The sequence below is a fragment of the Vibrio sp. 10N.222.55.B11 genome, assembly GCF_041473705.1.
GTDB lineage: Bacteria > Pseudomonadota > Gammaproteobacteria > Enterobacterales > Vibrionaceae > Vibrio > Vibrio crassostreae_C.
Window position 1 is genome coordinate 1 of the sequence record NZ_JBFRST010000036.1, and the last position, 57,671, is coordinate 57,671.

Annotated in this window: 50 protein-coding genes and 2 pseudogenes (1 of these 52 running past the window's edge); 38 read left to right on the forward strand and 14 right to left on the reverse strand. The window is 43.8% G+C overall.

Annotated features, from left to right (window positions below):
• Positions 1 to 87: 87 nt before the first annotated feature.
• The 4 genes from AB4503_RS12450 (at position 88) to AB4503_RS12465 (ending at position 5,870) form a co-directional block, all read left to right on the forward strand.
• Positions 88 to 1,602 carry a sodium:solute symporter family protein gene (locus AB4503_RS12450; RefSeq protein WP_048660497.1) on the forward strand — a complete coding sequence of 505 codons (1,515 nt, stop codon included), beginning with the start codon at positions 88 to 90 and terminating at the stop codon, positions 1,600 to 1,602.
• Between the two features lie 92 nt (positions 1,603 to 1,694).
• Complete coding sequence (locus tag AB4503_RS12455; protein WP_017065168.1) at positions 1,695 to 2,642, forward strand: sugar kinase; 948 nt, start codon at positions 1,695 to 1,697, stop codon at positions 2,640 to 2,642.
• Positions 2,643 to 2,662: 20 nt separating this feature from the next.
• Positions 2,663 to 3,292, forward strand: a complete 630-nt coding sequence (locus tag AB4503_RS12460) for a bifunctional 4-hydroxy-2-oxoglutarate aldolase/2-dehydro-3-deoxy-phosphogluconate aldolase (protein WP_017070148.1) — start codon at positions 2,663 to 2,665, stop codon at positions 3,290 to 3,292.
• Between the two features lie 127 nt (positions 3,293 to 3,419).
• Positions 3,420 to 5,870, forward strand: a complete 2,451-nt coding sequence (locus AB4503_RS12465; protein ID WP_372114879.1) for a family 20 glycosylhydrolase — start codon at positions 3,420 to 3,422, stop codon at positions 5,868 to 5,870.
• 120 nt (positions 5,871 to 5,990) lie between these two features.
• Here the strand turns inward: AB4503_RS12465 and AB4503_RS12470 are convergent, their stop codons facing one another.
• Positions 5,991 to 8,054, reverse strand: coding sequence for an ATP-binding protein (locus tag AB4503_RS12470; RefSeq protein WP_372114881.1), 2,064 nt, complete (start codon positions 8,052 to 8,054; stop codon positions 5,991 to 5,993).
• A 230-nt stretch (positions 8,055 to 8,284) separates the two neighbouring features.
• Between AB4503_RS12470 and AB4503_RS12475 the strand changes: the two genes are divergently transcribed.
• From AB4503_RS12475 to lhgO, 4 genes are all read left to right on the forward strand, one after another.
• Positions 8,285 to 9,625 carry a sigma-54 dependent transcriptional regulator gene (locus AB4503_RS12475; RefSeq protein ID WP_102321268.1) on the forward strand — a complete coding sequence of 447 codons (1,341 nt, stop codon included), beginning with the start codon at positions 8,285 to 8,287 and terminating at the stop codon, positions 9,623 to 9,625.
• A gap of 317 nt (positions 9,626 to 9,942) precedes the next feature.
• Positions 9,943 to 10,956, forward strand: a complete 1,014-nt coding sequence (locus AB4503_RS12480; protein WP_171732688.1) for a TAXI family TRAP transporter solute-binding subunit — start codon at positions 9,943 to 9,945, stop codon at positions 10,954 to 10,956.
• A 184-nt stretch (positions 10,957 to 11,140) separates the two neighbouring features.
• Entirely contained in the window at positions 11,141 to 13,318 is a 2,178-nt protein-coding gene (locus AB4503_RS12485; RefSeq protein ID WP_017061065.1) for a TRAP transporter permease, read from the forward strand.
• 26 nt (positions 13,319 to 13,344) lie between these two features.
• On the forward strand, positions 13,345 to 14,559 hold the full coding sequence (lhgO, locus tag AB4503_RS12490) for an L-2-hydroxyglutarate oxidase (protein WP_372114884.1): 1,215 nt from the start codon (positions 13,345 to 13,347) through the stop codon (positions 14,557 to 14,559).
• A gap of 143 nt (positions 14,560 to 14,702) precedes the next feature.
• Here the strand turns inward: lhgO and AB4503_RS12495 are convergent, their stop codons facing one another.
• The 5 genes from AB4503_RS12495 to AB4503_RS12515 form a co-directional block, all read right to left on the reverse strand.
• Entirely contained in the window at positions 14,703 to 16,259 is a 1,557-nt protein-coding gene (locus tag AB4503_RS12495; protein WP_065584460.1) for a M28 family metallopeptidase, read from the reverse strand.
• A gap of 143 nt (positions 16,260 to 16,402) precedes the next feature.
• Entirely contained in the window at positions 16,403 to 18,772 is a 2,370-nt protein-coding gene (locus tag AB4503_RS12500; RefSeq protein ID WP_372114886.1) for a M4 family metallopeptidase, read from the reverse strand.
• Between the two features lie 573 nt (positions 18,773 to 19,345).
• Positions 19,346 to 19,621 carry a hypothetical protein gene (locus tag AB4503_RS12505; protein ID WP_372114889.1) on the reverse strand — a complete coding sequence of 92 codons (276 nt, stop codon included), beginning with the start codon at positions 19,619 to 19,621 and terminating at the stop codon, positions 19,346 to 19,348.
• 135 nt (positions 19,622 to 19,756) lie between these two features.
• Positions 19,757 to 21,076: a sensor histidine kinase gene (locus AB4503_RS12510; RefSeq protein ID WP_372114891.1), complete on the reverse strand. Its 1,320-nt coding sequence runs from the start codon at positions 21,074 to 21,076 to the stop codon at positions 19,757 to 19,759.
• Positions 21,077 to 21,112: 36 nt separating this feature from the next.
• Positions 21,113 to 21,817, reverse strand: a complete 705-nt coding sequence (locus AB4503_RS12515; protein WP_029235682.1) for a response regulator — start codon at positions 21,815 to 21,817, stop codon at positions 21,113 to 21,115.
• 288 nt (positions 21,818 to 22,105) lie between these two features.
• On the opposite strand from AB4503_RS12515, the gene AB4503_RS12520 reads away from it, so the two are divergent.
• The 13 genes and pseudogenes from AB4503_RS12520 (at position 22,106) to AB4503_RS12580 (ending at position 37,086) form a co-directional block, all read left to right on the forward strand.
• Entirely contained in the window at positions 22,106 to 23,203 is a 1,098-nt protein-coding gene (locus AB4503_RS12520; protein WP_372114893.1) for an alpha/beta hydrolase, read from the forward strand.
• Positions 23,204 to 23,633: 430 nt separating this feature from the next.
• Positions 23,634 to 24,236, forward strand: a complete 603-nt coding sequence (gene betI, locus AB4503_RS12525) for a transcriptional regulator BetI (RefSeq protein WP_004732441.1) — start codon at positions 23,634 to 23,636, stop codon at positions 24,234 to 24,236.
• A 119-nt stretch (positions 24,237 to 24,355) separates the two neighbouring features.
• Positions 24,356 to 25,816: a betaine-aldehyde dehydrogenase gene (betB, locus tag AB4503_RS12530; protein WP_017066481.1), complete on the forward strand. Its 1,461-nt coding sequence runs from the start codon at positions 24,356 to 24,358 to the stop codon at positions 25,814 to 25,816.
• 72 nt (positions 25,817 to 25,888) lie between these two features.
• Positions 25,889 to 27,601 carry a choline dehydrogenase gene (gene betA / locus AB4503_RS12535; RefSeq protein WP_372114897.1) on the forward strand — a complete coding sequence of 571 codons (1,713 nt, stop codon included), beginning with the start codon at positions 25,889 to 25,891 and terminating at the stop codon, positions 27,599 to 27,601.
• 145 nt (positions 27,602 to 27,746) lie between these two features.
• Entirely contained in the window at positions 27,747 to 28,718 is a 972-nt protein-coding gene (locus AB4503_RS12540; RefSeq protein WP_017071877.1) for a choline ABC transporter substrate-binding protein, read from the forward strand.
• Positions 28,719 to 28,813: 95 nt separating this feature from the next.
• Entirely contained in the window at positions 28,814 to 29,656 is an 843-nt protein-coding gene (gene choW, locus AB4503_RS12545) for a choline ABC transporter permease subunit (RefSeq protein ID WP_009845976.1), read from the forward strand.
• A gap of 2 nt (positions 29,657 to 29,658) precedes the next feature.
• Entirely contained in the window at positions 29,659 to 30,873 is a 1,215-nt protein-coding gene (choV, locus tag AB4503_RS12550; protein ID WP_108110778.1) for a choline ABC transporter ATP-binding protein, read from the forward strand.
• Positions 30,874 to 31,235: 362 nt separating this feature from the next.
• A complete protein-coding gene (locus AB4503_RS12555; protein ID WP_004732429.1) occupies positions 31,236 to 31,718 on the forward strand; it encodes a MarR family winged helix-turn-helix transcriptional regulator in 483 nt (160 codons plus the stop codon).
• A 276-nt stretch (positions 31,719 to 31,994) separates the two neighbouring features.
• Complete coding sequence (locus AB4503_RS12560; RefSeq protein WP_372114900.1) at positions 31,995 to 33,410, forward strand: coniferyl aldehyde dehydrogenase; 1,416 nt, start codon at positions 31,995 to 31,997, stop codon at positions 33,408 to 33,410.
• Positions 33,411 to 33,482: 72 nt separating this feature from the next.
• Positions 33,483 to 33,824, forward strand: a pseudogene (locus AB4503_RS12565) (hypothetical protein); the annotation flags it as partial.
• Positions 33,814 to 33,882: pseudogene (locus AB4503_RS12570) on the forward strand (sel1 repeat family protein); the annotation flags it as partial. The pseudogenes AB4503_RS12565 and AB4503_RS12570, both read left to right, overlap by 11 nt.
• Positions 33,883 to 33,974: 92 nt before the next feature.
• Positions 33,975 to 35,720 (forward strand): arylsulfatase, encoded by a 1,746-nt coding sequence (locus tag AB4503_RS12575; RefSeq protein ID WP_102496317.1) that lies wholly within the window; start codon positions 33,975 to 33,977, stop codon positions 35,718 to 35,720.
• Between the two features lie 118 nt (positions 35,721 to 35,838).
• Positions 35,839 to 37,086 (forward strand): anaerobic sulfatase maturase, encoded by a 1,248-nt coding sequence (locus AB4503_RS12580; protein WP_372114903.1) that lies wholly within the window; start codon positions 35,839 to 35,841, stop codon positions 37,084 to 37,086.
• A 92-nt stretch (positions 37,087 to 37,178) separates the two neighbouring features.
• On the opposite strand, the gene AB4503_RS12585 is transcribed toward AB4503_RS12580, so the two are convergent.
• Positions 37,179 to 37,769: a TetR/AcrR family transcriptional regulator gene (locus AB4503_RS12585; RefSeq protein WP_372114905.1), complete on the reverse strand. Its 591-nt coding sequence runs from the start codon at positions 37,767 to 37,769 to the stop codon at positions 37,179 to 37,181.
• Between the two features lie 320 nt (positions 37,770 to 38,089).
• On the opposite strand from AB4503_RS12585, the gene AB4503_RS12590 reads away from it, so the two are divergent.
• Positions 38,090 to 38,746, forward strand: a complete 657-nt coding sequence (locus AB4503_RS12590) for a Qnr family pentapeptide repeat protein (protein ID WP_372114908.1) — start codon at positions 38,090 to 38,092, stop codon at positions 38,744 to 38,746.
• Positions 38,747 to 38,901: 155 nt separating this feature from the next.
• On the opposite strand, the gene AB4503_RS12595 is transcribed toward AB4503_RS12590, so the two are convergent.
• Positions 38,902 to 39,117: a hypothetical protein gene (locus tag AB4503_RS12595; RefSeq protein ID WP_017065847.1), complete on the reverse strand. Its 216-nt coding sequence runs from the start codon at positions 39,115 to 39,117 to the stop codon at positions 38,902 to 38,904.
• A gap of 448 nt (positions 39,118 to 39,565) precedes the next feature.
• Between AB4503_RS12595 and AB4503_RS12600 the strand changes: the two genes are divergently transcribed.
• From AB4503_RS12600 to AB4503_RS12620, 5 genes are all read left to right on the forward strand, one after another.
• Positions 39,566 to 39,826 (forward strand): DUF5062 family protein, encoded by a 261-nt coding sequence (locus AB4503_RS12600; protein WP_010431978.1) that lies wholly within the window; start codon positions 39,566 to 39,568, stop codon positions 39,824 to 39,826.
• A gap of 467 nt (positions 39,827 to 40,293) precedes the next feature.
• The gene (gene ectA / locus AB4503_RS12605) at positions 40,294 to 40,827 is read left to right on the forward strand and encodes a diaminobutyrate acetyltransferase (RefSeq protein ID WP_010431975.1); all 534 of its coding nucleotides are present in this window, start codon (positions 40,294 to 40,296) and stop codon (positions 40,825 to 40,827) included.
• Positions 40,828 to 40,862: 35 nt separating this feature from the next.
• Positions 40,863 to 42,128 carry a diaminobutyrate--2-oxoglutarate transaminase gene (ectB, locus tag AB4503_RS12610; protein WP_010431972.1) on the forward strand — a complete coding sequence of 422 codons (1,266 nt, stop codon included), beginning with the start codon at positions 40,863 to 40,865 and terminating at the stop codon, positions 42,126 to 42,128.
• A gap of 13 nt (positions 42,129 to 42,141) precedes the next feature.
• The gene (locus tag AB4503_RS12615) at positions 42,142 to 42,528 is read left to right on the forward strand and encodes an ectoine synthase (protein ID WP_010431969.1); all 387 of its coding nucleotides are present in this window, start codon (positions 42,142 to 42,144) and stop codon (positions 42,526 to 42,528) included.
• A 78-nt stretch (positions 42,529 to 42,606) separates the two neighbouring features.
• On the forward strand, positions 42,607 to 44,031 hold the full coding sequence (locus AB4503_RS12620) for an aspartate kinase (protein WP_017065849.1): 1,425 nt from the start codon (positions 42,607 to 42,609) through the stop codon (positions 44,029 to 44,031).
• Positions 44,032 to 44,154: 123 nt separating this feature from the next.
• Here AB4503_RS12620 and AB4503_RS12625 read toward each other — a convergent pair whose 3' ends face one another.
• A complete protein-coding gene (locus AB4503_RS12625) occupies positions 44,155 to 45,495 on the reverse strand; it encodes a sigma-54-dependent Fis family transcriptional regulator (protein WP_017065850.1) in 1,341 nt (446 codons plus the stop codon).
• A gap of 335 nt (positions 45,496 to 45,830) precedes the next feature.
• Here AB4503_RS12625 and AB4503_RS12630 point away from each other — a divergent pair, with 335 nt between their 5' ends.
• The 6 genes from AB4503_RS12630 (at position 45,831) to AB4503_RS12655 (ending at position 50,026) form a co-directional block, all read left to right on the forward strand.
• Positions 45,831 to 46,376 (forward strand): BON domain-containing protein, encoded by a 546-nt coding sequence (locus AB4503_RS12630; RefSeq protein WP_017065851.1) that lies wholly within the window; start codon positions 45,831 to 45,833, stop codon positions 46,374 to 46,376.
• A gap of 42 nt (positions 46,377 to 46,418) precedes the next feature.
• A complete protein-coding gene (locus tag AB4503_RS12635) occupies positions 46,419 to 46,589 on the forward strand; it encodes a DUF1328 domain-containing protein (protein ID WP_102453948.1) in 171 nt (56 codons plus the stop codon).
• Between the two features lie 8 nt (positions 46,590 to 46,597).
• Positions 46,598 to 46,795, forward strand: coding sequence for a hypothetical protein (locus AB4503_RS12640; RefSeq protein ID WP_010431955.1), 198 nt, complete (start codon positions 46,598 to 46,600; stop codon positions 46,793 to 46,795).
• A gap of 70 nt (positions 46,796 to 46,865) precedes the next feature.
• Complete coding sequence (locus tag AB4503_RS12645; protein WP_010431952.1) at positions 46,866 to 47,294, forward strand: hemerythrin domain-containing protein; 429 nt, start codon at positions 46,866 to 46,868, stop codon at positions 47,292 to 47,294.
• Positions 47,295 to 47,444: 150 nt separating this feature from the next.
• A complete protein-coding gene (locus AB4503_RS12650) occupies positions 47,445 to 49,058 on the forward strand; it encodes a diacylglycerol kinase family protein (RefSeq protein WP_017065852.1) in 1,614 nt (537 codons plus the stop codon).
• A 41-nt stretch (positions 49,059 to 49,099) separates the two neighbouring features.
• A complete protein-coding gene (locus AB4503_RS12655; RefSeq protein WP_372114911.1) occupies positions 49,100 to 50,026 on the forward strand; it encodes a mechanosensitive ion channel family protein in 927 nt (308 codons plus the stop codon).
• 188 nt (positions 50,027 to 50,214) lie between these two features.
• Here AB4503_RS12655 and AB4503_RS12660 read toward each other — a convergent pair whose 3' ends face one another.
• Entirely contained in the window at positions 50,215 to 50,625 is a 411-nt protein-coding gene (locus AB4503_RS12660; protein WP_010431943.1) for a hypothetical protein, read from the reverse strand.
• A 107-nt stretch (positions 50,626 to 50,732) separates the two neighbouring features.
• Positions 50,733 to 51,161 carry a DUF2383 domain-containing protein gene (locus AB4503_RS12665; RefSeq protein ID WP_372114913.1) on the reverse strand — a complete coding sequence of 143 codons (429 nt, stop codon included), beginning with the start codon at positions 51,159 to 51,161 and terminating at the stop codon, positions 50,733 to 50,735.
• Positions 51,162 to 51,466: 305 nt separating this feature from the next.
• Here AB4503_RS12665 and AB4503_RS12670 point away from each other — a divergent pair, with 305 nt between their 5' ends.
• From AB4503_RS12670 to AB4503_RS12685, 4 genes are all read left to right on the forward strand, one after another.
• Entirely contained in the window at positions 51,467 to 51,715 is a 249-nt protein-coding gene (locus AB4503_RS12670) for a hypothetical protein (RefSeq protein WP_010431939.1), read from the forward strand.
• A 35-nt stretch (positions 51,716 to 51,750) separates the two neighbouring features.
• Positions 51,751 to 52,239 carry a hypothetical protein gene (locus tag AB4503_RS12675; RefSeq protein ID WP_017065854.1) on the forward strand — a complete coding sequence of 163 codons (489 nt, stop codon included), beginning with the start codon at positions 51,751 to 51,753 and terminating at the stop codon, positions 52,237 to 52,239.
• The gene (locus AB4503_RS12680; RefSeq protein WP_016795981.1) at positions 52,226 to 52,438 is read left to right on the forward strand and encodes a hypothetical protein; all 213 of its coding nucleotides are present in this window, start codon (positions 52,226 to 52,228) and stop codon (positions 52,436 to 52,438) included. The genes AB4503_RS12675 and AB4503_RS12680 overlap by 14 nt, the downstream gene beginning before the upstream one ends.
• Positions 52,439 to 52,538: 100 nt before the next feature.
• A complete protein-coding gene (locus tag AB4503_RS12685; RefSeq protein ID WP_010431932.1) occupies positions 52,539 to 53,594 on the forward strand; it encodes an AI-2E family transporter in 1,056 nt (351 codons plus the stop codon).
• A gap of 419 nt (positions 53,595 to 54,013) precedes the next feature.
• Here AB4503_RS12685 and AB4503_RS12690 read toward each other — a convergent pair whose 3' ends face one another.
• The 3 genes from AB4503_RS12690 to AB4503_RS12700 all read right to left on the reverse strand — a co-directional run bounded on the left by AB4503_RS12690 (position 54,014) and on the right by AB4503_RS12700 (position 57,194).
• Positions 54,014 to 54,643 carry a bifunctional 4-hydroxy-2-oxoglutarate aldolase/2-dehydro-3-deoxy-phosphogluconate aldolase gene (locus tag AB4503_RS12690; RefSeq protein ID WP_372114917.1) on the reverse strand — a complete coding sequence of 210 codons (630 nt, stop codon included), beginning with the start codon at positions 54,641 to 54,643 and terminating at the stop codon, positions 54,014 to 54,016.
• A gap of 17 nt (positions 54,644 to 54,660) precedes the next feature.
• Positions 54,661 to 55,647: a sugar kinase gene (locus AB4503_RS12695; protein WP_372114919.1), complete on the reverse strand. Its 987-nt coding sequence runs from the start codon at positions 55,645 to 55,647 to the stop codon at positions 54,661 to 54,663.
• Between the two features lie 113 nt (positions 55,648 to 55,760).
• Positions 55,761 to 57,194, reverse strand: coding sequence for a PTS transporter subunit EIIC (locus tag AB4503_RS12700; protein ID WP_372114922.1), 1,434 nt, complete (start codon positions 57,192 to 57,194; stop codon positions 55,761 to 55,763).
• 260 nt (positions 57,195 to 57,454) lie between these two features.
• Between AB4503_RS12700 and AB4503_RS12705 the strand changes: the two genes are divergently transcribed.
• On the forward strand, positions 57,455 to 57,671 hold the 5' end (the start) of the coding sequence (locus AB4503_RS12705; protein WP_372114923.1) for an enolase C-terminal domain-like protein. 983 nt of this gene lie beyond the right edge of the window; 217 of the gene's 1,200 nt are visible here — the first part of the coding sequence; the start codon lies at positions 57,455 to 57,457; its stop codon lies off the right edge, out of view.

A 57,671-nucleotide genomic window follows, 5' to 3' on the forward strand; every position in this document is an offset into this window, starting at 1 on the left:
GACAGAAGTAATTATATGAAATATAAAAATGAATGAATCATAAATAAAGTTCAAGAATGAACTCAATATTTCACTGAGAGGTGTCAAATGAACAGCACACTTTTTCTTACAGGCTTCGGCGTGTACGTATGTTTTCTAATTTGGTTAGGCTGGTTTGTCTCGCGTAATCAAAAATCTGGCGAAGATTTCTTATTAGGCGGCCGTGGCCTGCCATTATTCTTAGTACTTGGTACAACGGTTGCGACTATGGTCGGCACGGGTTCAAGTATGGGCGCGGTTGGCTTCGGCTACGCAAATGGCTGGGCAGGTGCTCTGTACGGAATTGGCGGTGCTGTCGGCATCCTATTGCTTGCACTTTGGTTTGCTCCGGTTCGTAAACTGAACTTCATGACCATGAGTGAAGAGCTGGCTTATTACGTTGGCGCTAACCGAATCGTAAAAAACGTGGTTGGCCTACTTATCTTTATCGCGTCAATCGGTTGGTTAGGTGCGCACATTCTAGGTGGCGGCATGTACCTAGCGTGGATTGCAGACATCGACCTTAACCTTGCGAAAATTATTATTGCTGCAGCTTTCACTATCTACGTTGTTATCGGTGGTTACACAGCAGTTGTATGGACCGATACGATTCAAGCAATCATCCTTTTTGCTGGCTTCATCCTAATGGCGGTAATGTCTGTTGATCACATTGGTGGCATGGATAACCTTTACGCTGCGATGGACCCTGCTGCTACAAGCTTTTTAGCAATCGATAAACTGGGCATTCTGCCTGCTGTTTCTCTGGCTGTGGTTATCGGTGTGGGCGTACTTGCAACACCTTCATTCCGTCAGCGTATCTACTCTGGTAAAGATGTTTCAACTATCCGTCGCTCATTTGTCGCTTCTGGTGTGTTGTACCTTTTCTTCTCTATTATTCCAGCAATCATTGGTATGGCTGCGCACGCAATCGACCCATCATTGGATAACCCGAACTACTCGTTCCCATACGTAGCTGCAACGGTTCTTCCAGTTGGCGTAGGCATGATTGTTCTTATCGCAGGTCTATCTGCAACCATGTCGAGTGCAAGCTCAGATGCGATTGCCGGTGTATCTATCCTACTGCGTGACGTGTACGTGATGTTCACAGGCCGCGTACCAAACAAAGAATCAATGTTGAACTACTCTCGTCTAGCTTTGGTTGTGGTGATTGGCTTCGCACTACTGTTCGCACTGACGTCAAACGACATCATTGGCTACATCACTAAGATGATTTCAACGGTTATGTCGGGCATGTTTGTGTGCGGTATGTTGGGTAAATTCTGGAAACGCTACAACTGGCAAGGTGCGCTTGCAACACTAGCGGGTGCTTCTGTAGCTTCATTCGTAGTAATGTTAAACGCTGACTACACAGCCTTCTGGGGCAACCCAGTTATCCCATCATGTCTGTTTGCTCTAACGGCAGGTGTGGTTGTGAGCCTAGTGACTCCGGCTAACCAAGTAACACCTGAAATGGCAAAAGCGATTCTTGATGACGAGCGTGCTCTGATGGAGATGGAAATGTCTGAGACTGGCGTACTTGAAGAAGAAGCGGCACCTCAACGTCCTGCAAATCAAACAAGCTAAACCTAGTCTCCACAACTGGTTTGCTTAATTCAGGCCCTGCTTAACGGTAGGGCCTTTTCTAAAGTCAATTATCTTTATTTTTAGGAGCGGCTATGTCGGCATCTTCTCTGTTCAATATTGCTTTCTTCGGCGAATGTATGGTCGAAATCAGCGGCTCTCCATTAACCAAAAAGTTTGGCGGTGACACACTTAATACCGCACTTTACCTTTCTCGCTTAACTCAACATCAAAACCTCTCTGTGCACTATGCGACAGGGCTTGGCAGTGATGAGCTGTCTCAAAATATGATTGATAGCTGGCAACTAGAAGGCATTCAAACCAATTTCGTCGAACGCATTGCGAACAAGCTTCCTGGACTCTACATGGTTGAAACCGACGAGACAGGCGAGCGACACTTTCATTACTGGCGCAACGACGCGGCAGTCAAATCTTACTTTCAAGCTAGTGATCTGAATAAGCTTGAAATCGCCCTGACCGAGAAACAAGTCGATGCGGTTTACATCAGCGGTATCAGTATCGCGATTTTAGATGACGCCTATCGTGAGCGCTTATTCAAAGCTATTAGCGTGTTCTCAAATCAAGGCGGCAAGCTGATTTTTGATAACAACTATCGCCCGCAACTTTGGACGACTGAACAAGCTCAGCATTGGTACGCCAAGTTACTACCATTGGTCGACATTGCACTGATTACCGAAGACGACGACCTGCTGGTTTGGGGCAATGGCGAGAGCGTTCAACAACGCTGCCTTCGCTTAGGCTGCCAAGAGATCGTCATCAAACGTGGCTGTGAGCCATGCAAGATTGTTCAAGTTGAACAAGGCGATGTTGTTGAGAGTTATGTATCCGCGACTCGTGTTTCTAACGTGGTCGACACCTGCGCAGCAGGTGACTCCTTCGCTGCGGGTTATCTGGCGGCGCGTCTTACAGGTGAGAGCACCAATGATGCAGCTGAACTGGGTCACCAACTGGCTTCTACCGTTATTCAATACTCAGGCGCGATCATCCCGGTAAGCGCTATGAATCACTTAATTAAAAAATAGAAAAACAAAGCGAATTTATTATGTCTCAAGAAATGATCAACACACTTAAGCAGTTCAAAGTTATCCCTGTTATTCAAATCAACAAGGTGGAACATGCGATTCCACTAGCAAAAGTGTTAGTAGAAAACGGCCTGCCAGTCGCAGAAGTGACGTTCCGTACCGAAGCGGCAGCGGATTCGATTCGTGCGATGCGTGATGCCTACCCAGAGATGTGTATCGGTGCTGGTACAGTATTAACGCCAGCGCAGATCGACCTTGCGAAAGAGGCGGGCAGCGAATTCATCGTAGCACCGGGCCTGAATCCAAACACCGTAAAACGCTGCCAAGAGATCGGCATGCCAATCGTTCCGGGCGTAAACAACCCAAGCCAAGTAGAGCAAGCGCTAGAGCTTGGTCTTAACTTCTTGAAGTTCTTCCCTGCAGAAGCGTCTGGCGGCATCAACATGGTGAAATCTTTACTCGCACCTTACGTTGATGTGTCGCTAATGCCTACTGGTGGTATCGGCAAACACAACGTTAATGACTATCTAGCTGTGGATCGCGTGGTGTGCTGTGGCGGTACTTGGATGGTATCTCCGAAGATGATCGAGAACGAACAGTGGGACGAGATCGCGGAGTTAGTCCGAGAAGCGGTCGCTCTTGTGAACTAACGAGAAGCGTTTGGAATAAAGATAAGTGTTTTAAATAAAGATAAACAACAGCAGTGGTTGATGGTTCTGTTTTGTGAATTGCCTCCGATAAACAAAACAGAACGCCCGTTATATAGGAAAACTAATAATGAAAAAAACTATATTGTCTCTATTGATTTCAAGTTCAGTAGTGTCCCCAATGGCGTTAGCAATGGCTCCGAATACCGATCTAAATTTAATGCCGTATCCACAAACAGTCGAGCTGCAAGCTGGGCAAGTTAAGGTCGACGGTAACTTCAAGGTTTACATCAAAGGCTTTAACTCTGATCGCGTTGAATACACCGCGAAACGTTTTATCGATCGCCTAGAGCGCCAAACTGGCGTGCCGATTCTAAACTGGCAGGTTGATAGCGCAGACGAAGCGAACCTGATCATTGATATCGACGCGGCGCCAAAGTCTGAAGTACAGAACATCGACTCTGTAGAGTCTTACAAAATTACGACTCAGGGTGAGCAAATCACGCTGAGCGCACCAAGCCCATATGGCGCTATTCACGGCATCGAAACCCTTTTACAGCTCGTTGAAACCACAGCAACTGGCTACCATATTCCTGCCGTAACCATTGTTGATGAGCCCCGCTTTCGTTGGCGTGGAGTCTCTTACGATACCTCGCGTCACTTCATTGAATTTGATGTGTTGATTCGTCAGCTAGATGCGATGGCTTCTGCGAAAATGAACGTGTTCCATTGGCACTTCTGGGACGATCAAGGTATCCGCATTCAAACGGAATCTTGGCCGCGTCTATGGTCAGAAACCACTGATGGTGATTACTACACCAAAGACCAAGTTCGTTACTTAGTTGAGTACGCTCGTAATCTTGGTATTCGTGTTATTCCAGAAGTTTCACTGCCGGGACACTCTTCTGCTGTGGCGCACGCTTACCCACGCTTGATGTCGGGTGGTGAAGGTCAAAGCTACGAACAAGAACGTGGCTGGGGTGTATTTGAGCCATTGATGGACCCACTTAACCCAGAGCTCTATGAAATGCTGGGCGACGTGTTTGATGAAGTGACAGAACTGTTCCCAGACGAGTACTTCCACATTGGTGGCGATGAGCCGAACTATGCGCAATGGAAAAACAGCGAAAAGCACCAACAGTTCATCGAAGAGAACAATATCGATGGTGAGCGCGGCTTACAGTCTTACCTCAACGTAAAAGTTGAAAAGATGCTGGAAGAGCGTGGCAAGAAGATGACGGGTTGGGATGAGATTTGGCATAAAGATCTGCCAACTTCTATCGTGATTCAAAGCTGGCAAGGACACGACAGTATCGGTCGTGCGGCGAAAGAGGGCTACCCAGGTATTCTGTCTACGGGTTACTACCTAGACCAACCTCAGCCAACCAGTTACCACTATCGCAATGATCCAATTCCAAGTGGCATCACGGTTGACGATAAGCTGCACAGTGGTGAGAAGTTTGTGACTTACCAATGGCAAAAGCCTCGCTCTAAAGGCAGCCCACGTAAGGGAACACTGACTATCATTGAAGCAAAAGACGGCACGTTCCGCGCATTCAGTGATTACAACGGTAAGTCTCGTGAAGAGATCTACATCCTTGATTATGTGCCGGGTAAAACCTTTGTCGGCCACTTCGATAACTTCATGTCGTATACCGAATTCAACCTGAACTTGAATCCAAATGGGTTTGCGGAAGGCAGCTATCAGTTAATTGGTAACGTGCGCTGGCCAACCACAGGCGAAGTGATTGCGAGCAGCTATGTAGAAGGCAGCGTGATCCCTGAGCCAAACGGAGGCTACCCCGCGGAGCTAACCGACAAAGAAAAAGAGCTGATTTTAGGCGGCGAGATCACCATGTGGCTAGAAAACAAAGACAGCCTCACGGTCGAAAACTACCTATGGCCTCGCAGTTATGCAATTGCAGAACGTTTCTGGTCGGATGCAGAACTGACAGACGAACGCAGTATGTATAAGCGCATGAAAGCGATGGATACATGGTCGGAAGTATCGGTAGGGCTACGTCATCACGCAGATGCTGATATGCTGTTGAAGCGCATTGCCAAAGGCCAAGATATTCACGACCTGCGCGTGCTAGCGAAATACACCGAGCCGGCTCAATACTATGCTCGCAACTGGGAAAAGTGGAACTCCACTGAACCTAAGGGCACCTTGTACAGCCAATACGAGCGCCTAAATCGCTTCGTGGATGCTTTGCCAGTAGAAAGCTACGCGGTGTATGAGATGCAAGACTTGGTCAATGAAGTGGCGACAGGCAATCAGCAGGCGCTAGAGCAACTTGCAGAGCATTATCAGCAAGCAAAATCAGCTGCACTAGCGGCGGAAACTGTCTTCGCTGGTAACGTGTCTTCGGTAGAGACTGTGGTGGTTGCAGAGAAAACCGTTGAAGTTGCAGATTTAGCATTAACTTTGATTGCTAAAGCGCAAGCTGGCGAGAAGGTAAGAGAAGCTGACGTGAATGCCTACCAAGCGATACTGTTTGATTCAGCGAAAATCTACGATGAATCGATCATCGCGATTGTGCGCCCAACAGAACTGTTGTTGAAGCAGTTAGCTGAGTAAGTCGTTAACGGATTAGTGAATAAGTCACACGCCAATAAGTGAATCAAAACCGCCCTCTGTGGGCGGTTTTTTAGTTCTAGCGCTTCAATAGAATGTGGAGTTCAAGGTCTGTGTAAGTAACTACTCACTATCGCTATTGTTTAGTGTTAACGTAAATGTCATGCCTTGGTCTGAATTGTTCTTCGCTATCAAGGTGCCTTGCATATCGCGCACGTTGTTCGCTGTGATAGCCAACCCGAGCCCCAAGCCTTCGCCCATCTTTTTGTTGGTATGAAATGGTTCGAAAATGGTTTCGAGTTGATCTTCAGACACACCACAACCGTTATCTTGAACCTTGATGATCACGCGTTGTTGCTCGGTATGAGCGCTGATCACAATGGTTGCTGGTTTCTGATTCTGCGTGGCATCGACAGCGTTTCTAAGCAGGTTACCAAGCACTTGACGAAGTCGCGCCTCTTCTCCCATTACCATCGAAATATTGGAAGCGACACGCACGCGAATATCGACGTTTTCGAGATCGGCTTGGTGAATGCGTAGGGTTTCTTGCAGTGCGTCTGTCAGTGAAACTGGGTAAGGCTTTTCAAGTCTTTGGAAGGCGAACGACTTCAATTGGCTGGTCATGTTAGCCATTCTGTCGATCAGGCTCATGACTAAGTCCATGTTCGCTTTCAACATCTTGGTCTCGCCTCTTTCCATCAATAGCTGGTTACTTGAAAGTAGCGTTTTTAGGCCAGTAAGCGGCTGATTGAGTTCATGAGTAATCGCACTCGACATCCGCCCTAGTGCAGCCAGTTTGCTAGATTCGACAAGTTCTTGCTGTGCATCTTTTAGGTCTTGCGTTCGCTCTTCTACTCGCAGTTGCAGCGTTTTATTGGCGTTTTGCACCGCAATTTCGGCTTTCTTACGTTTGCTGATATCGATTACGGTACACAGGTAGTAAGTCGTCGCATGCCAAGGAAAGGCGCTAATAGAGAATAAAACAGGGAAGTAGCTGCCATCGCTGCGTCTTGCCATGGTTTCGACGCTAGTTATCTCGGCCAGCTCTTGATGCTGCTCTAAGTTTTTGAGCAGTTGCAAGGTGGTTGAATTCGGGTTACCTGCCTCAAATAACTGCCACGCCTTGATGTTATTGATCATTGAATCAGATAGTGAAAAGTAGTTCTTCGCCATCAGGTTGATATCGTGAATGCGTCCGTGTTTATCGATCAGTATTAACCCAACATGGGTTTTATTGATCATCCCAGACAGTCGTTTCTCAGACTCTTCGATAAGCTTTTGGATTCTCAGATTGCTGAGCTTTTTCTGGCGTCTTTGGTAAAGAATAACCAACAGTAACAGAATGAAAAGACAGCCAACCGCCACACTCCAGCTGATCCAGTTCGTGGTCTGGTTGAGGCTGGTTAATGGCGTTAGGTAGGTTAAACGCCAATTCAGATCGTCTAACTTGATGGACTGAATTAGGTAATCTTTATCTTGCAATCGCCACACGCGAATATGGGTTTGGTCATACAGCTCACGTTTTGTCGCTGTGGGCTGAGAATTGAAGGTGTCATTGAACCAATCGGCACTCAACCTGTTGTCACTGGAGAGAAAGAACTGATCGCGAGGGTTCTGAAACAGTATCGCCTCACCATCGGCAAACCATTGATCGGTTAACAATGACAAATCGATTTGCACCGCGACAATGCCAACCACATCAGAGGCTCGATATACGGGTGCCGCTATGAAGTAATCGGGTGTCACGCCTTTGTTTTTTGTCACCACTGAAATCGCACCACCTTGTTGGTGGATCTTCGAAACAATTGTACTGGCGTTCTTATTGCTCAGTTTGCTTCTTTCAACACTCGATACCAACAAGTCCCCTTCGCCAGAAAGCAGATACCAGCCCTTGGTGTTGGCGGCTTTATCCAATTGAATCAGCTGCTTCTTAATGCGTTTTTCTAGGCGGGCTTCACCATCAATGAAGCGCACACTGGTTTCATCATTGGTTACTAGGTAGGGCAGATAATAGAAACGCTTAAGGGTTCGCCTTGCTTCGGCAATGTAGCCAAGGAAGCGCTGTTCGGCATAGCGTTGGGCTTGTTCAAGCTTCCACTGGCTGATGCCATTCTTGGTGGTGACCTGCACCAAACCAATCAATAAACAGGTACACAGGAATAACCAATATCGATTGTTATTCATCATTTCTGATCAAATCCCTTTAAAATTAGTGGCTTGCCTCTTTGAACTAGTGGTTTGACAAGGTTTTATGTTTGCTTTTTAAGCGAATGGAGAGTGAGACAAATCGAAGCTAACAAACATTATTAAACTGTTAAAGGAGTGTTATTCAAAGTGGGAGCTAGCTCCTTTCCGTCTGAGGTTTTTTTACATACCGTGGACGATATTAATCAGATGTAGAGTGGCGGAACCAAACTATGCAGCGTATTGCTTTAATTGAAGATGACGCGATTGTGCGTCAAGCAACCAGCCAATGGTTGCAGCTGGCGGGCTTCGATGTCACCGCATTTGAAGTAGGACAAGATGCGTTAAACGCCGTAGAGCAGGGTGATTTTCAAACCATTATCACCGATGTTCGTTTACCTGATATTGATGGTGTTGATCTGCTAGGGCGTTTCAAAGGTCTTGTGCCAGATGTGCCTGTTATTTTGATTACTGGGCATGGTGATGTCGATATGGCGGTGAAAGCCTTACAGCAAGGTGCCTATGACTTCATTGAGAAGCCATTCGACCCAGAGCGTCTGTCTCAAACGGTATCGGAAGCGGTAGATAAACATCAAAGTGGCCAAGACAGAAACAGTCGTCAGAACTATCTGGATAACCTTAAGGGCATTGAACAGGTGCTGATCGGTCGCAGTAAAGTGATGTGTGAACTGCGCGAGCAAATCCAGAAAGTCGCTTCCATAGACACCAACGTGATCATCTATGGTGAAACGGGTTGTGGTAAAGAGCTGGTCGCCTCTTGCTTACATGAATTCAGCCAACGTAAAACCCATCCGTTTGTTCCGCTCAACTGTGGCGCAATCCCAGAAAATCTCTTTGAAAGCGAGCTGTTTGGACACGAAGCCGGAGCGTTTACTGGTGCGGCCAAACGACGCATTGGTAAGCTGGAATTTGCCGACAAAGGCACAGTGTTCCTTGATGAAATAGAGAGTATGCCGCTGTCGATGCAGGTAAAAGTGCTGCGCACCTTGCAAGATAATGTCGTCGAACGCGTGGGGGGGAATCAGCAACAACATGTTGATCTACGAGTGGTCTCTGCCTCGAAAAGCGATCTACTGAATCACCCCGACTTTCGCCAAGATCTATTCTATCGTTTGAATGTTGCCCAGCTGCATTTGCCTCCACTCAGTGAGCGTGAAGAAGATGCCTTACTTTTGTTTGAACACTTCACCCAAGAAGCCAATTCCGAAACACGTATAGCCAGTGAGGCTGATCGCTATGCACTGCTCTCGTATGCGTGGCCGGGCAATGTGCGTGAACTGCGTAATGTTGCGATTCGTTTTGCATTGGATGAAAGCTTGACCGTTGGGGATATTTTGGCGTGTCGTCCCAATTCTGTCACAGAGTCCACAACGGCGGGCATCCCTTTGGCGGTTCAAGTACAGAGCTTTGAAAGGAAAGTGATTCATGATGCCTTAGTTCGTTATAAAGGGCGTATCAATGACGTGATGCAAGATTTGGATTTACCTCGTCGAACATTGAACCAAAAGATGGTGCGTTATGGGTTAAATCGAAGTGACTATGTTGACCCTTAGAGAGCGGCTTCATCGCAGTGCTTGTTGATTTTTAATGAGCAATAAATGGCTCATTGCATATTTATCAATTTACATACATTGATCACACAACTGCAACATGGTGTGACTTGCTTCCCGATCTACAGGTGTTAATTCCGGTAGCCGATAAGCAAAAAATGGCTTACTTAATAACAGGGGAATAAGCAAAAAACGGCTTATTTTGAATAGGTTTTAAAATAAAAGTAAATTAAAACAAATAGTTAAAAACTGGCATTACGCTTGCTACCTATTGTTGTTAACAAAAATATAACGTGAATAACCCTACATGGAGAGTAACAATGAAATACAACAAGCTGGTTAAAACTTTAGCGCTAGCAATGGCTTCTCTTGGCCTTATCAGTAATGCGTCAGCTGAAGAAGATCGCAGCTATATTTTAGCGACGGCTTCAACGGGTGGTACCTATTATCCAGTGGGTGTGGCCTTAGCGACATTGAGTAAAGTTAAGCTTGCGCCTAAGCAGCATTTTTCTTTAGCGGCTATCAGCTCTGCGGGCTCGGGTGAGAACGTAAAGTTGTTGAACGAGAACGAAGCTCAGTTCGCAATTCTACAAGGTTTGTACGGTGCTTGGGCTTGGCAGGGTTTGGGGCCATATGAGAAATCTGGCAGACAAACTCAACTGCGTTCAGTTTCCATGTTATGGCAAAACGTAGAACACTTTATTGTGCGTTCAGATCTAGCAAAAACAGGTACGGTAAGCGATCTAGAGAACCTAAACGGTAAGAAATTCTCTATCGGTAAGAAGAACTCAGGCACTGAAAACTCAGGTCGTCAAATCATGCAAGGCTTATCCGTGGACCCAGAACAATTTAAACTCGCCTTTATGGGTTATGGTGGCAGTGCGAGCGCATTACAAAATGGCACAATTGATGGTATGAACACGCCTGCTGGTGTTCCTGTTGGTGCGGTGACGCAAGCCTTTGCAGCACTGGGTGAAGATATTCAAATCTTGTCGTTTACCGATGCACAAATCAAACAAGCGAATGGTGATTACAATATTTGGACCAAGTATGAGATCCCAGCAAACACTTATCCAGGTGTCGATAAACCAATTACTACGATTGCCCAACCTAACTTCCTAGCGGTTCGTGAAGACATTTCTGAAGAAGATGTGTATCAACTGACCAAAGCTATCTATGAAAACCTACCTTTCCTACAAGGTATCCACAAAGCAACCAAAGCAATGGCACTTGAGAAAGGGATCGCAGGCCTTCCTGTTCCGCTTCACCCAGGTGCTGCTCGTTACTATAAAGAAGTGGGTATAGAAATCCCTTCTGAGTTGATCGTTAACTAGCTTATCTTTTGTCAGGTAACTATTGGTTCGTGAGCTAATGATTTGTCGCGAACTAGCTGTTTGTCATCAACTAACCCCTTCGTGACTTAATTGCTTGGTGCACGTTCGCTCAAGAATGTGTTCGTGCACCTCCTCACTTTATGGATTTTCTCTTCGTGTTTGCTGCGGAGAGCAGGAGTTTTCTATGAGCGATTCGCTGCAGCAGGAACTGAAAAAATTCGAATTGCCTACCCGAACAGATTTCCCTTGGGTAGGCAAAGCAATAACGACAATGGGAGTGCTCCTCTCGTTGTTACACATTTGGTTTAACACCTTATCTACCTTGCCTGAACTTTGGATCTCGGCGACCCACTTCGCTGGCTTTGCGATCATTTGTGCACTCTGGTATCCCGCTCATATCTCGCTGAAAAATAGCAAGATAGCGCTGGCTGTCGACATCGGAATTGCCTTGGCGGCTCTGGCTTGTCTTATCTACATCCCCTTTGCAGAAGATGCGTTGTATGACCGAGGCGTAAAATTTATCGCCAGTGATTGGTTTTTCTCTATCTTGGCGATTGCCATCGTCATCGAGCTGATTAGACGCACTATGGGCTGGTTCATTCCAGTGCTTATCTTAGTGTGTTTAAGCTATGTAGTGCTTTGGGGACAATGGACCAGCGGTATTTTTCATTTTCCGGGTTTAAGCCTTGAGACGTTACTTTATCGAAGCTTTTATTCATCAGAAGGGATGTTTGGTTCGATCTCAAGAATCAGTTGGACCTTCGTGTTCATGTTCATCTTATTTGGCGCATTTTTAGTTCGATCTGGTGTCGGCGACTACATTATTGATGTATCCCGTGCCGCGGCGGGCAAAGTGATTGGTGGCCCTGGTTTCATTGCCGTTATTGGCTCCGGCTTGATGGGCTCAGTCTCCGGGTCGAGCGTAGCAAACACAGTATCGACGGGCGTGATCAGTATTCCCTTGATGCAAAAGGCAGGTTTCCCTTCGCGCTTCGCGGCAGGTGTTGAAGCGGCTGCATCTACTGGCGGGCAGTTGATGCCACCTGTGATGGGTGCGGGCGCGTTCATCATGGCCTCTTACACGCAAATTCCTTATGTCGATATTATTGCGGTTTCCTTCGTTCCTGCGCTTATCTACTTTTTGTCTGTGGCATTCTTCGTGCGCATCGAAGCAAAACGCAGTGGTGTGCAAAAGGTGACTTCTGGCTGTGAGCCTCTATTGAAAGTATTGCTGTCGGGTTGGCACAACCTGATCCCATTAGCGGTGTTAGTGACTCTGTTGGTGAAGGGCTTTACGCCGACTTACGCTGCGGGCATCTCGATTCTGTCTGTCGTGGTGGCTTCATGGTTCTCTAAAAATCACAAAATGGGTCCAAAGGCGATCATCGAAGCGCTTTCTCAAGGCGCAAAAAACATGGCGACCACGGCTGTGTTGCTAGTGGGCATTGGTCTGGTGATCAACGTGATCAGCACGACTGGTATTGGTAACACCTTCTCGTTGATGATCAATAGCTGGGCGAACGGCGATTTGTTGGTGATGATCGCCTTAATTGCACTGGCGTCTTTGATTCTGGGCATGGGGTTACCAGTAACCGCGGCTTATATCGTGTTGGGTACTCTGTCTGCACCAGCTTTGTATAAACTGATTGCTGAAAGTCAGTTGCTCGACCTGTTGGTTTCGGGACAGTTACCGGAACAGGCGAAAGCTATCTTCATGTTGGCTGCTCCAGATAAGCTTGATTTGCTGAACGCGCCAATGGCACTTGAAACAGCCAAAGAGATGATTGCGTTAGTCCCTGCTGATTTTGTGGAAACTCTGCTTGAACAGAGCCTTGGCTTAGAAGCGATCAGCCTTGCACTGCTTTCTGCCCACTTGATCATTTTCTGGCTATCGCAAGACAGCAACGTGACTCCGCCTGTTTGTTTAACTGCATTTGCGGCTGCAACCATTGCTAAAACACCCCCGATGAGAACGGGATTAATGGCATGGAAGATAGCCAAAGGCTTGTATTTAGTACCATTGTTGATTGCCTACACTAACTTGGTAAGTTGGGATGTGATCTCCGTGTTAGTCACGGGTGGCTTTGCTGTTATTGGTACTTACGCGTTTATCGCGGCGATTGAAGGTTATCTAGAGAGCGAAGTTAATATTATTACTCGAGTAGCGTTGGTTGCGGTAGGTATAGCTCTAGTATGGCCTGATGTTTCAGTCGTGATCCGTTTGGTATGTGTTGCCATTTTTGTTGGCATCTTTATCTACAGCGGTCGTAAATACGATGCTAATCAAGTGAAAATGGAATCAGAAAGTGAGGAAAAAAAGTTACCTCAAACCGGGTCTAACACTGTCGCGTCTTCCCTATAATTAAAAGGATTGAATGTAGGAATATTATGAACTCAATATACGACTATATTATCGTTGGTGGCGGCATTGTTGGCGTGTCGACGGCTTGGCAATTACAGCAAGCTCACCCTGATAAAAGTATCCTTTTAGTCGAGAAGGAACGTGGTTTCGCGCAGCACCAAACTGGCCATAATAGCGGGGTGATTCATGCTGGTGTTTACTACGATCCGGGCAGTTTAAAGGCGGATTTTTGTAAACGCGGCGTAGAGCGCACCATCGCCTTTTATAGCCAACACGATATCCCCGTCGAAAACTGCGGTAAGTTGTTGGTCGCGACCAATGAGCAAGAAGTGGAGCGAATGAATGCGCTCTATCAGCGTTGCCACGATAACGATATTGATGTTGATTTGTTGGATCAAGCTCAGCTCAAACTTGCCGAGCCAAATATCACGGGTTTGGGTGCGATTTATGTCAAAACCACCAGTATCGTCGACTACAAAAAAGTCACCGAAGTGATGGCTCAAGAGTTTGTTGAGGCGGGTGGTAAGCTTAGCCTTGGTACGGAAGTGATCATGGCCGATGAGCAAGAAGATGAAGTGCAGTTAACGTGCAAAGTAGATGGTCAGACTCTTCAACTGAACAGTCGATTCTTGATCACGTGTTCTGGCTTGATGGCCGATAGAATGACCAAGATGTTAGACATCGAAACCGACTTCCAAATCGTGCCTTATCGCGGTGAGTATTATCAGTTAGACGCTAAGCACAACCAAGTGGTGAATCATCTTATCTATCCGATCCCTGACCCAGAATTGCCTTTCTTGGGCGTGCATTTAACACGCATGATTGATGGCTCCGTAACAGTAGGGCCAAATGCAGTTCAAGGCTGGAAGCGAGAAGGTTATGGCAAGCTTAACTTTAGCTTCAAGGACACTTGGCAGATGCTGAGCTTTGTGGGTTTTTGGAAAGTGACTGCGAATCACTTGAAAACGGGTTTGGTCGAGTTTAAGAACTCGTGGTGGAAACCGGGATATCTAAAGCTAGTGAACAAATACTGCCCGAGTATTACGGTTGATGATTTTAAGCCTTATCCTGCTGGGATTCGTGCTCAAGCGGTACTGAAGGATGGCACCTTGGTCCATGATTTCCTGTTTGCCGAAAGCCCAAGAAGCTTACATGTATGTAACGCGCCATCACCGGCTGCGACCTCTGCAATGCCGATTGGTGAGTACATCTGTGGCAAGGTAATGAAAAAGACGGCTTGATGATAACTAAAGGTTATTAAGTTGAGATGCTCTCCGAAGACAATAAAAAATCCGCAAGCTCTAATCTATTTATGATCGTGGGCTTGCGGATTTTTAGTTTTAGCCGTGTTTGCTAGGTTTAATTGTTAGTCAATTAACCAACCTTAAAGCCAATCAGGAACGAAGTTAGCGACGATGGTGACATCACTAAAGTTACGGTAACCGCGCACCATGATGCTGAATTCACCCGCTGGCTTGTTCAATACACACTGTTCGTTGCTGCTGTTCTGGTATGGGCGGCAGTCGTAGTTCGCTTTCGATACGGTGCCGTTGTGTTTCACATATAAGTCGGCATCGCCACTTCGAGGGCCGGTTAATGTTACCGTTAACTGACCTGCACTTTGAGTCGTAAATGTGAAGAACTGCTCTTCACCATATCCTGCAGTAAGTCCTTTAACAGGCACGCCATTTTGCAGCTCTTTAGGGCCTGCAACGGGTGAATCAAGGCTGGTTTCGACAAGGTAAGCAATGGCTAGTTTGGCGAACTTGGTCGCGTGTGTCGCCGTAGGATCGGAGTTCTCAAGCGTGTCGTGCTCAGTGTGAATACTTGGGTTGTAATCATTGAACATGCTTTCGAATGGCATGGCAGCTGGGTAGCCAACATTGTGCCAAGAGGCGTGGTCAGAACAGGCATAGCCACAATCATCGAAACCGTAACTGATGTCGCTCGCGTAAGTGTCGATCAGCTCGCTTAAATAGGCGGTGAGGTTGCTGTCGGTGTAGTCTGTGATGAAGGTGATATCGTGCGCTGAACCGTTGTAGTTGGTCATGTCTAATTGCAATACCGATACAACGTTGGCTTGCTCATCTCTTAAAGCGTTGGCGACATCTTGTGAGCCACGTAGCCCTACTTCTTCAGCAGCATAACCATAGAACTTAATGGTTTTGTCTGGTTGAATACCACTGGCGATCATCAGGCGAAGCGACTCTGTTACCGTTGCAATGCCTGACGCATCATCATCGGCTCCCGGTGAGATGGTGCCTTCGCTTGTCCAAGATCCAACGGTCGAATCAAGGTGTCCACCAACCACGACGATCTCTTCAGGATATTTAGCGCCAAGCAGTGTCACTTCAACGGATTTCTGTGGGTATTCGGCATGCGTGATCTGGCGTGCAGACGCATACGGCACATCTTTAATTTCCGTCTCCCAACGTTCTAAAAGCCAATCTGAAGCAGCGACACCAGTAGAAGTAGTATAAAAACGGTTGGTGAAGTTGGTTAGATTTTCGATGGTCGTGACCATGTTGTTCGGCTCGACCTGAGCGAGTAGGTCGTTCACCGTATCTTGATGGCTGATAACTGGCTTTTCGAAGTTGCTCATGGTCAGTGGCATAGCTGCCGCTTTGAGTGCGCTTGCTTTGTCTTCGTGCACCATGTAGCCACCACAACGGTGGGTTTCTTCGTGCATGTGGCTAGATAGTTTCGCCAGCTCTTTCTGGTTGATTTTCGCGACGATGGAATGCTTGTTTCCGGTCACGCTTGGATAAACCGTTGCGCCATGTTGAGTCATAATATGTTGTGCGTCCGCATCGGTGGTGATCCAAACTTCTTCGTTCGCTGGTGGTGTGATGCCTAGGGATGCGTAAGCCGAAGTACTGTTGATTAAGGCTAAAGAACCTCCGAGTACAGCCAAAGCTAGCATGCTTTTTTGAATAGCCATTTGTCGTCCTTTTTATGGTGAGTATTGTTATGTTGATGGGGGTGATTTTTGTGTAATACGTGGATGTTTTTGTGTAGATGTTTCATTTTCTGAACAGTTAACCGCGAAAAGGGCCCCTTTCGGAGCCCTGAATTTACTATCGATTATTGTGTTTTAATGAAACGGTAATGCTTGGTTTCTGAACAGATATCGCTTGAGGTACACACTTGGTACTCCACATCTACTGTTCCGTTATGACGGAACTTGTCGACGTATGAGTTGAAGTCTGTAGCGCCAACATTCTTGCCATTGCGCTTAATCACGAAGTAGTCGTTGGTGTCGTAATCCCATGCCAGCTTAACGCGAGCTTTGCCGTTCGGGTTTTTGTTACCAAACTTCAGTTTTAGCGGGAAGCCTTCTGCTGAGTCACCTTCAATCGTGACCGACTTGCTGGTTGATGTTGCAACGCCTGCATCGTCAGTCACGGTTAGAGTCACCACGTAGTCGCCAGCTTCAGCGTAGGTATAACGAGTCACTTCACCGGTTTGCGTGTTGCCATCGCCTAGGTTCCATTGGTAAGAGACGATCTGGCCATCGCTGTCCGAACTTGTGCTACGCAGCTCTACTTCTTTGCCTACGACCGTGTGTTCGAAAGAAGAAACTGGCGGTACGTTAGCATTGCCTGATTCGTACGATGCTTTCAGATTTGCACCTGCGTAATCTGAGTAACCCAGAATGTTCACCGTGTAGCGACCAGCTGTTGGGTTTTCAATTACACATACTTCATCGGTTACGCTTTCACTCTTACAGATATTCTCTTGAGAGCTTGGCGCATAATCTAGACCAACATACATATCCGGATCACCAGTAGACACAGCAAGATCAATCGTTAGCTTGTCTTGGCCTTCTGGTACTTCGATATCGAAGTAAGTTTTTGAGCCTGTTTCACCAGCAACTGCGGCTTCAACACCGTTTTCAAGGCGTTGATATTCCGGTTCTGGTGGAAGTGGTGGTTCGCCACACGGTGATACACCCACTAAGTTAAACGCAGAAACAACATCATCGGCACTGTAGCCAAGGTCGGTTGCTGAGTTTTTCACGCCACAGGCGCCCTGCCAAAAGTCACTGTTTTCAGACCAGTAGATCTGGTTGGCTAGCACGAACAGTTCGAACGCTTTTTTGGTGTCCCAACCTTGTGTGGTTGCAAGATGGTAGAACGCCTTGTTGAACACGCCAGAGCTGTAGTGCACGTTTAAGCCATCGTAGTACTCGGATGCGTTGTTGATTGAAGAGCCATCGCGTGATGGATCGTCCATGTAACGCAGCGCACCTTCGCCTTTAAAGATATTGCGTCCGACCATCCAGTCGTTGGTGCCTTTCATATAGTATTCTGCGGCTTCACCGGCCATGTCAGAGAAGGCTTCGTTCATACCGCCCGATTGGTTTGCGTAGATCAAACCTGAGTTTTGCTCAGTGAAACCGTGGCTCACTTCATGGGCTGATACATCTAGGCTAACAAGCGGGTAAAAGAAGCTCTCCCCATCACCAAAGGTCATGGCTCTGCCGTCCCAAAATGCATTCTCGTAGTTTTCACCGTAGTGAACACGCATCATGAGCTTGAAGGAGAGTGGCGCTGTGTCGAACCAGTTTTTATACATATCGAACACGATGTTGCCAAAGTAATGGGCATCGTTGAGTGGTGAGAATGCGCCGTTCACGGCTTTATATTCGTTACGAGGACATTCATAGCTGTAAGTGGTGTCGCCGTCGGTCGCGCCATTAAGGTCAACGGTAACGACATTTTCAGACTCCATTACACACTCTGTGCCCACTTCTTGAACATCAAGGTAGTGGTAGTCGGTGCCGTATTCGTACATGCCGGTTTTTTCGTTGCCGCCAGGGCCAGTACCGATCTGAGCATGGGCAATACCTTCCCAGCGGTCGATGACTTCGCCTGTGTGCGCGTCTAGCATGGTGAACGGTCGAGTCGGCTGTTCACTGCCTTCTACTAGGTAAGAGACAACGTACACTAGTCGTGTTTTATCTACGCTTTGCTGTCCGATGCCTTGCTTCACAGAGCCTTGATAGATAAATAGCTGATGTTGAACGTTGTCTAGAGATTTGCTGGTTAAGCCTTGAGTCTTTAGATCTTTACTTGCGAGTTCAACCGCTTGAGCGCTGTTGATTGATGGCTTAACAAAAGATCGCTCTAAGGTCGTTGTTTTAAGGTAGCGACCTTGAACGGACTTAAGTGCGCCACCTTGGACACTTTGGGTGGCATTTAGGTAATGTCCCCATACCGGTGTTCCCCAGATGTTCTGCTGGATCTTAACTTTATAGATACCACGCTTTTTCAGGTTTACTTCTTTCACCATCTTGAAGCTAGAGGCGTTACTGACTCCTAACTGAGCGTTTAACCCAGAGAAGCTAGTAAAGTTGATCGGTTGATCGATTTGAACGGATTCACTTGCATGCACTGACAAAGACATAGCACTGGCTATAGCAACGGCAACTAAACGTTTTCTTATTTTCATTGTTGTTTTCTCTTTCCATGTAAAATCCAAGAAAACGTAACAAATTAATCACAGCGAATTTACATCATTCGATCTGATTAATTAGTAGCATGGCAATGATCTCTTTTATTCATGAAACTTATATTTCTCGTATTTACAGATAGTTATCATTTCTGTTTATTTTTGAACGCACCTATATGTTTTTTTTATAAAATCATGACACTTTTATTAAGTGTTTATTTCTCTTGGAAATTAAGATTTTCGAGTAAATTGATCTGTGCCTCAATTAACGGATTCTGGGTTGATAGAAGGATCAACGATTTGAAAGTGTCACTTTAAACAGAAGGCCATTTAGCGAATTTAGGGGCAATTTTGATAAGAAATCGAAGACTTTTCGGCTTATTTTTCGAATTGTTAGTTAAAAGAGGGAAGGGGAATCGGGCACTTGTTTGGCACAGAGCACAAAATCTGCTGGATGAAAAAAGCCAGCGACGGGTCACTGGCTTAGATTAACTTAGTTTGTGCAGGCTACTGAATATAGGTAGGCAACTGCGACACTTAATTATGGTACGTGGCTAACGTCACTATAGCGAATTACTGCTTTTTACCGCCAACTTGTACGTAGTCGATACCGATAATACGGTTGATGATACCCAGAACAGAGCTCGTATCAGAGTTTGTTGAGCGAATCGTATCAACCGTTGCACCTTCAGGTACTAATTCCATTGCGCGGTCTTGAGTGTTACCTGGCACTTGGAAGCCTACAATGTTGAAGCTCTCAGCGTGCGCTGTGTAAACTTCTTCATTGTGGTTAATACCTGAACAACCTGCTAGAGAAACAATGCCTAAAACAACTAATAACTTTTTCATAAAAATACCTTAAGAATGATTGGAACCGAGATGGCAAGCCACAAAAGCAGTGTCGTGATTATCAAGATTCAATAAGTTCATGGGAGACAGCATCTCCCGACCGATGTTGAACATTATTCCAGAGGTGTTTTGTAGTTACTGTATGGGTTTGTCAGCTGAATCATTACACAGCTGAATGGTAATGGTGAATACCGCACCCTTTAAGGCTTGGCTCTGACCTACCTCCACGGTAGCGCCGTGTTGAGCACAGATCTTCTCGACGATAGACAGCCCTAAACCATGGCCGCTCTTGGCTTTGTTACGCGCTTTGTCGCCAACGTAAAAGGGTTCGAACAGGCGAGCTTGATGTTCTTGAGCCACACCATCACCGTCATCGTGTACCGCAATCTGTAGCTGATCTTGATGCACGCTTGCTTCAATCGACACTTGTGAGCGTGCGAATTTCATTGCGTTACGCACTAGGTTATCTAGTGCTCGGTTAAATAGCGTTTCATCCGCCATTATTGAGCTAGGTTGCTCTGGTAGCGATAGGTCGATGTTGAGCTGAGTGTCTTTGTTCCAACGCGCCATTGCGTGGTCGAGAAAGTCTCGAATCTCTAATGGCTTTTTTAAGTTTTCTAGGTCAGTGCTATCGAGTTTGGCGTAATACAATAGTTCATCGACCATCTTTTCCATCTCTTCCGTGTCTTCGACAATACTCTCAATCGTGCTTTCTTGCTCTGCGTTTAGCTGGGTGTCTTTCAACATTTCAGCTTGCCACTGAATACGGAATATTGGCGTGCGCAGTTCATGAGCGACAGCATTAGTGAGTGAGCGATTACTTTCTACCAAGCGATGAATTCGGTCGGCCATTAGGTTGAAGGATTTGTTCAGTGAACCAATCGCAATACCACTTGAAGTCTCGGCTCGTGTCGAGAGATCGCCCTCCGCAAAACGCAGAGTGGCAGCCTCAAGCTTTTTAACTCGGCGGAAGATAATAAATAGATGACATAACCCATATAAGATAAAGCTCGCTAAAAAGAACAACCAAATGAGGTCATCCTCCAACTCTATTTTTTGCCTAACGAACGCTTCACTGTTGGGGAGGTAGTGATAGGTATTGTCACTGCTTGCTAAGCGAAACCATAGGTCCCGTTCATCATCGTGAAAAACAAAGGTATTCGGATTCGTGCTGAAGAACTCTGAAACGGGGCTGGGTATTTCATCGTCTGGGCTGAATGTAACCAATTTATTTCGTGTGGTTTCTACAAACTGGTTTATCGCTTGATGAGCCGCTTCAAGGCCTTGATTTTTAGCGATGTTCTCGATCAATTGCTGGTGGGCAGCCGCTTCGTAATCTTCCAGTACGTATTCGTAGTCGGTATTGAGCTGATAGACGCTAATCTCGTAGGCGACAAGGCCGGCCATAAAGCAAACTAACAGCCCTATTAAGGACTCCAAAAAGATACGTCGCATAATCGCTCTCTTTTATTACGCTCGTATTGAGCGAGGTTAACGCCAGGCGGTCGAAACAAATAAGTAACCCTTCCCGCGTATGGTCTGAATTTTCTCTGCTGGTGTGTGGTCGTCGCCCAAAATCTTCCTTAGACGTACAACCTTGTTGTCAATCGTCCGGTCTATTCCGTCGTACTCAATCCCGCGCAATGTTTGCGTCAAGTAGTCACGAGATAACGGCGTGTCTGGGTTGCTTGCCAATAACCAAAGTAGGTCAAACTCGCTGTCAGTGAGTGATAAAACCGCACCTGAAAGTTCACACTTCTTATAAGTGTTTTTCAGAACGAGTTGATCGAACTGAAGGGTGTCTGAGTCATCGACTGAAGCGGTATTGGTGTCTTGGCGGCGTAATAGCGAACGAACTCTGGCCAGCAGAACTCTTGGTTTGATTGGCTTGGTGACATAGTCATCAGCCCCTGTCTCTAAACCAGCGACGTGGTCAAAGTCGTCATCGCTAGCAGTGAGCATCAAGATTTTACCTTTATAGTGCGTACGCGTCTGTCGGCAGATTGTAAGTCCATCAGTTACAGGAAGCATCAAATCCAGCAGTACGATGTCAGGTTGCTCCGTGAGGATGGTGTGTGCGGCATCACTGCCATCGTCCAACACCGTGACATCAAAATCTTGCGCGACGAAGTAGTCCTGCAACATTTTCTGAAGTTTCAAATCGTCTTCCACGATGATCATTTTAGGTTTTGTCATTCCATTATCAGCCTTGTTGTGCGTTTCACTTATTGAGATTAGGTGAGCGAGTCTTCGTCGTGATGAACCATTACGATTATACGCTATTGCATATAAGTTCAGATGCTTCGCCAAATACCTAAAGCGAATGATTAAACACTTTATAAGTTAGTTCAATGATGAATTGGCATTTATAGGAAAATAAAAAACATCGTTCAAATAGGCTCGACATTCTCATACATTTCCACGACAGATAAATTCAGCGCTAAACAATAGAATTTTCTCATCAAACATTTTGGGAATAACGGTATGAACGACTATAGAAATGCATTACTGGCGTTACCTTTGATTCTGTTAGCGGGCTGTAATTCAAGCTCTAACTCAGGTAAAGCTGCCACCAAAGTGCAAGCAAAACCTCAAGCGGATTACGTATTTTCATCAGCGAAACTGGGTGAGTTGTATAAAGAGCGACAAGAGGTCCAAGAATCCATAAAACTTGATTACAACGGTGTGCAGTATGAAATCGTTCTGTTTGCGGAAGATATTAGTGATAAGCAAAAAGTGGTTAGGCTTGCGGATAGTTTAGGTCAAAGTGTGGATCTGTACCTCCCTGATGCAGGATTTGATAGCTGCGGTATCTACACAGAGAGCAAGGGTTTGGACGTGTTTGATTGTGGTGCGGCTCAACGCTCAATCGGCAATGACACCACGTTAATTAACACGACGACGAATACTCATAAGCCCGTCGAGCTTGAGTATCACAATGAACTGGTTCAATACGTGACTAGCCTTGGGTCTACCATTCTGAGTAACACTAAAAGTGGGAACAAGGTAACGATAACCACCTCGTTTGCTTTCAACGCTTTTTACCGTGATGTGCTCAACGAGACTGGCGCTGTTGATCGCATTACTTCCACTCTAGGCGCATCAACCTATTCTCAGCTTTTTGATATCGTGAAATTGTATCAAGGCAGTGAGATGAAGTTGAAGTTTACCAACCATATTGGTGGAAGTGCCGACGATGATATCAATATGTACACCGGTCGCATGATCCACAGTAACAACATGACGACGATCGTAACGCCTACGGGGTCGGTGTTCTCTGGCGGCACGGATCTTTTCGCTGCGGGTAACCCACGAGTTTTGCAACGAGCAGATACCACTAAAGCCATTGAGCTTAATAAGCAGGTTGGTGTGCACAGTTGGGCTGAGGATGATAAAACAGCCAAAGACTTCCCATACACGAACGAAAGCCATCGCAAGCAAGCGACCTACTTTAAAAAGGTAATGGGAGACAAAGGAATCGACTTCTATATCTTCACGTTGGATTCTGCTCCGGCTTCTGGCGAACACTGGGTGACTAAGGCTGAGTCAGATAAATACGGTTTCATCACTCGCATTGAGTAGTTTAGGCTTGCAATAACATTAGAAACGACTGAGAAGGTTGGTGATGACGCTGTTGTCGCCAACCTTTTTTGTTCATTTTTTGATTCGTTACCTGTGTTGATTGTGGATTTCCTTGTCTTAAATTTCAGTATGAAAATTCCTTGATACTTCCTTTCCACTCCCTCCCCAAAAAGTTTCTACAAGGACTCTCACTGATTGATTCTTGAACTTTCTAAGCAAAAACATTTGACCAATAACTATCACACCTCAAATCTTTAATTGTTTTCATTAGTGCTCTAAATGATATTTAATTTATTGTTTTATAATGATTTTTGTTGTTTTGAATGCTGTATTGTTACGAGTTTGCTTTAAATAATCATTTGAACCCTAACTAAATTTCTGTCATTTTATATTTAACTGAACGTTCAATATAAAATAAAAGGACTGAGAAATGCCGAAGGTTGGGATGCCTGATATACGTAAACCACAGCTTGTTCAAGCCACCATGACGGTGATTGATCGAGTGGGTTTGCATGCCGCGAGTATTGCGTTGATCAGCAAAGAAGCGGGAGTCTCCACTGGCATTATTAATCACTATTTTGGTGGGAAGCATGGGCTGCTCGAAGAGACCATGCGTGAAATCCTTCGCCAACTTTCCAATACCATCACCACGTCACTAAAAGCACTTCCTGTTGATGCTCACCAACAGAGAATTAACGCGATCATCGATGGTAATTTCGAAGGTTACCAAGCAGAAAATAAGGTCGCGAAGGCGTGGTTGGCATTTTGGTCATATTCAATGCATGACGAGCAGCTGAAAAGACTGCAACGTGTGAATGAAAAACGTTTGATTTCACACTTACGTCTTGAGTTGAAAGGTATTTTGAATCATGAACAAGCGGATCTCGTTGCTCACGGGATTGCGTCTCTGATTGATGGTTTGTGGCTGAGAGGCACATTAAACCCAGATGGTATCGATGCTCAAAAGGCGCGTGCCATCATCAATGATTATCTAGATAAACAACTTACGTTCTACTCGTGTCACAGCAAATAGATCGCAGTGGTAGCGCTAGACGTTGAGCTAGAGCAAGAGCTAGAACGACCACTATTCGCACCTAATACTCACATATAGACCAGTAGAGTCTAATAACAATAATTAAGTCAGAATCTCAAATGGAAATGAACTCGTTATACATCGATGGCGCAGCGGTTAAAGCAACCTCTGGTGAAACCTTTGATAGCATTAACCCTGCAAACGGTGAACCTATCGCGACGTTAGGCCAAGCATCTTCTGCGGATGTCGACAGTGCTATTGAATCTGCGAAACGCGGATTTGCGGTATGGTCAGCAATGACCGCTGTGGAACGCAGCCGCATTCTTTTGAAGGCAGTGGAAATACTTAGAGCTCGAAATAATGACCTTGCAAATCTTGAGGTTGTTGATACGGGCAAGCCTCTGCAAGAAGCGATTGAAGTGGATGTGGCGTCTGGCGCTGATGTTATTGAATACTTTGCTGGTTTGGCTCCAACGCTACAAGGCGACCAACAGCCGCTGAGCGAATCTCAATTTTTCTACACTCGCCGCGAGCCGCTAGGCATTTGTGCGGGCATTGGCGCGTGGAACTACCCAATTCAAATCGCGATGTGGAAATCGGCTCCGGCATTGGCCGCGGGTAACGCGATGATTTTCAAACCTTCAGAAGAAACGCCGCTAACGGCGCTCAAGCTTGCAGAGATCTTTACCGAAGCTGGTCTTCCTGATGGCGTGTTCAACGTGGTTCAGGGCGATTACCGTGTAGGTCAAATGCTAACGGCGCACCCAGATATCGCGAAAGTGTCGTTCACGGGCGAAACCGGTACCGGTAAAGCGGTAATGGCAGACAGCGCTAAGACGCTGAAATCAGTCACCATGGAACTTGGCGGCAAGTCACCGATGATCGTGTTTGATGATGCGAAATTGGATGATGCAGTTTCCGCTTCGATGGTGGCTAACTTCTACACCCAAGGCGAAGTCTGTACTAACGGTACCCGTGTTTATGTACACGAAAACATCTACAACGCATTCATCGATCAACTTAAAACACGCACTGAGAAGCTGATCATTGGTGATCCAATGGACATGGAGACTCAGATCGGCGCGTTGATTTCTAAAGAACACCTTTCAAAAGTTCTCGAAGCGATTGAGCTGGCAAAACAGTCAGGGGCAACTCTGCTGACGGGCGGCTATCGAGTGACAGACAACGGCTTAGCGAACGGCAACTTTGTTATCCCAACCGTGTTTGTAGATTGCGAAGACAACATGCCTCACGTTCAACAAGAGATCTTCGGCCCTGTAATGTCAGTGTTGAAGTTTACGGACGAAGACGACGTGATTCGCCGCGCTAACGACACCAAATATGGCCTTGCGGCTGGTGTGTTCACGCAAAACCTTTCTCGTGCGCACCGTGTTATTCATCAAATGCAGGCAGGTATTTGTTGGGTGAACACGTGGGGTGACTCACCAGCAGAAATGCCGGTTGGCGGTTACAAGCTTTCGGGTATTGGCCGTGAAAATGGACCAGAAACCCTACTTCATTATACGCAGACTAAGAGCATTCTTATTGAACTTGGCGACTACGCCAGCCCTTATGCCTAACGCGTAACACTCAATTTTATGGGTTAGCTTAACAGAGCTAGCCCCACTGACTTATCTCAGGGAAATCAAAACATGGAACAACGCTACGATTATATTATCGTCGGCGCGGGTTCGGCCGGCTGTGTGTTAGCGGATAGGCTAACGGAAAGCGGTGAACATAGCGTTTTATTACTGGAAGCTGGTGGTACGGACAAGAGTATTTTTATCCAAATGCCAACCGCGCTTTCTTACCCAATGAATACTGAAAAGTACGCTTGGCAATTTGAAACAGAGAAAGAGCCGGGCCTTGATGGACGTGAACTGCACTGCCCACGTGGCAAAGTGTTAGGCGGCAGCTCATCGATCAACGGTATGGTTTATGTTCGTGGCCACGCGTGTGATTTTGACCAATGGGAAGAAGAGGGCGCAGCCGGTTGGAACTACCAAGCATGTCTGCCTTATTTCCGCCGTGCTGAATCATGGAACAAAGGCGGTGATGAATACCGTGGCGACAATGGCCCTGTCGGCACTTGTAACGGTAACGATATGGAGCTCAACCCGCTTTACCAAGCGTTCATCGATGCAGGTAAAGACGCCGGTTATCCAGAAACCAACGATTATAACGGCTACCAGCAAGAAGGCTTCGGCACCATGCACATGACGGTAGACAAGGGTGTTAGAGCCTCAACCTCTAACGCTTATCTACGCCGTGCATTGAAGCGTTCAAACCTGACCTTAAAGAAAGGCATCGTGGCGCGTCGTTTCCTACTTGAAGCACAAGACTCAAATGGTCAATCGGGCTTGAAAGCGGTTGGTGTCGAGTTTGAAAAGTCAGGCAATACCCAGGTGGCTGTGGCGAACAAAGAAGTGATCTCTTCTGCGGGTTCTATCGGTTCTGTTCAACTGCTGCAGCTTTCTGGTATTGGCCCGAAAGCCGTGCTTGAAAAGGCCGGTGTTGAAGTTAAACACGAACTGAGCGGTGTCGGTGAAAACCTTCAAGATCACTTAGAAGTGTACTTCCAATATCACTGCAACGAACCCATCACGCTCAACAGCAAGCTTGGTTTAGTCAGCAAAGGCATGATTGGTGCAGAATGGATTTTGACTCGTAAAGGCCTTGGTGCCACTAACCACTTTGAATCGTGCGCGTTTATTCGTTCTCGCAAAGGATTGAAGTGGCCAAACATTCAATATCACTTCCTACCAGCAGCGATGCGTTACGACGGACAAGCGGCCTTTGATGGTCACGGTTTCCAAGTACACGTTGGGCCTAACAAGCCAGAGAGTCGCGGTACGGTAGCGATCACTTCTGCTGATCCGCATGCCAAGCCAGAGATCATTTTCAACTACATCTCGACTGAACAAGATCGCCAAGATTGGCGCGATTGTATTCGTCTGACGCGTGAGATTTTGTCTCAACCTGCGATGGATGTGTACCGAGGCAAAGAGATTCAGCCGGGTCTAAATATTACTTCCGATGAAGCGATTGATGAATGGGTTAAGCAGAACGTTGAAAGTGCTTATCACCCTTCATGTGGCTGCAAAATGGGTTCAGATGATGATCCAATGGCAGTGCTTGATGAAGAGTGTCGCGTTCGCGGTGTCGATAATTTACGTGTTGTCGACTCATCGGTTTTCCCAATCATTCCAAACGGTAATTTGAACGCCCCGACCATTATGGTTGCCGAGCGTGCTTCCGATTTAATTTTGGGTAAGCCAATGCTCAAAGCGCAGGACGTTCCAGTGTGGATTGCACCTGAGTGGCAAGAGACGCAAAGAATAAATAAACCAGTAAGAGAAGCGTAAGCCTCTGTTATTAGTTAAAAAATAGAAAATATTTCAAAAATAGAAAAAGCAAAAAGTAACAACAAAAATTAGTCAAAAGTCAAAAGAACTGCTCTCTATCGGTGTTGATATCGAGCAGAAAAAGGAAAGATAAAAAGGAACCATTATGACGACTCTAAATATTCAGAACATGACCACGAAAACGTTAACAGCACTAGCCATTAGTTCATTTGCATTTGGTGCTAACGCTTCTATTGAACCGCAGCAATGTGAAAACGTTCGCTTCGCTGATGTAGGCTGGACTGACATTACCGCAACAACCGCCGTTACTTCTGAACTATTAAAAGGCCTTGGTTACAAAACCAAAACCGACCTACTTTCAGTACCGGTGACTTACTCTTCAATGGCGAACGGCGATATTGACGTATTCCTAGGTAACTGGATGCCAACTATGGAAGGCGATATTGCTAAGTACCGTGAAGCGGGCACGGTTGAAACCGTTCGTGCCAACCTTGAAGGCGCAAAATACACACTAGCTGTACCAAAATATGTGTACGACTCTGGCGTAAAAAGCTTCGCAGACCTAGCAAAACATGCCGACAAGTTTAAAGACCGCATCTACGGTATTGAGCCGGGTAACGATGGCAACCGCTTAATCCAATCAATGATTGATTCTGACGCGTTTGGCTTGAAAGATTTCAGCCTAGTGGAATCAAGTGAAGCGGGCATGGTATCGCAAGTATCTCGCGCTGCTCGTCGTAGCCAGTGGATTGTTTACCTTGGTTGGGCTCCGCACCCAATGAACAGCAATGTTGAAATGGAATACCTATCAGGTGGTGACGACTTCTTCGGCCCTAACTACGGCGGCGCGAATGTTTACACCAATGTTCGTTCAAACTACCTGTCTGAATGTGCAAACGTCGGTCAACTTCTGCAAAACCTAGAGTTCACTCTAGAGATGGAAAACCAGTTGATGGAAGAGATTCTTAACCAAAAAGTTAAGCCAGAGAAAGCGGCTCAACAATGGTTGAACAATAACCCTCAACAAGTTGAAGCTTGGTTAGACAACGTAAAAACGCATAAAGGTGAATCAGCGACTCAAGCGGTTACTGAATACCTAAAACAAGTTAAAGCTTAGTTCTACCTATCTCAACAGCTACATAAATAATAAAGGTGGGCTTGCCAATTTATCGATTGGTTTGAAGTAGCCCACCTATAATAAAAGGCAATATTGTGAATTTTATTACGGAAAACAAAATCCCTGTCGGACAATGGATGGAAGCGGGTGTTGATTGGCTAACAATCAATGCAGCAGGCTTTTTTGATGCTATTTCTATCTTTTTAGAAACTGTCATTATGTTTTTAGTCGATGTATTTAAGTGGATGCCGCCTGCACTGCCAATCGTGATGACTGCTGCGATTGCATGGTACTTACACCGTAAACCTTCGCTGGTGATCTTTGTGGTCGCAGCACTGCTGACTATTCTTAACCTCGGTTATTGGCAAGAAATGCTGGAAACCTTTGTTCTCGTCTTTGCGGCGACAACGATTTCCGTATTAATTGGCGTACCGGTTGGCATCATGGCTGCTCACCGTCCTTGGCTCTATACAGTTTTGCGTCCAATCCTTGATTTGATGCAGACAGTCCCAACTTTCGTTTATCTGATTCCAACTCTGGTTCTATTCGGCTTGGGTATTGTTCCTGGCTTAATCTCGACCATTATTTTCGCGATAGCTGCACCGATTCGTTTAACCTACTTAGGCGTCACTAAAGTGCCCGAAGAGTTGATTGAAGCGGGTAAAGCGTTTGGTGCCAGCCGCATGAAGTTGCTGATGAAGGTCGAATTACCGGCTGCCTTACCAAGCATCATGGCGGGTGTAACCCAATGTATTATGTTGTCGCTTTCGATGGTGGTTATCGCCGCTCTTGTCGGTGCTGACGGACTTGGTAAACCTGTTGTTCGAGCATTGAACACAGTGAACATCTCACAAGGTTTTGAAGCTGGATTAGCGATTGTATTAGTCGCAATCATCCTTGACCGCTTGTGCAAAACACCAAACCAGAAGGAAGCTTAATCATGTCTAACTCTCAGGAAAAAAAGACAATGGACGCGATTACCATTAAGAATCTCGATGTTGTGTTTGGTAATAAATCGAAACAAGCGCTTGAGCTACTCGACCAAGGTAAAACTCGCCAAGAGATCATTGATGAGACTGGCCAAGTGGTTGGCGTAGATAATGTGTCGCTGACCGTTGAAGAAGGCGAGATTTGTGTGCTGATGGGGTTGTCTGGTTCTGGTAAATCATCTTTGCTTCGCGCAGTTAACGGCCTGAATGAGATCAGCCGTGGCTCATTGGCGATCAAAGATGGAGACAAGCAGGTTGATTTAGGTGAACAGTGCGACGAAGCGACCTTGCGTCATCTTCGTACTCACCGCGTTTCTATGGTGTTCCAAAAATTTGCCCTAATGCCTTGGTTAAACGTGTTAGATAACGTGGCGTTTGGTCTTGAAATGCAGGGTGTAGCGAAAGATGTTCGTCGTGCTAAAGCGCGTGAACAGCTTGAAATGGTGGGTTTGGCAGAGTGGGAAACCAAATTTCCACATGAGCTTTCTGGCGGCATGCAGCAACGTGTTGGTCTAGCGCGTGCCTTTGCGATGGATACCGACATTCTTCTTATGGATGAACCGTTTTCAGCGCTTGATCCGCTGATTCGTGCGCAGTTGCAAGATGAGCTAATTTTATTGCAAAACAAGCTTAACAAAACGATTTTGTTCGTGAGTCATGACCTAGATGAAGCACTGAAGATTGGTAATAACATTGCGATCATGGAGTCAGGCAAACTGATTCAACACGGTAAGCCTGAAGAGATCGTACTGACGCCAAAAACCGAATACGTAAAAGACTTCGTTGCTCACACCAATCCATTGAATGTGCTTAAAGGTCGTTCTTTAATGCAGCCTCTTGATTCACTGACGCAAGAGAATGAAAGCTGGAAGATCTGCGATTCTAAAGATCTCTGGATTGAACAGAATGAAGGTGCTTTATCGGTGAAAGGTGAATCTACCTTGGCGCTTGTTGAGTGGAGCGAGTCTGACGACCTAACCGCGATTAACGCGTCTAGTGTGGTAGTGACAAGCCCGGAGATTGGTATGCGTGATGCGATTAAGCTTAAGCAGATCAGTAACCACCCAATTCTGTTGGTTGAAAATAATCAATTGGTAGGGATTTTGGATAACAGCGAGTTTTACAACGCGCTAACGGGTAACTTTCAGATGAATACCGCTGCGTAAAATTTCGTTTTTCAGCTTAGCTATTGAGGCTGGTTTTTTATTGGGTGGAGAGGATTAAATCTCTCTACCTCTATGATTATTAAAATATATTATTCTTTGAGTTTGTATTCTCTGGTTCATTATTTTTGTCTTCATTGAAGCTTTCATTCCCCCTTCATTAAGCAAAAGTGCCGTACCACGCAAGTTTAGTGGTATAGAAAAGATTGAGAATAGTATGAACATCAGTACAATGCGGAAAAATCAATGAAGTAATTTATCAATTTACAGTGTAATTCGAGCGCGCGTGACGTAATCACTCGAGACATTTCATCGCTTCGACGCTGTAAAACCATTCACAGTATATTAGTACAAAGGTCTGCATCTTGGACAAACATGACGAAATCCTGGTCGCTATTCGCCAAATTATTCGCGCTATCGATTTACACTCGAAGAAGCTGAGTAAAGAGTATGGTTTGACTGGCCCTCAATTAATCTTAATGAGAGCAATCCAAGAAATGGGTAATGTGACGATCAAAGAATTGTCTAATCAGACCAATGTAAGCCAAGCAACGACGACGACGATCATCGACCGTCTTGAGTTAAATGGCTATGTACAACGAGTACGCAGTTCATCGGACCGCCGTAAAGTACACGCGAACCTGACTGAAAAAGGTCAAGAGTTGCTAAACAATGCGCCACCGCCGCTGCAAGATAACTTCGTTAAAAAATTCCAAAACCTAGAGACGTGGGAGCAAAGCTTACTGCTTTCTTCGATGCAGCGTGTATCAGCAATGATGAACGCAGAAGACATCGACGCTGCTCCAGTGCTTCAGCTTGAAGGCATTGCAAACGTAGCCAAAAGCTAACGTTAGTTTTAAATTATCTATTTAAAACAAAAACTTAAATAATTATTAAATGGTCGCATTAAGCGGCCATTTTTGATCTCACTATGTAAAATTTCTCGTTATACTGCCTATTCGCTACGCCCTTCTATTTTAAATCTCCTTGGGTTTTAACCCTACGTTGTAATCACCCTATTTATTTGTATTCAAAAATGCATTGACGATTCTCTGACAATAAAATTATAGACCGACCGGTCTTCTTTGTATTATTGTGTGCTCATCTTAACCACGAGGTGATGTATGAAATACGAATTGACGCCAACACAAATGACCATGACGTTGAACAACATGCAGGGAGCTTTTGCACAGAACCCGATGCCAGCGGTATCGGTGAGAATTGAGCAGTTGCTTGCACTTAAATCTGCGCTTATCGACTACACAGATCGTTTGTGTTCAGCCGTGAGTGAGGACTATGGTCACCGCAGTCGACAAGACACTTTGATGGCTGACATATTGCCTTGCATCGGAAATATTGATCACAGCATTGAGTGTTTACCTCATTGGTCGACATCTTCGATTCGTCATTCCGGCCCTTTACTTTCAACCTCTCGTGTTGAAGTGGTTTATCAACCCAAAGGCGTTGTCGGGATCATTGCTCCGTGGAACTTCCCGATCATGTTATCCGTCGGCCCACTTATTTCGGCGCTGGCTGCGGGAAATCGCGCCATGATCAAGATGAGCGAATTTACCCCAGCGACGAACCAAGTATTAACAGCGCTATTGGCGGAAGTTTTCCATGCCGATGAGGTGTGCTTGGTTGAAGGTGAGGTAGAAATCGCAGCCGCATTTTCGGCGTTGCCGTTTGATCATCTTCTGTTTACGGGGTCAACCCAAGTGGGTCGCCAAGTGATGAGGTCAGCGGCTGACACGCTAACTCCAGTTACGCTAGAGCTAGGCGGTAAGTCACCGGTTATCGTTGCAGAAGACATGCCAATTGATATCGCGGTTGAGCGAATCATTTATGGTAAGAGCCTCAATAACGGGCAGGTGTGTGTGGCTCCTGACTATGTATTGCTACCTGAAGGGAAAGTTGAATCTTTCATTCAAGAGTATAAAAAACAGTACCAATTGCTGTTCGATGAAGGGGTGTATTCCGAGAGTTTGACGTCCCTAATCAATCCTCGTCAATGCGACCGCATAGTTGGTTTGTTGAATGAAGAACGACAAGCTGGAACGCGAACAGTGGCCTGCCATGACGAAGCGATGGACTTAGATTGCCAACGACTGGTGACACATCTGATTGTTGAACCAAGCCTGTCATCCAAGGTGATGAACGAAGAGATTTTCGGCCCACTATTACCCTTGATTACGTATCGCAATATCGAAGAGGCGTTCCAAGTCATCAATAGCAAACCAAGGCCGTTAGCGCTTTATCTAATGAGCTTTGATTTGAGCTTACAAGCTCAGGTTAAACACCAAGTTCATTCCGGTGGAATGTGTATCAATGACTGTGTTTTTCATTTAGCGGTTGATGACGCGCCGTTTGGTGGCATTGGCGAATCAGGCCAGGGCAATTATCACGGTAAAGAAGGGTTTATCACTTTCTCTCACGCTAAAACTGTGTTGGAAACAGGTTTAGATCACCGCGTTAAGCATCTGTTTTCAAAAGAAGACAACGAATTAAAAACCGCAGTGATGGGCATGCTTGGCCAGTAAATCACTGTTGGAATGACACTGTTTATTTTTCAAAAAGTTATTTTCACGAAATTATTTTAAGAGGTTACTTTTATGTTGGAACGTTTTTTTGAACGTACGATCAAATCGTATTTGATGATTACAGGTTTCTTAACAGCGACGGCATTTTCCACTTTCCTAGCGCCAGATTGGAGTATGCAGACGCTGTTCTCGTACAACGATACCATGATGGAAAACAAGGAGTACTTGCTCGGTACTTATCAACACTGGGGTGTGATGGTTGGCTGTATTGGTGTGTTGTTGATGTTCTCGGCGAAGTACAAATCGTTGCGAACCTCGACCATGATTTACAGCGCATTTGAGAAGTCGATGTTTGTTGGTATCTTCTTATACAACGTGTGTATCAACGATTATGAGTGGTTCTATGGCAGCAGCTCAAGAGTATGACCCTGCGCTCGACTTATTACATTGGATGTCGCAAGCCGCGCATTAATTCAAATCTTAACTCAGGTTACTCGCAGAAAAGTTAATTACTGAAAAAGTTAATTACTGAAAAAGTTAATCACAGAAATTGGAGAACGTCTTATGCAGACATTCAAGAAATCTTTAGTCTTCACTGCAATGGCCGCGGCAAGCAGTGCTGCTCTGGCCGCAGAATCAGAAAAACCGAATATTGTTGTCATTGTTGGCGATGATGTGGGCTTTGCCGATACTCAGCCTTATGGCTCAGAAGCCAATACACCAAACCTAATGGCGCTGGCTGAAGAGGGGGTTAAGTTTACTAACTTTCACGCGTCACCAACCTCATCGGTAACGCGCTCTATGATGTTAACCGGAGCAAATAGCCACGAGGTTGGGCTAGGCACCTTCGACTATGCTGTCTATCCGGGTGCGATTGGCAAGCCGGGTTATGAAGGTTACCTCACCAAGAAAGGGGTTACGGTCGCAACGCTGCTTAAAGAGAGTGGCTATAACACTTACCTCTCTGGTAAATGGCACTTGGGGCACGAGGATGGCTTCTTACCTGACGATCGAGGTTTTGAAGAGAGTTACGGTATATTAGCGGGCGGCTCTAATCACTTTAATCGAGATATGATGTTCCCGGCCAAAAATGCCGCGACAGCGGATGCGCTGCAAAAAGGGGATATTCCCGGCGTCGAAGTTGAGCCAACTTACCGCAACGGCGAGGTGGTTGAGGATAAATACAAAGGCGAGTACTCAGACCAAGTTTACACCAACGAGATCATCAAGATGATCGACAGCAAAAAAGACGACGGCAAGCCTTTCTTCGCCTACGTCCCATTCACCGGTATTCACCTGCCACTGCAAGCGCCTGAGTCTGCCTATCAAGATAACGTCGATTACTACGTTGAGCATGGTTGGGACTCGGTTCGAGAAGACCGTTTTCAACGCATGAAAGAGATGGGTGTGATTCCAAAAGACGCCGATATTTCAGATCGTAACGCATTAAGCCGACCTTGGGATTCGCTCTCTGAGAAAGAACAAAAGTGGTATGGCAAGAAAATGGCTGTCGCGATGGGCATGATGGAAATGCAGGACCAACAAGTCGGCCAGATAGTCGATTACCTGAAAGAAATCGGGGAATACGATAATACTTACATCATGTACCTAGCGGATAACGGCCCAGAAGCGGCGGATATTACCGGTGAAAATATCAGTGATTTGATCCGAACATGGACTGCTCATCATTTCGATAATTCGACTGAAAACTTGGGTAAGGCGAACTCCAGTGTGTCACTTGGTCCTGAGTGGGCAAGTGCTTCAACCGGTGGCCTATCTTGGTACAAAGCTTATACAGCAGAGGGCGGTATCCGTGTGCCGTTTATCGTTAAGCCAGCCAAAGCGCTTTTAGACGGTGAAGATGCGTTGCAACCGGGAACTCAGACAGACGACTTATCTCAAGTGAAGGACATTGCAGCCACGATTCTTGAGATTGCAGAGGTCGATCATCCAGGAACGGAATATCAAGGTAGAGAAGTAGCGCCGATGAGTGGTGTGAGCTTGTTGCCTTACTTCAAAGGGGAAACGGCAGACGTGCACAGTGCCAACAATGCGATTCCATTTGAATTGTTTGGTAGCGGAATTCTGCTTAAAGGTGATCATAAGATCATCCGAATTTCTACGGGAATGGGTGGCGACAGTGAGTGGCACTTATACAACACCAAGAAAGATCCAGCTGAGCAACATGACTTGAGAAACCAAATGCCAGATCTGTTCCTTGAAATGGTCGCTGAATATCAAGAATACGAAAAAGCGCAAAATATCGTCCCGGTTGACGAAGCGTGGAACCCGTTTGAAAACGTGAAATAGAGGAAAAAATCACTCGGCCAACCTAATGCCATCAAGCTTGGTTGGCCGATGAACACCGTGTAAAGGAATTACGAATTGTTTTGGCTAATACAATAACTTTTACATCGAGGCACTCTTCATGACGACATTATCGCTATCAAATTTGAGTTCAGTTCCGCAGTTCAATGGCAAAGCACACAGCAAACTTCAGGCGTTAGCAAAACCGATTGGGGCGGTGTGTAATATCAGTTGCACCTACTGTTATTATTTAGAAAAACAACAGCTGCTTGATTACCCAAAAGGCTCTCAATATATGATGGATGAAGTTCTGTTAGAGCGTTATATCAAGCAGTACATAGAAGGGCAGAATACGCCTGAAATCATCTTTTCTTGGCACGGTGGAGAGCCTACCTTGTTGGGGGTTGAGTACTTTCAAAAAGTCGTCGAGCTGCAGAAAAAATATTGTCCTAACCACAGTAAGATCAGCAACGACCTTCAAACCAACGGCACGTTACTGAATGATGCGTGGTGTGAGTTCTTCAAAAAAAATGACTTTATCATTGGTGTGAGCATTGACGGCCCAGAGCACTTACACAATCACTACCGAACCAACCGTGCAGGCAAAGGCACTTTTTCTCAAACAATGCGTGGTATTCACTACTTGAAGCAGCATAACGTCGAGTTCGCGACCCTAAGCTGCGTGAATGATGTGACAGGTAAATATCCACTAGAGGTTTATCGCTTTCTGCGCGATGAAGTGGGTTCGAAGCAATTGCAGTTTATTCCTGTGGTCGATAAGCGTGAGGCTCATACCAACAATAAATGGTTGAGCAACCAACAAGCGATCATACCCGTATCAGGCGAGGTTGAAGCGTGGAGTGTCGATTCAGTGCAATGGGGAGAGTTCCTCACTACCGTTTTTGACGAGTGGTTCGAACATGATTTTGGACAAATATTAGTGCCGTACTTTGAAAATTTTGTCGGAGTGTGGATGGGCAGAGAAAGCACCATGTGTACCTTGAGTGAGATCTGCGGCAAAGGGTTAGCGGTTGAGCCCAATGGCGATGTGTACTCATGTGACCATTATGTATTTCCTGAATTTCAGTTAGGTAATATTCAGGAACAAGCACTTTCAACTTTAGCCTTTTCGCCAAAGCAGCAGAGTTTTGGGTTCGCCAAACAGAAGTCTCTGCCGAAACAATGCCAAGCCTGTGAGTTTAAATTTGCATGTCATGGCGAATGCCCCAAAAACCGTATCATCACAAGCCGAGATGGTGAGGCGGGGTTAAATTATCTCTGTGAAGGTTGGCTGAGCTTCTTCAAGCATATCGACCCTGTTATTAAGGACTTATTCAAAGCCAATAATATCCCGTCTCGTCTGGGGTAACGGAGTAAGCGTGAATGGATTCAATCTAGATTTAAAGTTAGATAAAAGGCTCGCTAAATTGTGCGAGCCTTTTGGTATTTGGTAACGGGTATCTAGTCAGCCGATTCTTGGGCTGGACTCATGGCGAGAAGAGTCTCTTCCATGGCATTGTTTAGAATCGAACGGTTACGCTGCATGGCGGCCATGAGCGTTGAGCCAAGCCATAAACCATAAAGCGTTCGAGATAGCGATTCTGGCTCTGCGATAGTGAAATCACCGGCCTCATTGCCTTCTTCAAACAGCTTCGCCATACGCAGGATGATCTTTTCCGCGCCTTCAGCCATGGTCGATTGCAACGGGTTTTCAGATCCAGCTACTTCTCCCGCCAGTTTTACGACAAGACATTGGATATTGAAGTCTTCAGTCAGTTTCGATGCACACCAAAACTCGAAATAGGCTTTAACGCGATCACGATGAGAAAGCGATTCATCACTTAAAAAGTCATCCAGCTTAGCGAGATGCTCATCAAAGTAGTTAGTAAGAAGGATCTCACCAAAGTGCTCTTTGGATTTAAAGTAGTGGTAAAAAGAACCCTTCGTGCCTTCCGCTTGGTTGATGATCTTCATCAGGCCAACACCAGCAAACCCGTGTTCATTAATAAGGCTAAATCCTGCATCGAGCATAGCTTGTCGCATGTCTTTCATTGTTCTTACTCTTTATGCTGAGAATGAGGAATAGTGTAACGAGCAACATACCAACCGTCCAGTCTAGCGCGTTAGGACGCGGTCAATAATTGACTCGTTTCGTCAAAGTAACTTTCTCTCTTATTGGCACTTCTAAGCGACAAAACTTTTTTCAAGATAAGCACATCCTATAAATCGAAAATAATAACCTTAAAGGGCTTGTTTGGTGTCTTAAAATGGCTAAATCAGGGTGTTTTAAGTTGCTGTTTTTGTTGGTTTTTAATTTGGTGTTTTCTTGAGATCGCAATGGTAGTCTTAGCTTAATTTCTTTAGGGGGCTAAATGGACACCAATAACAGCACTTATCATCAGTACAGTTTTGCTCAGCAAGATTTATCAGAGCTTACATTTACAGCCTGCACGTTTATCCGTTGTGATTTCAGACGTTCGAACTTACGTGATGCAACGTTCATTAACTGTAAATTTATTGAGCAAGGCGATATTGAGGGATGCCACTTTGATATTGCCGACTTACGAGATGCAAGCTTCCAGAATTGCCAGTTGGCGATGGCGAATTTTAGTAACGCGAATTGCTATGGTATTGAGCTACGTGAATGCGATTTGAAAGGGGCGAACTTCACTCGTGCTAACTTTGCCAATCAGGTAAGCAATCGCATGTATTTTTGCTCTGCGTATATTACGGGTTGCAACCTGTCTTACGCTAATTTTGAACAAGCTTGTTTAGAGAAGTGCGAGCTGTTTGAGAACCGTTGGATAGGCACTTACCTTGGCGGCGCATCACTGAAAGAGTCTGATCTCAGCCGAGGTGTGTTCTCGGAAGATGTATGGGGGCAATTTAGTATGCAAGGGGCGAATTTATGCCATGCTGAATTAGAAGGGTTAGATCCTCGCAAAGTAGATACAACAGGAATCAAAATTGTCGCGTGGCAACAAGAACAACTGCTTGAAAGCATGGGTATTGTGGTGATGCCTGATTGATAGCTGTAATTTCTAACTACAGGCTATTTGGAATATGTAAGAATTCGCTATAGAAGAAAAGCCCAAAGCTAATAACTTTGGGCTTTTCCGTATTTGGTAACCAGCATTTTATAATGAATTGTAGAAAAGAGAATGCTTGGTGAATAGAGAACTGATTAGTGCATGCCTGAACGCATCTTGTCGGCGAGAGCAAAGAAGACAAAAATGACGAAGCATACTAGAGCAACACACAGTGAAGCTATGATTGTTGTTGCGTCTTTTGATATCAATGGAACAACGATAGAAGCTAATGCAACTAACATAACCAAGATATGAACGATTCGTCCGATGATTGGGTTTTTATGACAGAATGAAGCCCATAGGTAACGCATTTTTAACACCAGTATAATATTAGTGGGTTTATTCTATTTTCTTAATGAGTATTTTGTAAATAACATTTTGTTACAAGAACCAGTAAGTATGATCTAAGTCGTTTTAGTATAAAACTGATTAAATAACAGAAAGTTATTTGTATTATATACAATGTTTATCATCTAAATGAGAAACATAGTATTCCGTATTCTTTGGAATACTAAGTCAAATATTATTCAACTTTTTGTTTCTTGACTTAAGATCTCATTTATTGAGTGTTTTATTAAGAGATCGGTTGCGTATAGCCATTGATATCGTAACTATCAATCGAATTAGAGTTATTCTAGAGCCTGTTATTCGCTTTATGTTATTTATCAAAGCGACTCCTCAAATTGAGAGCGAGGTAATCTTGTGAGTTGTTCGGTTTGATATACTCAGTACTCGTTCGATAAAGATGATGGAGATGATATGTCGAAAACCGCGAAGATCATTAATGAAGATAAACTAGTGAAAAAAGCAGTTGAGGTCGGTTTTAAAATGGCTAAATTGCAAGGTTTTGATTTGCCACATTCATCTCAACCAATAAAGGTCAAAGCGGTGTACTTGTTTCTTGTTGAAGTAAATCAGATCACGCCGTTACCAGAAAGTAAGCTTGATGGGGCAAACATTAAAAAGCGTCTGGCGCTATGGATACATAAAGCATTGCCTGACAATGATCCCTTGAAGTAAACCTTTTCCAAGTTGATATTTCTGGACTCGTTTCCTCTGAGTTCATTATTCATCGATATGTTAGATAAGAAACCTAGCGAGCTCTCGCTAGGTTTTTTTGTTTTTGAGGCCGATATTTTAATAGTGGATAGCGAGTCACTGCCATTCGAAGCGTTGTTATCTACTCGATAGAATGTTCAACACTGAGAGTGTTGGTGATTTATGCCGCTTGATTGGCAATCTGAGCACATAATTTACTAATGACTCTAACCTTCTTTTGACGCTTATTCGGTTAAAGACATTTTCTTAAGATCTCCACCGATCAAATACATTAGAACTCAAAGTATTATTTAATTCATGCTGACCGCTATTAAATGTGATACAGATCACTAATTTTTGTTTTTTTAAAGTTAAGGTGTTGATCTTAGTAGGGGGTAAATGCTCATAATAAAAAGGAATTTAATTAGAGTTCAAAGGAATTTCTCGGTATGATTACATCAGCGCCTTGGGTGTTGTGTCCAGAAGTGATAGAAAAAACGAGTGAAGAATGGAGTTTTCGCGAGCCCAAAGCTTCAGATGGCAACGACATTTATCGACTGATTTCAGAATGTCCGCCACTAGACACCAACTCGTCATATTGCAATTTTTTGCAATCCACTCACTTTAGTAAAACTTGTATTTTGGTTGAGAACAAAGGTGAGCTTGCGGGCTTTATCTCGAGTTATCAAAAACCGAGTGAGCCTAATGTTCTCTTTATTTGGCAAGTTGCAGTTGCCCCTCGATTTAGAGGTCACTCTTTAGCTTACAAGATGTTGAACAGCTTACTTCGTCGAGAGTGGCTGAAGAGTATAGAAGCTATTGAAACAACCATTACTAAGTCAAATCAAGCGTCTTGGGCACTCTTTAAAAAGCTAGACGCAAAAAATAGTAGCACTGGAAAAGTGACCACTTTCTTAGATGAAAATGTTCATTTTAAAGGGCTGCACGATACTGAGTATTTGTATCGAATACCCCTTAAATAATCATTAACTTATAGGAATCAAATAACGGCCTTATCATGGATATTTTTAAAAAGCAGGAATCTAACGTACGTTCATACTCGAATAGTTTTCCAGTCACTTTTGCTAAATCAAAAGGCTGCTGGCTTGAAACAAAACAAGGTGATCGTTACCTCGATTTTCTTGCTGGAGCAGGATCTCTCAATTACGGTCATAACAATCCAATACTTAAGCAAGCTTTACTTGAGTATATTGAAATGGATGGAATTACACATGGCTTGGATATGCATTCAGAAGCCAAAGCTGAATTCCTAGAAGCTCTTAGTCGCTTTATTTTGGAACCTCGAGCATTAGATTACAAAGTTCAATTTACCGGCCCGACAGGAACAAATGCGGTTGAGGCAGCGATTAAGTTGGCGAAAAAAGTAAAAAGTCGAAGCAGTATTGTTGCATTTACCAATGGTTTTCATGGTTGTACGGCGGGTGCATTGGCTGCTACAGGCAACCAACACCACAGGCAAGGTGCGGGCTCAAATCTCAACAACGTTACGCGTTTGCCATTTGAAGGTTACGCTGGAATCGATGGTTTAAAATTATTTGAAACGATGTTAACCGATAATTCCGCTGGTATGGATAAACCTGCTGCCGTTTTATTGGAAACGGTTCAGGGTGAAGGTGGGTTAAATGTCGCTTCAAATGAGTGGCTACAGAAGTTAAGCAAAATCTGTAAAGCCCACGATATCCTACTTATTGTGGATGATATTCAAGCCGGTTGTGGTCGAACAGGAACGTTTTTTAGCTTTGAACCTTCAGGTATAAAACCAGATATCGTTACGCTATCTAAGTCGATAAGTGGTTATGGCTTACCGATGGCTGTGGTTTTATTAAAGCCTGAACTAGACAAGTGGGAGCCGGGAGAACACAACGGCACCTTCCGTGGTAACAACCATGCGTTCATTACTGCTGCTAAAGCGTTAGAAATGTATTGGTCAAATGATGATTTTGAAAATCATATTCAACGTAGCTCAAGCATGGTTGATGATGTCATTCAACGCAATCTCAAGCGTTTCCCTGAGCTATTTGTTCAACGCAAGGGACGCGGAATGATGATTGGCATTGAATGTAAAGATGGGAACACAGCTGATGAGATTGCAAAAGTGTGTTTTGACAAGGGCATGGTAATTGAGACCGCAGGTCCAAACGATGAAATCTTGAAGTTCTTTTGTCCATTAACCATTTCAGAATCGGAATTGATGCAAGGTTTAACTATTTTCGAAGACTCAGTTGAAGTGGTAGCAACCAAGCATTTCAAGAAAGCATCGTAATAGGGAGAGTAAAATGATTGTTAGAACACTTGATGAATGTCGTAATAGTGAAAGACGTATTGTATCGGATAACTGGGAAAGCACTCGCATGTTATTGAAAGATGACAATATGGGATTTTCTTTTCATATCACAACAATTTACGAAGCGACAGAAACACATATCCATTACCAAAACCACTTGGAGTCTGTGTTTTGTATGAGTGGTGAAGGGGAGATTGAAGTCGTTGGTGGTAAAACTTACCCAATCAAACCCGGTACGTTGTACATCCTAGATAAGAATGATGAGCATTATTTACGCGCATATAAAAACAAAGAAATGACAATGGCTTGTGTGTTTAACCCACCAATTACTGGCGCTGAAGTACACGATGAAAACGGCGTTTATCCACTCGTTGATTAACCCATATATTCAGGGGTGATATCTCACCCCGCTCCCTATTATTTAGTCTTTAATCTCTTCAAGAACAAAAGGTCTTTTATGACATTTACCGTAGAAAAAATCGGCGGTACATCAATGACAGCATTTGATGCTGTGCTAGACAATATTATTCTCCGCCCTCAAAATCCGTATAACCGAATCTTTGTTGTGTCCGCATACAGCGGTATGACGGATGCATTGTTGGAATGTAAAAAAACAGGTAAGCCTGGTATCTATCAATTGATAGCGATGCGTGACGATTCGTGGAAGGATGCTCTATCTTATATTGAACGCCGCATGCTATTGACCAATGAGCATATTTTTGCGGATCCAATGAATCGTATGAGAGCAGATAAGTTCATCCGGTCTCGTATTTCAGAAGCCAAAAACTGTATTACTAACATTCTTGAAACGTGCCAATACGGACAGTTTTCACTGAGACATTATTTACCACAGATTAGAGAGTTTCTTTCTTCAATTGGAGAGTCACATAGTGCATACAACACGGCTCTTAAATTAAAAAACATTGGTATAAATTCGACCTTTGTTGACCTTTCTGGTTGGGACAACAAAACCCCTCAAAGTTTGGACGATACGATTAGAGAGGCTTTCTCTGACATTGATGTTACTGAGGAGCTTCCCATAGTAACTGGTTATGCGTATTGCAAAGAAGGTTTGATGCATACTTATGATCGTGGTTACAGTGAGATGACGTTTAGTCGTATCGCTACTATTACTGAGGCATCATTGGCGATCATCCATAAGGAGTATCACTTTAGTTCGGCTGACCCAAAAGTCGTTGGTGTAGGTTCGGTTAAACCGATTGGGGCAACTAATTATGATGTTGCCGATCAACTGGCTAACCTTGGTATGGAAGCTATTCACTCTAATGCGGCTGCTGGGTTACGAGAAAGTGGCATAGAACTGCAAATCAAAAACACCTTCGAGCCAGAACATGAGGGAACACTGATTTCTTCTGATTACCGACCAGACACGAATCACATTGAGATCATTGCCGGAAAACAGAAGGTATATGCGTTACATGTTTTTGACCAGGGAATGGTCGGTAAGGCGGACAATGTTAGTTATGAGTTAATGGAGATTATCGCAGATGCTAGAGTGAACCTTATTGGTAAAGAGATGAACGCCAATTCTATTACCTATTATCTAGGTGGTAGCACCGAGAGTTTAAACAAGGTGTCTTATAAGGCTGAGAAACGTTACCCTCAGGCATCTATTTCAGGTCGAATGGTCGCTATAATCTCAGCGATCGGTTCTCAAATTGATACCAATAAAACGCTCGCTAATGGTGTATTGGCTTTGATGAACCATAGTGTTACGCCTATTGCATTACATTCGTCTATGAGAAACGTAAATGTGCAATTTGTTGTGAGTGATGACAAGTATCAACAAGCGATTTGCGCGTTGCATGAAGAATTCTTTGACCAAGATAAAAGAACCGAGACATCGGTGAATGCAGCATAAAATTTAACAGTGGAGGGCTCCCCCTCCACTGTTAAATTTTCATGGAAAAGCAAAACATCAACTGCAAATTAACGATCGCCTGTATCTATTTTGATCACACAGCAACATCAGATATGAGTATTACTACTCTTGATACTTATCGAGCTTGTTATAAAGCGTTTTGATGCTGATTCCCAAGTCTTGTGCTGTTTCCTTTTTGTTGCCTTCATTTTCTTCGAGCGTATTGATAATCGCCGCTTTCTCAATCTTCTCAAGAGAAACACCCGCCGGAACCATATCCTCAACGGTAGTCCCTGTTTCTAAAGGAGGAGTATCAAAAATTAGGTGTTCATCTTTAATCGTCTCATCTGCCAATATAAAAGCTCTTTCAATACAGTGTTTTAATTCCCTGACATTCCCTGGCCATGCATGGGCTGATATTTTTTGAAGCGCTGATGTGAAAATGGTCTTCGCAGTGGTTTCATTTGCGTTGCGATGAGCAATAAAATGTTTTGCTAAGCCGACGATGTCGTCGCCTCTTTCACGCAATGGAGGGACATGTATGGGGAAGTGAGCCAACCTGAAATAGAGATCCTCTCTCAAAAACTGTTCTTCAATAGCGACTTGTGGATCTCGGTTTGTCGCTGCAATGACTCGAGTATTAGCGATACTCGTTGCATTACTGCCTACAGGGCGATATTCACCTGTTTCTAAAACTCGTAGTAATTTGACTTGGTGCTCAAGTGGCATTTCGGTGATTTCGTCGAGAAACAATGTGCCACCTTCCGCTTGCCTAAACACCCCTTGGTGTGTGCGATTCGCCCCTGTAAAAGCGCCTTTTTCATGACCAAATAATTCACTATCAACTAACTCAGGGCTGATAGCACCGCAGTTGATCGCAATAAAAGGTTGGTTTTTACGATCACTGGCAAGGTGGATCGTTTGTGCGACTAATTCTTTACCTGCCCCACTTTCGCCCACAATCAAAACATTGGTGTCAGTCTTCGCGACTCTTCTTAAAGTTCGATACAGCTTATGCATGGGCTTAGAAGAACCGACTAACATACCGAACTGGTCTAAATCGCTGGTAGACACTTTACGCCCTTCTTCCTGCTTCTGGAGGAAGTATTGACTGAAGTCTGCAAGGGTATCTTCCAATATTTGCATGTCGACGGGCTTTCTATAATGGAAGATTGCGCCATGGTTCATCATCATGTCTAAATTTTTGTTTGGCGTACCTGTACTGATAATAATCAAGTCCATTTTGTCTAATCCTGTTGCACTCGATAAGGACTTAAAATCATCGGTAGTAAATCGAGAGACTTCAACAATAGCAGTATCTGGTTGCAGTTGTTGTAGCTTGTCAATCCAATGAACATCCATAGTACTTTGAATTATTTCAAAGCTTGATAATTCATCTAGAGAGTTTATTTGAGACCGCAATAATTCATCTTTTAACTCTATAAACAGTGTCGGTAATGACATGATTTAACTCTCTTTTTGTACGACAGAAAACGACCTTGATAATAACATGATGTCCTTCAAATACGAATCTATCATTTACTATACGCCACCTTTTAAATGTAGTTACAATATTACTGATAGTAGAAGTGGCTAATTAACAGTATTGATATTAATTATTCTAGGATCTCCATTGATGATAATTTTTACAAAATACTCGTGTAATTAATACACCTCCGATTATTTTACCAATGGTAAATTTTCAAAATTAAAGTGTAAATCCTTTATTTTCAGTCAGTTAAAAAGTTGGCATGCTGGTTGCAACTGTACAAGTGTCAGTTAACTAGAGGAGATAATTAATGAGAAATACTGCAAGTAAAATATTATTAGCTACTTTGATTGCAACTTCTTCATCAACTGTTTTTGCTAATAGCATGTGGGAAAAAGAAACTTTCGATGCGTGGATTGATGGAAAAGCAGAAACGACTTTATTACTGAATACTAATTTAAACTCATTTGACATCAACACCTACGTTAAAAATCGAGTGGTTACTTTAACTGGCTCGGTTAAAAATGAAACAGAGAAAGATTTGGCAGAAGAGTTAGTGCTAAGCCTAGATGACGTTAAGTCTGTAAAAAACGAACTTACAGTGATTGATGAAGACAAAGAAAAAACACCCGCAGCCGTACAAGCTTTGACTGATGCTCACATAAAGACACTGGTAATCACTCGTTTATTAATGAATACCAATGTTAGTGGTAGCGATATTCAAGTTGAAACCGAAAACAGTGTGGTTATCTTGAAAGGTTCAGTTTCATCAAGCAGTGAACACGACTTAGCTTTATCTATAGCAAATAATACCCCGAATGTAGAGAGAGTGGTGGATAAATTAAATATTATTTAACCTCTCTACAATTGGTAATTTATTAAAAATTGGGGAATAACGATGATTCGCTGGTCGCTAATATTTTTTATTGTCGCAATTATTGCCGCCCTATTGGGATTTAGTGGTATCGCTGGGGCTGCTGCGACAGTAGCAAAGATCATATTTTATATATTTTCAATATCACTACTGGTTTCAGTGGTAATTATGTTGCTGAATAAAAACAAACATTAGGAGTTTATATGAACATCAAATCGAACGCTTACCGTTTTTTAACTATTGTGGGTATTACATTTGCACTTGCGGCATGTAGTGATGAAGGTCCGATGGAACAAGCCGGGGAAAATGTAGATGAGGCTGTAGAGGATACTCAAAACGCAATAGAAGATAGCTGTGAAAATATTAAAGAGCATTTAGATGCGAAAGATGAAGATTGCTAGAACTGTCATCTAGAGTGCAATGAGATGCCAAAATCCTCATAAAAATAAACCAATGAAGTAGGAATTAGACATGAAAAATATATTTGATGTGCTCAAAGACAGTCATGAAAAGCAACGACTTTTGATGGATGCGTTACTCCAAACTTCGGGAGACACACAAGCTAGGCAAGAACTCTATGTTAACCTTAAGGATGAGTTAACCAAGCATGCGATTGCAGAAGAGCGCCATTTTTATGCACCTTTGATCGAGAGTGATCAATCCATTGACATGACTAGACATGGAATCGCTGAACATCATGGAATCGACAAAATACTCGCTCAACTCGATGATACAGAGATGTCTTCACCAGCTTGGCTTGTTTTAATGAAAACATTAAAAGATAAGGTTGAACATCATTTAGAAGAAGAAGAGCAGCGTTTTTTTCAAACCGCAGGTCGAGTCTTAGATACTGAACAAAAAGAAACATTAGCTCGTAAATATGAAAAAGAGGTTGCTTGAATCACGAAGTAATCAAATTCTTTAAATAAGTATAAAACTGCTTTGTTATCAAGCTAAGGGCTCATTCTTGAGCCCTTCTTTTATTTAATTTAGAGATAGATAAATTTACGGATAAATATATTTAAATTCACGGATAAATTAAGGCGTAACATGTTTATTATTAAATATTATATGCTTCTTGCTATAGCTTGTTTTTTTGCTGCTGCTCTTATACCACAGCTAATAATCCGTGGTGTTTTTGCCTGGTGTAGTTTGTCGATGTTCATCGTTAGTGTTGCCTACATCTTCGATATGCCGTCAATATTTAGGAAGACTAGCGATGGGAAAATAGTGTGGTGGATTAGATGGATCTTCATTCCATTCTTCTTAGGTGTTCGACTGTACAATGCATGGGCAATTAAAAGAGATAAAGTTGAACCAATACAGAAGGTTGGAAAAGGTTTATATGTATCTCGTCGTTTGTTCCCTTCAGATTTATCGTTCTTAGAATCTCAAAACATCCATTGTATTGTAGATGTTACAGCTGAGTTTTCTGGTTTAGAAAGTGCAATGACCGGTGATCAATTTCGCTATTTAAACACCCCGGTTCTTGATCATAAAGTCCCTAAAATGCATAAGCTTAAACATGCTATAAATTGGATCGATACCCAAATCCATCAATCTAGATCGGTTGTTGTGCATTGTGCTCTCGGTCGAGGACGTTCTGTCTTTGTCGTAGCTGCCTATCTTTTAGCAAAAAATCCGTCACTTACTGTAGAGCAGGTCTTGAAAAGTATTAACGACGTGCGAAGTACAGCCCAATTGAACCATCTACAACTAAAAACACTTCAAGCAATCAGTGATAAAGGTTTGCTCACTCTTGGCCATAAAGCTTGCCTTATTGCCAACCCTGTTGCAGGTGGTGGTAAATGGTTGGCGAATGAACAACAGGTTATTCGTGAACTTACGAGAAAGTATAGTTTAGATATTTTTCTTACTAGCCAAGAAGTATCAGCAGAAATATTAGCTAAGCAGGCCAAAGACCGGAATACTGCGCATATTATCGTTGCAGGTGGCGATGGGACGGTTAGTGAAGTCGCAAGGCAAGTTAGGAAGACTGATACACAACTCGGGATTATACCTTTGGGTACCGCGAACGCTCTATGTCATATGCTTTATGGATTGACCTCGAAAATATCGCCTGTTGAAAAAGCGTGTGAGGCTATTTTATCTGGCAACTCAAAAAGAATCGATCTGGCGTTCTGTAATCAACAACCAATATTACTGCTTCTTGGTATTGGGTTTGAAGAACAGATGATCGATTACGCACATCGAGAACAAAAAAATGAAAAAGGGCAATTCGCGTATTTGACTGGGTTCTTCAATGCAGTAATCACCGACGATAATCAACACTTTCAAATTTCAATCGATGACCAACCATCACAAAGTATGAAACTACAAAGTTTGGTCGTGGCGAACTCTTCCCCTTTTAGTACTGTGCTTGCTCAAGGGGGACAGCCTCCTAGGCCGGATGATGGGAAGCTGCATATTACCTATTTGGAAAACACAAATTCACTTAGTAAACGAGCTATCGCTCTATCTGATCTGTTGTTATCGAGTCTCGGAGCGAAAGAACAAGCTAGTTACTTTACTTATGCTTCGGCACAGCTCGTTAAAATTGATTCTGACCGACCTATTTCATACGTGATTGATGGAGAGACGTATTTGGCTGATTCACTGGAGATAAGTATTGATAAGCAAGCCTTAACGGTTTGTATTCCATGAATGTATTGAATAATCCGCATATTGAATAAGAAGGAGACACCATGGAAATGAATCTCTCTTTTAACTTAGAGAAGTTTCAGCATCTGATAGAGGGTAAGTTAGAGCATTGGTTAGTTGAAGCAATTAAACTTATCCCTAACCTGATTGTTGCTTTTGTTACGTTTCTTATTTTTATCTTTGTTGCCAACATAAGCGGCAAGTTGTTTAAAAGATTGAGCAATAGAGTTGTCGACTCTCAAGAAGTCATTAACTTACTGGCTTCTATTGTTAAGGTTACCATTGTTACCATTGTTACTATTGGATTTTTTGTCGCGTTAGATTTTGTTGGGCTCCAAGGTACGGTTACATCGTTGCTTGCCGGTGCCGGTATTCTAGGTTTAGCTATCGGTTTTGCTTTTCAAGATATGACTGAGAACCTCATTTCAGGTATTACAATGAGTATTCGTAAACCTTTTAAAATTGGCGATGTTGTTGGTTCCAACGATGTCATGGGTACCATAGTCAAAATAAACTTACGAAATACACTGGTTGAAACGTTCTCTGGTCAACACGTCATGATTCCCAATAAGATGGTTTTCCGAAATATTTTGACGAACTACAGTCGAAAAGGACGAAGAAGGGTCGAGATCCCTGTGGGGATTTCCTACGCAGACTGTCCCAAAAGAGCCGCTGAGGTGATAACCAAAGCGATAAACCAAAAGTCTTATGTTAATCGGAAAGAAGATACGACGGTTTACGCTTCAAGCTTTTCTGATAGTAGCGTTAACTTATTGGTTTGGTTTTGGATTGAGTACCCAGGAGGTTTTGGTTATATGGACGCAAAGCACGACGGTATTATAGCGGTTAAAGAGTCATTATCAGAGGCTGGAATGACAATACCGTTTCCGATTAGAACACTTGATTTTGATCCCAAAGGCGGTAAAAGTCTGTCTAGAATGATGACTGGGGCTGTCGATGACGCTTCCTAGAATAACATAGCGGTCCCTCTCGTAAAAAAGCGTCAAGGCAATATGCCTCGACGCTTTTTATTTTGAGTGATGTCAGAATTAGATCAGAATTAAACCTAGATTATTCCCACTGTTTAATGATTGTGTTGTAGGCTTTGATTCTCTTCTCAAGTTAATTAATCGTATCTATTTTAGATGGGTTATATCTGTTACAAATGCTTTGCTATCTCATCATTTTCAACTTGCAACGCCGCAACCCAATAGGAGAAAAAAGCAGACATATGTTGATTGTTAAACTTTCTAATAGTGTTTTTGAGGTAAGAAATTAGGCTTAAATTACTCTGGTACATATCGTTATAACTAACAATTAACGCAGGGGGCTGACTCAATATGTCATTGTCATTAACTTCATTGTTAATGCAGAACTTGGTGTTTACTTCGTTTATTAATGAACGTTCAACTTTTATAAATCGATTTGCAGCTCTTGCAATGTTCCCATGTGCTTTCTGTTCAATTAGGTCAACACATGAGAAGTAGTGATCTTTCAATGTACATAGTATTTTTTCTATGCCTTTATAGTGAATTACCTCAAGGGGATCATTGTCCTTTTTAAACAACATATCATTACTCCTTTTTATCTCAGTAGTATTTATAATTTCAGTTGATTTATAAGAATTAAAATAAGCCTTTTCTTTGATTCTGATTTCCAACCATCATTCGCTAATAACTAATTCTGACGCATGTTGTGTATTTGGTCTCGACATGATTCCATTTCATTTTTTACCACTTTTAATCTTCTTCTCCCTTCTAAATCAGGGTTAGTTTCTAGCAGTGATTCAATGTCGGAAATGATCTTTGTCTCGACACCTTCTAAGTGCTTTAAATAGAGCTCTTGATTGTTTTTACCTTTTGTATCTTCCGCTTCAATACAGCGCTCTCTGGCATTTATCGTATAACTAGCGGGTATCTGTTCTTGATGTATTTTTGAGTAGTAAGTTAAAGATTGTAACTTTAACTCTGCACATTTCTTTACCGTGTAGATATCAAAAAGATTTTTTGCCATCTTTTCACTTATTATGTTGGATATCGCTTTTTCGTAAATAATATTTCCACTTTTTATCAGGTTAACAATAGATAATATACTTTGGTTTCTCATGAATCCTCATTTGGTTCTAAGCTGTATTTGGTTTATTGCATTTTTTATGCCAATTAATAACCCTATATTCAGCTTGTTTCGTCTAAGGTTTTACTTTGTTTTTGTAAAAAATACATTAATAGATGTTTTCTAGTGAAATTATTACATTGATTAATGCCATTTATTAATGATATGGGAGCTTATCTTCAATTATTCTGGTACTTGTGAAAGTTGGCACGATGCTAGCATTGATTATTAAAGTAGCTAGAGATTAATAGTATTAATATTATTCTCTGGCTTATGATAATCAAATAAGGAGAAAACTTATGCCAAAGTCAAACGCTAAAAATTCAGAAGCCAAACAACAAATTGAAGAAACTTATGAAAAAGCTGAAGAGGCCGCAGTAGAAGTTATCGAAAATGTGAAAGAGGCGGTCCATGAAACTCTCGAGGCCAGCTCTGAAAGTGTGAAGAACACGTCTGAGAAAGCGGAAAACATCATTAAAGAGCGTCCATTATTGAGTGTTGGCTGTGCGTTTCTCGCTGGTTGGGCTGTCTCGAAGTTAATCAAATAGCCATATATCAACATCGCAATTGAGAGAGCACCGTTATGCAGGTAAATAGTCAAAATGATCCAGTAAACTCTGCCAATGATAAATCGAGCGATCGTAAGGTGGATGATCTTAAACGTTCTGCTTCTGAGTTAAATGGATTGTGGAAAGACTTAGCTATATTACAGACACATACCCAGCAATGGTCTCAATCGACCTTAGAGCTTTTCTTATTGGAGCTTCGCAATAGTGTTGATGCATTTAAAAAGCGTCTTGTGTTTCAGCTCCTCTTTGTTGCGTTGTTACCGCTGTTTCTTTTTAGTATCGCCGTCGGTGCTGGAGTAGTGATCTACTACTTCACTTTGAATCTGTTAGCGGGTTACGGCGCGTTTATATTCACACTCGGTTTGATTCTAATATGCTTGGTACTTCGTTCTAGTTACTTAAAGCAATTTATAGGTTTTGAATGTACGAAAGAGCAATTGAAGGAGGGGTTACATGTCAGCACTCAAGAATCGACAAAGACAGATTCAAATGAAAAGACTTGAGGGGAGAAGTAGAGCTCGTCAAGTTGCACTTTGTATGGGACTTATTCGTCACAAAGGAAAAGAGTTTGTTCACAAGTACCCCTTGTATGCTCTTGGCATCACAGGCCTTGGTGTTGTAATTTTGAATCGAACTCATCGTTTTAAATCGTCTGTTTTTGGTTATAAACAGCTATCGCTAATACTTAATTTACTTAAGTAACCATCATTTTTAATTCAAGTTAGTGTTGGCTGACGGTATCGAGTGCCTGATTCAAATTGACGAAGCCTCAAAAACAAAACCTCCTACTCATAGGAATAAAATGACATCAAAAAAATACAGTATTCTTAGACAACGAAGTGTGTTGCAAACTAGTTTTATGCTCCTTGCTGTTCTCATGATGTCTATTTTTACATTACATATCGCCAAGCCATTTTTGTTGCCAATCATCTTTGGTGCTTTTATTTCTTTGCTATGTAGCCCTCTAGTTAACTACCTTACTCGCTTCGGTATCCCTCGAGTCATTAACGTAATGGCTGTACTTATTGGTTTTATTGGCTTTGTTGTGATTAGTTTGAATATGTTGAGTGAGCCCGCTCAGCAATGGTGGTCAAAATTACCAATGTTGGTTGAGAATGTATCTAATGAAGTGAGTGAGGTTACTCAAAACAGTCGCTTAACTGACGCCACCGGGTTCTCCATGAGTAGTACTGTTACCAATGATGGGCTTACCAATAACACGGCTTTTTCCATTATAGAATCAGTGCTTACGACAACACCAACCATTGTTACTCAGTTGTTGGTTGCGTTTCTTATGGCGTATTTCATGATGAATTACGGTCGAAAAATTTATTCTCAAAGCTTATCTCTTTTTGAATGCTTTTCAGATAAGCGTAGGGCTGTTGAATTGGTTAAAGTTGTTCAAAAGGATTTGTCTCGTTACATAGGCGCCATCACCATCATTAATGTTTGCTTAGGACTCACTGTTGGCTTTGCTTTTTATATGATGGGATTGCAAGACCCTTTCCTTTGGGGTGCTTTTGCAGGCTTAATGAATTTTATCCCCTATCTTGGCCCGATGGTTTCAGTTACGTGCTTTGCTTTAGTCTCTTTTATACAGTTTGAGTCGTTTAGCTACGCATTGACGGTCGCTGCGATCTTCCTGGCGATTAATTTGATAGAAAGCCAATTGGTTACTCCTACATTACTGGGGAAAAGGTTTAGTCTCAATCCGCTGATTTTATTTGTATGGCTTGTATTTTGGGGTTGGCTATGGGGCTCTATGGGAATGCTAGTAGGGGTCCCATTACTTGTCTGTGTGAATGTATTTTTTGAACAGTTAAGACATCCAAGGTTGAATGCTCATAAAGGTCAGTAGAGCAGAAGTAAGCCTTGATAACCACTCAGCGTCACTTCTTTCTGTGAGTGTTAGTTCTGTTGCTTTATGACTCCTTTTTGGACAGCTGGCTGAGGTTAAACTCTGTGTGAGATCAAACTAGTATCGCTATAGGCTTCAAAAGCAATAGTTGCTGGTTCTATTTCACTTAGAAAGGTTAAGAGTCGGTTGCGACGAAGCGCCTCCACCTCACAACGGTTATGTGCGATAGCATAGAAGCAATGTTTACCTAGGTCGATACCTAAAGTATGGATAGAAGATATTTGGTTCACCTCACTCTGAGAGCCGACTCTAAGCTTAAGGGCTTGAGAGTGAGGCGGATCATATAATTAAGCCTCACCAAAGTGCTGTGGCTTTATTGTTAGAAATTAAACAGGCTCTGTTTACCTGAATGACATAGACTAGTGATTCACCTGCTCAACAACCTCGCGTGTTAGGAGCGCGATCTCGTCCCACTTACCGTTTTCAACCAGCTTCTTGTCGACCATCCATGTACCACCGCAGGCTAATACTTGAGGCACTGCTAAGTAGTTATCGATGTTTGATGGCGTGATACCGCCAGTTGGCATGAGTCGAATATCGCCGTATGGGCCAACGAGCGATTTAACCATGCTGATCCCACCAGATGCTTCTGCTGGGAAGAACTTCAAGGTTGTTAAGCCCATCTCTAATGCCGCTTCAACGGTGCTTGGATTGTTCACACCTGGAATGATATCGATGCCGGTCTCTTGGCATGCTTTAACTGTGTTCGGGTTAAAGCCCGGTGATACCACAAACGTTGCGCCCGCTTCTTTTGCTGCGAGTGCTTGCTTATGGTTCAAGATGGTGCCCGCGCCGATCAGCATGTCAGGCTGTGCTTGGCGAAGCAGTCGGATAGCTTCAACAGCGGCGTCTGAACGGAACGTAATTTCAGCGGCGGGAAGCCCATTCTCAGCCAATACTTTGCCTAGAGGGATAATATCCTCTGCGTTGTCAATGGCGATAACAGGGATAACTTTAAGTGCTTTTAGCTGTTCGTTAATTGTAGACATGGGTTTACTTCTTAATATCAGTTTGAAAGAGTGTCGGTGATGGGTTTTGGGATGATTGCGCCGTGATGTTGAATGACCAGTCTCGCCAGTGCATTGCCTTTGCGGCAGGCTTGCTGAACAGAGCCGCCAGATAGATAGCAAGACAAGAATCCGCCATTGAATGAATCGCCAGCAGAGGTGCTATCAACCACGGTTTCTACTGGCGTGGTTTCAATTAGGCTTGGTGTTTGGGCTGGAGTTTCACTGACCAAACAGCCTTCAGCACCGAGTTTTACAATGATGGTCTGCACGCCAAGCCTGTGTAGTCGGTCGATGGTGTCTTGAGGTGTTTGGTCGCCCCATAGTTGCTGTTCATCATCAAAGGTAACCAAGGCGATATCAGTGGTTTGATAACCCAGTCGATAGCACTCTTTGGTCGCGCTTTCTGATTCCCATAGTTTTGGTCGGTAGTTACTATCAAAGGCGATGGTAACGCCACGTTCACGCAGGCCTTCAATGATAGTGAGCAACTTTAGCTGATCGCTGTGTGGCAGTATCGCGAGGGAAATGCCACTCAGAAACACCATATCAACATCGTGAAGTCGGTTGGCTATCTTATCGAAATCGGGGTGCTGTACCATGTAGCGAGCCGCCGAATCGTTGCGCCAGTATAGGAAGGTGCGCTCACCAACATCGTCGAGTTGAATGAGATAGAGCCCGGGTGAACGCTGCTCGTCAATAAGCACGAATTCGGTTGATAGTCCTTCATCTTGCCATCGGTTAAGTATCTCTTGGCTGATCGCGTCTGAGCCTAGAGCTGTGACATAGCTTGTTCGTATCACTGGATTCGCAGTGCTGCTATTGCTGCTATTGCTGCTCATGCTCACGGGGTTACTAACCGCAGCGCTGCGGTTCAAGTAGATTGCCGCGTTTAATGTGTCTCCACCATAGCTTTGATGCATGTCGCCAAATGGAGATCCATTCAGTTCAATCATGCACTCACCGATGATTGCGATGTGGGTCATAATATAGCCTTAGAAAGGAAAGATTGGATTTGTTCGTATTGAGGAAAGCATGACCATAACGAGATATGGTCATGCTTTTTCGATTCTAATCTTACGGGAGTGAGACTAGCCGATTACTTGTTGTCTAGTTTTACGAACAACATCGTTAGGACGAAAGACAGTGCAAATACACCCACCACGCCCATCAGTGCTTGAATGAAGTTTTGCGTACCGCCTGCAAGGTAAGCTGGCAAGCTGAATACAGAAGAAAGAATGTAGCTTGTTAAGTGCGTATCGATTGTTACCGAGATAGCACCGAACACGCCTGCAGCCAAGCTCGCGGTCATCATCGCTTTGGTGTATTTCGTGAGTACACCAAATAGAGCCGGTTCCGTGATGCCTAAGATAGCGGTAACACTTGAGCCCATCGTAATTGAAGATTGCTCTTTAGAAACCGTTTTACGTTGCTTGTGCCAGATAGCCATGGTTGCCCCCGCAATTGCCATGTTACCTAAACACATGATAGGCATCAGTAGATCCTTACCATACAGTGCAAAGTTGTTCAGGCTGATCGGCGTCATGCTGTGGTGGATACCAAATACGATGGTAATCGGGCGAGTTAGACCAAACACAAAGCCGGTTAACGTCGGAGAGATTTCCAGTAGTGAACTCATCACCCAACCTGCGCCATTACTTAGCCAGATACCAGCAGGGCCAACAAATGATAGCGTGATGGTCGAAGTTACCGTAAAGGCAAGCAGTGGTGTAAATACAGGCTTCGCAGAAGAAGGAACTAGGCGGTCAACTAACGGAGTCACTTTAGACAATAACCAGATTGCTAGAATCGCAGGTACGATAGCGCCGCCGTAATTGAGCAGCTCAATAGGAACCACGCCAAGAACGGTCAGCTCAGGTGCAGCGCCTGCGTCTTTTAGCATTGTTGCTTTATCAACGAGCAGAGGCGCTAGCATTGCAGAAGAGACAGCAAGGGCAATGTATTCGTTTACTTTGAATACCTTAGCGGCAGAGAAAGAAACCAGCATAGGTAAGAAGAAGAACACAGCAACAGAGATAGAACGGAAGAAATAAACTGTGTCTGAGGTTTCAGAGATAACATTGGTTGCAATAAGACCAGACAACAGGCCCATCAACATACCCGCGCCAGCGATTGCGGGTACAACCGGACCAAAGATGCCTGCGACAATGCGCATCACGCCTTGGAACAGCTTGCCTTTCTCTAGCTCATCAGCCGGAGTCGCGTCAACTTGTTGAGTGTTTGATAGCGCGTTGAACCACTTCTCGACCTCAACACCGATGATGACTTGAGTTTGGCCTTGTTGAAGTACCACACCTTTCACATCTGCGATCTGCTTGATTGCTTCTTCGTCTACCAGCGACTCGTCAGCTAATTTGAATCTCAGCCTTGTCATACAGTGCGTGATACTCACGATATTGTCTTCACCACCAAGTGCAGTGATTAATAACTGTATATTTTCTTTGAAATTTTTCTTTTTCGATGATGACTTCGAGTTATTAATAACGGCATCACTCTTTTCTACCATTTGCATACTACACCTGTTATTGGAATATATTTAACTCGAGCAATCATAACGACAACCAATTTAAATCCAACGGAGTAAAAAGAGATCTCAATCACACTTAAAATCCGAAAAATTATTTTTTCACCGTTTTTGGCCAATTGGTATGTTTTGTTTATCAAAAAAAATCACTTAACGTACCAATTATTTTTACGCAAAATTAGCGCTTGAAATGTGGTTTTTAAAGCGGTTAGATAATAGGAGTTGACTTAAGTTTAGGTTATTTAATTGTGAAAGAAACTATTATATCTGATATCCATTGTATTATTACTAAACCAGACAGACACAATCTCATTACCGTGGTAGTTGAAACGAATGAAGGCGTAACTGGGTTTGGTTGTGCGACATTCCAACAAAGACCGCTTGCTGTAAAAACAATGGTCGATGAATATTTAAAACCTATTCTTATTGGTAAAAATGCCAATAATATTGAAGACTTATGGCAAA

What these genes read in the sequence shown, in the direction of transcription:
- AB4503_RS12675 (WP_017065854.1), top strand. Translation starts at nt 51,751, where the DNA reads ATGCAGGTAAATAGTCAAAATGATCCAGTAAACTCTGCCAATGATAAA.
- AB4503_RS12635 (WP_102453948.1), top strand. Translation starts at nt 46,419, where the DNA reads ATGATTCGCTGGTCGCTAATATTTTTTATTGTCGCAATTATTGCCGCC.
- AB4503_RS12665 (WP_372114913.1), bottom strand. Translation starts at nt 51,161, where the DNA reads ATGAGAAACCAAAGTATATTATCTATTGTTAACCTGATAAAAAGTGGA.
- AB4503_RS12575 (WP_102496317.1), top strand. Translation starts at nt 33,975, where the DNA reads ATGCAGACATTCAAGAAATCTTTAGTCTTCACTGCAATGGCCGCGGCA.
- AB4503_RS12640 (WP_010431955.1), top strand. Translation starts at nt 46,598, where the DNA reads ATGAACATCAAATCGAACGCTTACCGTTTTTTAACTATTGTGGGTATT.
- AB4503_RS12460 (WP_017070148.1), top strand. Translation starts at nt 2,663, where the DNA reads ATGTCTCAAGAAATGATCAACACACTTAAGCAGTTCAAAGTTATCCCT.
- betB (WP_017066481.1), top strand. Translation starts at nt 24,356, where the DNA reads ATGGAAATGAACTCGTTATACATCGATGGCGCAGCGGTTAAAGCAACC.
- AB4503_RS12620 (WP_017065849.1), top strand. Translation starts at nt 42,607, where the DNA reads ATGACATTTACCGTAGAAAAAATCGGCGGTACATCAATGACAGCATTT.
- AB4503_RS12600 (WP_010431978.1), top strand. Translation starts at nt 39,566, where the DNA reads ATGTCGAAAACCGCGAAGATCATTAATGAAGATAAACTAGTGAAAAAA.
- AB4503_RS12495 (WP_065584460.1), bottom strand. Translation starts at nt 16,259, where the DNA reads ATGGCTATTCAAAAAAGCATGCTAGCTTTGGCTGTACTCGGAGGTTCT.
- AB4503_RS12560 (WP_372114900.1), top strand. Translation starts at nt 31,995, where the DNA reads ATGAAATACGAATTGACGCCAACACAAATGACCATGACGTTGAACAAC.
- choV (WP_108110778.1), top strand. Translation starts at nt 29,659, where the DNA reads ATGTCTAACTCTCAGGAAAAAAAGACAATGGACGCGATTACCATTAAG.
- AB4503_RS12510 (WP_372114891.1), bottom strand. Translation starts at nt 21,076, where the DNA reads ATGCGACGTATCTTTTTGGAGTCCTTAATAGGGCTGTTAGTTTGCTTT.
- betI (WP_004732441.1), top strand. Translation starts at nt 23,634, where the DNA reads ATGCCGAAGGTTGGGATGCCTGATATACGTAAACCACAGCTTGTTCAA.
- AB4503_RS12650 (WP_017065852.1), top strand. Translation starts at nt 47,445, where the DNA reads ATGTTTATTATTAAATATTATATGCTTCTTGCTATAGCTTGTTTTTTT.
- AB4503_RS12670 (WP_010431939.1), top strand. Translation starts at nt 51,467, where the DNA reads ATGCCAAAGTCAAACGCTAAAAATTCAGAAGCCAAACAACAAATTGAA.
- AB4503_RS12470 (WP_372114881.1), bottom strand. Translation starts at nt 8,054, where the DNA reads ATGATGAATAACAATCGATATTGGTTATTCCTGTGTACCTGTTTATTG.
- AB4503_RS12580 (WP_372114903.1), top strand. Translation starts at nt 35,839, where the DNA reads ATGACGACATTATCGCTATCAAATTTGAGTTCAGTTCCGCAGTTCAAT.
- AB4503_RS12615 (WP_010431969.1), top strand. Translation starts at nt 42,142, where the DNA reads ATGATTGTTAGAACACTTGATGAATGTCGTAATAGTGAAAGACGTATT.
- AB4503_RS12520 (WP_372114893.1), top strand. Translation starts at nt 22,106, where the DNA reads ATGAACGACTATAGAAATGCATTACTGGCGTTACCTTTGATTCTGTTA.
- AB4503_RS12660 (WP_010431943.1), bottom strand. Translation starts at nt 50,625, where the DNA reads ATGTTGTTTAAAAAGGACAATGATCCCCTTGAGGTAATTCACTATAAA.
- AB4503_RS12690 (WP_372114917.1), bottom strand. Translation starts at nt 54,643, where the DNA reads ATGTCTACAATTAACGAACAGCTAAAAGCACTTAAAGTTATCCCTGTT.
- AB4503_RS12455 (WP_017065168.1), top strand. Translation starts at nt 1,695, where the DNA reads ATGTCGGCATCTTCTCTGTTCAATATTGCTTTCTTCGGCGAATGTATG.
- AB4503_RS12685 (WP_010431932.1), top strand. Translation starts at nt 52,539, where the DNA reads ATGACATCAAAAAAATACAGTATTCTTAGACAACGAAGTGTGTTGCAA.
- AB4503_RS12590 (WP_372114908.1), top strand. Translation starts at nt 38,090, where the DNA reads ATGGACACCAATAACAGCACTTATCATCAGTACAGTTTTGCTCAGCAA.
- AB4503_RS12680 (WP_016795981.1), top strand. Translation starts at nt 52,226, where the DNA reads ATGAAAAGACTTGAGGGGAGAAGTAGAGCTCGTCAAGTTGCACTTTGT.
- AB4503_RS12655 (WP_372114911.1), top strand. Translation starts at nt 49,100, where the DNA reads ATGGAAATGAATCTCTCTTTTAACTTAGAGAAGTTTCAGCATCTGATA.
- AB4503_RS12630 (WP_017065851.1), top strand. Translation starts at nt 45,831, where the DNA reads ATGAGAAATACTGCAAGTAAAATATTATTAGCTACTTTGATTGCAACT.
- AB4503_RS12700 (WP_372114922.1), bottom strand. Translation starts at nt 57,194, where the DNA reads ATGCAAATGGTAGAAAAGAGTGATGCCGTTATTAATAACTCGAAGTCA.
- AB4503_RS12595 (WP_017065847.1), bottom strand. Translation starts at nt 39,117, where the DNA reads ATGCGTTACCTATGGGCTTCATTCTGTCATAAAAACCCAATCATCGGA.
- AB4503_RS12480 (WP_171732688.1), top strand. Translation starts at nt 9,943, where the DNA reads ATGAAATACAACAAGCTGGTTAAAACTTTAGCGCTAGCAATGGCTTCT.
- ectA (WP_010431975.1), top strand. Translation starts at nt 40,294, where the DNA reads ATGATTACATCAGCGCCTTGGGTGTTGTGTCCAGAAGTGATAGAAAAA.
- AB4503_RS12475 (WP_102321268.1), top strand. Translation starts at nt 8,285, where the DNA reads ATGCAGCGTATTGCTTTAATTGAAGATGACGCGATTGTGCGTCAAGCA.
- AB4503_RS12505 (WP_372114889.1), bottom strand. Translation starts at nt 19,621, where the DNA reads ATGAAAAAGTTATTAGTTGTTTTAGGCATTGTTTCTCTAGCAGGTTGT.
- betA (WP_372114897.1), top strand. Translation starts at nt 25,889, where the DNA reads ATGGAACAACGCTACGATTATATTATCGTCGGCGCGGGTTCGGCCGGC.
- AB4503_RS12695 (WP_372114919.1), bottom strand. Translation starts at nt 55,647, where the DNA reads ATGACCCACATCGCAATCATCGGTGAGTGCATGATTGAACTGAATGGA.
- lhgO (WP_372114884.1), top strand. Translation starts at nt 13,345, where the DNA reads ATGAACTCAATATACGACTATATTATCGTTGGTGGCGGCATTGTTGGC.
- AB4503_RS12625 (WP_017065850.1), bottom strand. Translation starts at nt 45,495, where the DNA reads ATGTCATTACCGACACTGTTTATAGAGTTAAAAGATGAATTATTGCGG.
- AB4503_RS12465 (WP_372114879.1), top strand. Translation starts at nt 3,420, where the DNA reads ATGAAAAAAACTATATTGTCTCTATTGATTTCAAGTTCAGTAGTGTCC.
- AB4503_RS12450 (WP_048660497.1), top strand. Translation starts at nt 88, where the DNA reads ATGAACAGCACACTTTTTCTTACAGGCTTCGGCGTGTACGTATGTTTT.
- AB4503_RS12585 (WP_372114905.1), bottom strand. Translation starts at nt 37,769, where the DNA reads ATGAAAGACATGCGACAAGCTATGCTCGATGCAGGATTTAGCCTTATT.
- AB4503_RS12645 (WP_010431952.1), top strand. Translation starts at nt 46,866, where the DNA reads ATGAAAAATATATTTGATGTGCTCAAAGACAGTCATGAAAAGCAACGA.
- AB4503_RS12500 (WP_372114886.1), bottom strand. Translation starts at nt 18,772, where the DNA reads ATGAAAATAAGAAAACGTTTAGTTGCCGTTGCTATAGCCAGTGCTATG.
- AB4503_RS12515 (WP_029235682.1), bottom strand. Translation starts at nt 21,817, where the DNA reads ATGACAAAACCTAAAATGATCATCGTGGAAGACGATTTGAAACTTCAG.
- AB4503_RS12540 (WP_017071877.1), top strand. Translation starts at nt 27,747, where the DNA reads ATGACGACTCTAAATATTCAGAACATGACCACGAAAACGTTAACAGCA.
- ectB (WP_010431972.1), top strand. Translation starts at nt 40,863, where the DNA reads ATGGATATTTTTAAAAAGCAGGAATCTAACGTACGTTCATACTCGAAT.
- AB4503_RS12485 (WP_017061065.1), top strand. Translation starts at nt 11,141, where the DNA reads ATGAGCGATTCGCTGCAGCAGGAACTGAAAAAATTCGAATTGCCTACC.